This window comes from Magnetovibrio sp., assembly GCF_036568125.1.
In the GTDB taxonomy this organism is placed as follows: domain Bacteria; phylum Pseudomonadota; class Alphaproteobacteria; order Rhodospirillales; family Magnetovibrionaceae; genus Magnetovibrio.
The window spans coordinates 1-57265 of record NZ_DATCTF010000009.1 but is presented as its reverse complement, the minus strand read 5'-3'; the positions used below and the strand labels follow the sequence as shown (position 1 = coordinate 57265).

53 protein-coding genes, 1 tRNA gene and 1 riboswitch are annotated in these 57265 nt (G+C 57.5%); of the genes, 31 read left to right on the top strand and 23 right to left on the bottom strand.

All coding sequences use genetic code 11. The annotated features are described in order from the left end of the window. The first annotated feature begins 57 nt into the window (after positions 1–57). The 3 genes from VIN96_RS04630 to VIN96_RS04620 all read left to right on the top strand — a co-directional run bounded on the left by VIN96_RS04630 (position 58) and on the right by VIN96_RS04620 (position 3510). Positions 58–2229, top strand: a complete 2172-nt coding sequence (locus tag VIN96_RS04630; protein WP_331894270.1) for a cache domain-containing protein — start codon at positions 58–60, stop codon at positions 2227–2229. Positions 2230–2267: 38 nt separating this feature from the next. Beyond that, positions 2268–2344: transfer RNA gene (locus tag VIN96_RS04625), tRNA-His, on the top strand. A 284-nt stretch (positions 2345–2628) separates the two neighbouring features. After that, complete coding sequence (locus VIN96_RS04620; RefSeq protein ID WP_331894269.1) at positions 2629–3510, top strand: phosphoribulokinase; 882 nt, start codon at positions 2629–2631, stop codon at positions 3508–3510. Positions 3511–3625: 115 nt separating this feature from the next. On the opposite strand, the gene VIN96_RS04615 is transcribed toward VIN96_RS04620, so the two are convergent. Then, positions 3626–3892 carry a DUF1127 domain-containing protein gene (locus tag VIN96_RS04615; RefSeq protein WP_331894268.1) on the bottom strand — a complete coding sequence of 89 codons (267 nt, stop codon included), beginning with the start codon at positions 3890–3892 and terminating at the stop codon, positions 3626–3628. Positions 3893–3996: 104 nt separating this feature from the next. Between VIN96_RS04615 and VIN96_RS04610 the strand changes: the two genes are divergently transcribed. Further along, positions 3997–4905, top strand: a complete 909-nt coding sequence (locus VIN96_RS04610) for a LysR family transcriptional regulator (RefSeq protein ID WP_331894267.1) — start codon at positions 3997–3999, stop codon at positions 4903–4905. A gap of 21 nt (positions 4906–4926) precedes the next feature. Here VIN96_RS04610 and VIN96_RS04605 read toward each other — a convergent pair whose 3' ends face one another. Then, positions 4927–5187, bottom strand: coding sequence for a DUF6460 domain-containing protein (locus tag VIN96_RS04605; protein WP_331894266.1), 261 nt, complete (start codon positions 5185–5187; stop codon positions 4927–4929). A 53-nt stretch (positions 5188–5240) separates the two neighbouring features. Next, positions 5241–5429, bottom strand: coding sequence for a YqaE/Pmp3 family membrane protein (locus tag VIN96_RS04600; protein WP_331894265.1), 189 nt, complete (start codon positions 5427–5429; stop codon positions 5241–5243). A 398-nt stretch (positions 5430–5827) separates the two neighbouring features. Here VIN96_RS04600 and VIN96_RS04595 point away from each other — a divergent pair, with 398 nt between their 5' ends. From VIN96_RS04595 to fba, 9 genes are all read left to right on the top strand, one after another. Continuing rightward, positions 5828–6457 carry a c-type cytochrome gene (locus VIN96_RS04595; RefSeq protein ID WP_331894264.1) on the top strand — a complete coding sequence of 210 codons (630 nt, stop codon included), beginning with the start codon at positions 5828–5830 and terminating at the stop codon, positions 6455–6457. A gap of 15 nt (positions 6458–6472) precedes the next feature. Beyond that, positions 6473–7774, top strand: a complete 1302-nt coding sequence (locus VIN96_RS04590; RefSeq protein WP_331894263.1) for an FCSD flavin-binding domain-containing protein — start codon at positions 6473–6475, stop codon at positions 7772–7774. Between the two features lie 134 nt (positions 7775–7908). Further along, on the top strand, positions 7909–8460 hold the full coding sequence (locus tag VIN96_RS04585) for a NapC/NirT family cytochrome c (protein WP_331894262.1): 552 nt from the start codon (positions 7909–7911) through the stop codon (positions 8458–8460). 51 nt (positions 8461–8511) lie between these two features. Then, complete coding sequence (locus tag VIN96_RS04580; protein ID WP_331894261.1) at positions 8512–9888, top strand: c-type cytochrome; 1377 nt, start codon at positions 8512–8514, stop codon at positions 9886–9888. Between the two features lie 378 nt (positions 9889–10266). Next, the gene (locus tag VIN96_RS04575; protein WP_331894260.1) at positions 10267–10905 is read left to right on the top strand and encodes a response regulator transcription factor; all 639 of its coding nucleotides are present in this window, start codon (positions 10267–10269) and stop codon (positions 10903–10905) included. 457 nt (positions 10906–11362) lie between these two features. Continuing rightward, positions 11363–12373: a fructose-bisphosphatase class II family protein gene (locus VIN96_RS04570; RefSeq protein ID WP_331894259.1), complete on the top strand. Its 1011-nt coding sequence runs from the start codon at positions 11363–11365 to the stop codon at positions 12371–12373. A gap of 27 nt (positions 12374–12400) precedes the next feature. Further along, positions 12401–13339: a phosphoribulokinase gene (locus VIN96_RS04565; protein WP_331894258.1), complete on the top strand. Its 939-nt coding sequence runs from the start codon at positions 12401–12403 to the stop codon at positions 13337–13339. Positions 13340–13375: 36 nt separating this feature from the next. Beyond that, positions 13376–15355 (top strand): transketolase, encoded by a 1980-nt coding sequence (gene tkt, locus VIN96_RS04560; RefSeq protein ID WP_331894257.1) that lies wholly within the window; start codon positions 13376–13378, stop codon positions 15353–15355. 38 nt (positions 15356–15393) lie between these two features. After that, positions 15394–16458, top strand: a complete 1065-nt coding sequence (fba, locus tag VIN96_RS04555; protein ID WP_331894256.1) for a class II fructose-bisphosphate aldolase — start codon at positions 15394–15396, stop codon at positions 16456–16458. Positions 16459–16512: 54 nt separating this feature from the next. Here fba and VIN96_RS04550 read toward each other — a convergent pair whose 3' ends face one another. Both VIN96_RS04550 and VIN96_RS04545 read right to left on the bottom strand, forming a co-directional pair. Next, positions 16513–17556 carry a trifunctional transcriptional activator/DNA repair protein Ada/methylated-DNA--[protein]-cysteine S-methyltransferase gene (locus tag VIN96_RS04550; RefSeq protein WP_331894255.1) on the bottom strand — a complete coding sequence of 348 codons (1044 nt, stop codon included), beginning with the start codon at positions 17554–17556 and terminating at the stop codon, positions 16513–16515. A gap of 23 nt (positions 17557–17579) precedes the next feature. Further along, positions 17580–18308 (bottom strand): SDR family oxidoreductase, encoded by a 729-nt coding sequence (locus tag VIN96_RS04545; protein ID WP_331894254.1) that lies wholly within the window; start codon positions 18306–18308, stop codon positions 17580–17582. A 200-nt stretch (positions 18309–18508) separates the two neighbouring features. On the opposite strand from VIN96_RS04545, the gene VIN96_RS04540 reads away from it, so the two are divergent. After that, positions 18509–18922, top strand: coding sequence for a hypothetical protein (locus tag VIN96_RS04540; protein WP_331894253.1), 414 nt, complete (start codon positions 18509–18511; stop codon positions 18920–18922). On the opposite strand, the gene VIN96_RS04535 is transcribed toward VIN96_RS04540, so the two are convergent. Both VIN96_RS04535 and VIN96_RS04530 read right to left on the bottom strand, forming a co-directional pair. Further along, a complete protein-coding gene (locus VIN96_RS04535; protein ID WP_331894252.1) occupies positions 18919–20457 on the bottom strand; it encodes a sulfotransferase in 1539 nt (512 codons plus the stop codon). The genes VIN96_RS04540 and VIN96_RS04535 overlap by 4 nt on opposite strands. A gap of 31 nt (positions 20458–20488) precedes the next feature. Further along, positions 20489–22495 carry a putative bifunctional diguanylate cyclase/phosphodiesterase gene (locus VIN96_RS04530; protein ID WP_331894251.1) on the bottom strand — a complete coding sequence of 669 codons (2007 nt, stop codon included), beginning with the start codon at positions 22493–22495 and terminating at the stop codon, positions 20489–20491. 280 nt (positions 22496–22775) lie between these two features. Here VIN96_RS04530 and VIN96_RS04525 point away from each other — a divergent pair, with 280 nt between their 5' ends. Then, on the top strand, positions 22776–23753 hold the full coding sequence (locus VIN96_RS04525; RefSeq protein WP_331894250.1) for a DMT family transporter: 978 nt from the start codon (positions 22776–22778) through the stop codon (positions 23751–23753). 35 nt (positions 23754–23788) lie between these two features. On the opposite strand, the gene VIN96_RS04520 is transcribed toward VIN96_RS04525, so the two are convergent. Together VIN96_RS04520 and VIN96_RS04515 are read right to left on the bottom strand one after the other, a co-directional pair. Next, on the bottom strand, positions 23789–24418 hold the full coding sequence (locus tag VIN96_RS04520) for an alpha/beta hydrolase (protein ID WP_331894249.1): 630 nt from the start codon (positions 24416–24418) through the stop codon (positions 23789–23791). A 217-nt stretch (positions 24419–24635) separates the two neighbouring features. Next, on the bottom strand, positions 24636–25706 hold the full coding sequence (locus tag VIN96_RS04515; RefSeq protein WP_331894248.1) for a LysR family transcriptional regulator: 1071 nt from the start codon (positions 25704–25706) through the stop codon (positions 24636–24638). Between the two features lie 269 nt (positions 25707–25975). On the opposite strand from VIN96_RS04515, the gene VIN96_RS04510 reads away from it, so the two are divergent. From VIN96_RS04510 to VIN96_RS04475, 8 genes are all read left to right on the top strand, one after another. After that, a complete protein-coding gene (locus VIN96_RS04510; RefSeq protein ID WP_331894247.1) occupies positions 25976–27355 on the top strand; it encodes a ribulose-bisphosphate carboxylase in 1380 nt (459 codons plus the stop codon). 99 nt (positions 27356–27454) lie between these two features. Continuing rightward, positions 27455–28258, top strand: coding sequence for a CbbQ/NirQ/NorQ/GpvN family protein (locus tag VIN96_RS04505; protein WP_331894246.1), 804 nt, complete (start codon positions 27455–27457; stop codon positions 28256–28258). 34 nt (positions 28259–28292) lie between these two features. Further along, positions 28293–30575 (top strand): nitric oxide reductase activation protein NorD, encoded by a 2283-nt coding sequence (locus VIN96_RS04500; protein WP_331894245.1) that lies wholly within the window; start codon positions 28293–28295, stop codon positions 30573–30575. Positions 30576–30958: 383 nt separating this feature from the next. Further along, complete coding sequence (gene rpe, locus VIN96_RS04495) at positions 30959–31618, top strand: ribulose-phosphate 3-epimerase (protein ID WP_331894244.1); 660 nt, start codon at positions 30959–30961, stop codon at positions 31616–31618. Between the two features lie 212 nt (positions 31619–31830). Continuing rightward, the gene (locus tag VIN96_RS04490; RefSeq protein WP_331894243.1) at positions 31831–33366 is read left to right on the top strand and encodes a DASS family sodium-coupled anion symporter; all 1536 of its coding nucleotides are present in this window, start codon (positions 31831–31833) and stop codon (positions 33364–33366) included. 39 nt (positions 33367–33405) lie between these two features. After that, on the top strand, positions 33406–34386 hold the full coding sequence (locus VIN96_RS04485; RefSeq protein ID WP_331894242.1) for a universal stress protein: 981 nt from the start codon (positions 33406–33408) through the stop codon (positions 34384–34386). A gap of 36 nt (positions 34387–34422) precedes the next feature. Continuing rightward, positions 34423–34637: riboswitch (cobalamin riboswitch) on the top strand. Positions 34638–34683: 46 nt separating this feature from the next. Further along, complete coding sequence (locus VIN96_RS04480) at positions 34684–35355, top strand: energy-coupling factor ABC transporter permease (protein ID WP_331894241.1); 672 nt, start codon at positions 34684–34686, stop codon at positions 35353–35355. A 189-nt stretch (positions 35356–35544) separates the two neighbouring features. Next, on the top strand, positions 35545–37950 hold the full coding sequence (locus tag VIN96_RS04475) for a hypothetical protein (RefSeq protein ID WP_331894240.1): 2406 nt from the start codon (positions 35545–35547) through the stop codon (positions 37948–37950). A gap of 77 nt (positions 37951–38027) precedes the next feature. On the opposite strand, the gene VIN96_RS04470 is transcribed toward VIN96_RS04475, so the two are convergent. The 5 genes from VIN96_RS04470 to VIN96_RS04450 form a co-directional block, all read right to left on the bottom strand. Beyond that, on the bottom strand, positions 38028–38537 hold the full coding sequence (locus VIN96_RS04470; RefSeq protein WP_331894239.1) for a universal stress protein: 510 nt from the start codon (positions 38535–38537) through the stop codon (positions 38028–38030). A gap of 5 nt (positions 38538–38542) precedes the next feature. Next, positions 38543–39304, bottom strand: a complete 762-nt coding sequence (locus VIN96_RS04465; RefSeq protein ID WP_331894238.1) for a TIGR02186 family protein — start codon at positions 39302–39304, stop codon at positions 38543–38545. Positions 39305–39306: 2 nt separating this feature from the next. Beyond that, positions 39307–40221, bottom strand: coding sequence for a sulfite exporter TauE/SafE family protein (locus VIN96_RS04460; protein WP_331894237.1), 915 nt, complete (start codon positions 40219–40221; stop codon positions 39307–39309). A gap of 338 nt (positions 40222–40559) precedes the next feature. After that, entirely contained in the window at positions 40560–41468 is a 909-nt protein-coding gene (locus VIN96_RS04455) for a sulfite exporter TauE/SafE family protein (RefSeq protein WP_331894236.1), read from the bottom strand. Between the two features lie 277 nt (positions 41469–41745). Beyond that, a complete protein-coding gene (locus VIN96_RS04450) occupies positions 41746–42057 on the bottom strand; it encodes a metalloregulator ArsR/SmtB family transcription factor (RefSeq protein ID WP_331894235.1) in 312 nt (103 codons plus the stop codon). Positions 42058–42278: 221 nt separating this feature from the next. Here VIN96_RS04450 and VIN96_RS04445 point away from each other — a divergent pair, with 221 nt between their 5' ends. The 3 genes from VIN96_RS04445 (at position 42279) to VIN96_RS04435 (ending at position 44349) form a co-directional block, all read left to right on the top strand. After that, positions 42279–42725, top strand: coding sequence for a hypothetical protein (locus tag VIN96_RS04445; RefSeq protein WP_331894234.1), 447 nt, complete (start codon positions 42279–42281; stop codon positions 42723–42725). 68 nt (positions 42726–42793) lie between these two features. Continuing rightward, positions 42794–43474, top strand: a complete 681-nt coding sequence (locus tag VIN96_RS04440; protein WP_331894233.1) for a thioredoxin family protein — start codon at positions 42794–42796, stop codon at positions 43472–43474. A gap of 47 nt (positions 43475–43521) precedes the next feature. After that, positions 43522–44349: a dienelactone hydrolase family protein gene (locus VIN96_RS04435; protein WP_331894232.1), complete on the top strand. Its 828-nt coding sequence runs from the start codon at positions 43522–43524 to the stop codon at positions 44347–44349. 378 nt (positions 44350–44727) lie between these two features. Here the strand turns inward: VIN96_RS04435 and VIN96_RS04430 are convergent, their stop codons facing one another. From VIN96_RS04430 to VIN96_RS04400, 7 genes are all read right to left on the bottom strand, one after another. After that, positions 44728–45471: a cytochrome c biogenesis CcdA family protein gene (locus VIN96_RS04430; protein ID WP_331894231.1), complete on the bottom strand. Its 744-nt coding sequence runs from the start codon at positions 45469–45471 to the stop codon at positions 44728–44730. A 30-nt stretch (positions 45472–45501) separates the two neighbouring features. Continuing rightward, positions 45502–47190: a thiosulfohydrolase SoxB gene (soxB, locus tag VIN96_RS04425; protein WP_331894230.1), complete on the bottom strand. Its 1689-nt coding sequence runs from the start codon at positions 47188–47190 to the stop codon at positions 45502–45504. 120 nt (positions 47191–47310) lie between these two features. Beyond that, positions 47311–48165 carry a sulfur oxidation c-type cytochrome SoxA gene (gene soxA / locus VIN96_RS04420; RefSeq protein WP_331894229.1) on the bottom strand — a complete coding sequence of 285 codons (855 nt, stop codon included), beginning with the start codon at positions 48163–48165 and terminating at the stop codon, positions 47311–47313. Between the two features lie 26 nt (positions 48166–48191). Then, positions 48192–48515 (bottom strand): thiosulfate oxidation carrier complex protein SoxZ, encoded by a 324-nt coding sequence (gene soxZ / locus VIN96_RS04415; RefSeq protein WP_331894228.1) that lies wholly within the window; start codon positions 48513–48515, stop codon positions 48192–48194. 49 nt (positions 48516–48564) lie between these two features. After that, entirely contained in the window at positions 48565–49035 is a 471-nt protein-coding gene (gene soxY, locus VIN96_RS04410; protein WP_331894227.1) for a thiosulfate oxidation carrier protein SoxY, read from the bottom strand. A 46-nt stretch (positions 49036–49081) separates the two neighbouring features. Then, entirely contained in the window at positions 49082–49534 is a 453-nt protein-coding gene (soxX, locus tag VIN96_RS04405) for a sulfur oxidation c-type cytochrome SoxX (protein WP_331894226.1), read from the bottom strand. 387 nt (positions 49535–49921) lie between these two features. After that, positions 49922–51040 (bottom strand): YeeE/YedE family protein, encoded by a 1119-nt coding sequence (locus VIN96_RS04400; protein ID WP_331894225.1) that lies wholly within the window; start codon positions 51038–51040, stop codon positions 49922–49924. A 475-nt stretch (positions 51041–51515) separates the two neighbouring features. Here VIN96_RS04400 and dsrE2 point away from each other — a divergent pair, with 475 nt between their 5' ends. Continuing rightward, positions 51516–52013, top strand: coding sequence for a sulfur carrier protein DsrE2 (gene dsrE2, locus VIN96_RS04395; protein WP_331894224.1), 498 nt, complete (start codon positions 51516–51518; stop codon positions 52011–52013). A 160-nt stretch (positions 52014–52173) separates the two neighbouring features. Beyond that, a complete protein-coding gene (locus VIN96_RS04390) occupies positions 52174–52731 on the top strand; it encodes a DUF3365 domain-containing protein (protein WP_331894223.1) in 558 nt (185 codons plus the stop codon). Here the strand turns inward: VIN96_RS04390 and VIN96_RS16735 are convergent. Next, a complete protein-coding gene (locus VIN96_RS16735) occupies positions 52709–53110 on the bottom strand; it encodes a hypothetical protein (RefSeq protein ID WP_331894222.1) in 402 nt (133 codons plus the stop codon). The two genes, VIN96_RS04390 and VIN96_RS16735, sit on opposite strands and share 23 nt — an antisense overlap. Positions 53111–53159: 49 nt before the next feature. On the opposite strand from VIN96_RS16735, the gene VIN96_RS04380 reads away from it, so the two are divergent. The 3 genes from VIN96_RS04380 (at position 53160) to VIN96_RS04370 (ending at position 57092) form a co-directional block, all read left to right on the top strand. Then, entirely contained in the window at positions 53160–53384 is a 225-nt protein-coding gene (locus VIN96_RS04380) for a sulfurtransferase TusA family protein (RefSeq protein WP_331894221.1), read from the top strand. A 128-nt stretch (positions 53385–53512) separates the two neighbouring features. Continuing rightward, complete coding sequence (locus tag VIN96_RS04375) at positions 53513–53929, top strand: hypothetical protein (protein WP_331894220.1); 417 nt, start codon at positions 53513–53515, stop codon at positions 53927–53929. 247 nt (positions 53930–54176) lie between these two features. Next, on the top strand, positions 54177–57092 hold the full coding sequence (locus VIN96_RS04370; protein WP_331894219.1) for an EAL domain-containing protein: 2916 nt from the start codon (positions 54177–54179) through the stop codon (positions 57090–57092). A 34-nt stretch (positions 57093–57126) separates the two neighbouring features. On the opposite strand, the gene VIN96_RS04365 is transcribed toward VIN96_RS04370, so the two are convergent. Next, positions 57127–57255, bottom strand: a complete 129-nt coding sequence (locus tag VIN96_RS04365) for a FliG C-terminal domain-containing protein (protein WP_331894287.1) — start codon at positions 57253–57255, stop codon at positions 57127–57129. Positions 57256–57265: the final 10 nt, after the last annotated feature.

Genomic DNA, 57265 nt, shown 5'->3' with positions numbered 1-57265 from the left:
GGTTCGGAGCCACCTTGCCGGGAGGAAATGGTGAGGCCGCGCGAGCTTGGGGACGCAATGACGAGCAAAGCGAAAATCGCGACAGCGGTGCCGACACGGATGGCTTTGTGGGCTTTGCTTGCGATTTTGACCATTGGGGCGATCTGGGCCTATCAGGATTATCGCAGCCTGACCCGTGAGCTCGATTTGTTCCAAAAAACTCATATCGAAGAACAAAAGGCGTTTTTGAAGTTGGTCGTGTCCGACATGACCAAGTACGTGCGCGCGGAACGCGATGCGTATGAGGAGGCTGCCGCACGTGAGCTGGAAGAGCGGGTCAGCGAAGCGGTGTCCATCGTTGGCAATGTATATCGCCGTCCCGACCTGACGACTGAGCGCGATGTGTTGGAAACTGCAGTGCGCGAGACTCTGCGCGCCATTCGCTATGATGGCGGTCGAGGGTATTATTTCATCCTAGACCTTAATGGTGTCTCTCAGTTGGCCACAGACCGCCCGCAGAACGAAGGGCGTAATATGCTGCGCGATGGACCGCAGGAGGTGCGTGACCTGGTGACCCGGGTGTTGCAACTGGCCAAAAGCAAGAAAGGCGGAGGCTTTATCAGTCACGATTGGAGCAAGCCCGGCAGCCGCGGGACGTTACATCGCAAGCTGACCTACGTGAAGCTGTTCGAGCCGCTCGGCTGGGTGATCGGCAGCGGTATTTACCTTGACGAAGCGTTGACAAAAACCAAGACAAAGGTGTTGGAGCGGGTGCAGACGTCCACCGCCGGGGTCGGTAATTATCTGTTCGCCGGCCAATGGGACGGCCTGTCTCTGGTCGGTCCGGCCAAAGGCCAGAACATGTATGACGTTACCGATGTGAACGGCGTCAAAATCGTTCAACAACTCATCCAAGCCGCCCAAAACGGGGGCGGATATGTGACCTACCACATTCCCGGTTTTACAGGCGGTGGACCGCGTCCAAAGCTCAGTTATGTCGAAGGCGTTGAAGGCTTCGACTGGTATATCGGCGCGGGCGTAATGTTGGACGACACCAAGGCGCAAATCCGTCACCGCATGAACACCTTCAATCAGCGGCTGATGGAAAACGTATTGCGCTCCGTTTTGGTGCTGGTGGTGATGATCGCCATCTACTTCGTGTTGGCGAGGCGGATATCGGCATCGCTGGAATCCAATTTTGCGGCCTTCCTGTCCTTTTTCGAGCACGCCGCCAAAACCAACGTCACCATCGACCCCGAGCAGATGGGGTATGCGGAATTGGAAGACATCGCCCGTTCGGCAAACACCATGGTTCGCGCCCAAAAAGAGATCGAAAACTTAGCGTTGGATCGCAGTGCTGAGTTGGAGATCAAGAACCAGCAGCTTGAACATGAAATCCAAGAGCGCCGAAAAGCCGAGGCGACTTTGTCGGACCAGCGCTTGCGTTTGGAGGAATTGGTGAAGGAACGCACCAAGGATTATCTGCGCGCCAAAGAACAGGCCGACGGCGCAAACCAAGCGAAATCAGACTTTCTTGCCAACATGAGCCACGAATTGCGCACGCCGTTGAACGCCATCATCGGATTTTCCGACAGCATTAAACACGAGATTCTCGGTCCCCTGGGTAACGAAAAATACGCTGAATACATCGCCAACATCCATATGTCGGGCGCGCACCTGTTAGAATTGATCAACGATATTCTCGATTTGTCGGCAATCGAAGCGGGCAAGATGGTCTTGAACGAAGAGCAGGTTGATCTGGCCGAGGTCGCCGATGCGGCGGTGTTGCAGCTTACCCCGCGCGCCGAAAAAGGCGAGGTGCAGATAGTTCTCGACGCGCCCGCCGGTTTGGCGCCCCTCTATGGCGATAAACGTCGAATCATGCAGGTGTTTTTGAATTTGCTTTCCAACGCGGTCAAATTCACCCCCAAAGGCGGCAAGGTGACCCTACGTTTGGAACAGATCGGGCAAACTCTACATGTGCACATTACCGATACCGGCAGCGGCATGGACGAAGAGGGAATCGTCTCGGCCATGGAACCGTTCGGGCGCACCAACAGCCACATTGCGGGTACGGTGGAAGGCACCGGATTGGGCTTGCCGTTGACCGATGAACTGGTCAAAGCCCACGACGGCGAGATGAAGATCACCAGTCAATTGGGGGTTGGAACCACAGTAAGCCTTCGCTTTGGTCCAGATCGTGTCGGCGAACAAAAAGGGGTGCTTGACGGAGGCATTCGATCCGTCTAGATAAGGGCGGCTTTCGGGGCACCGCCCCGGACATTATGGTGGCTGTAGCTCAGTTGGTTAGAGCGCCGCGTTGTGGTCGCGGAGGTCGTGGGTTCGAATCCCATCAGCCACCCCATTTTGCGTAGTGAGCGGAGCGCCGTCCAGGCCCGCTATCTTTGACCTACCGGCTTCGCTGCACCTCTTTGTGGCGTGTATAGAGACCTCCCCCCGGCCGGATTGAGCGACTTCGATTGTGACCTTGTTGGGCCACAATGCGTTCGATCCGTCTGCGAATTTGATTTTGTAACGTGATTTCTGGCTATCGGGCCGCGCCCGGTTGCGCCATACTGCGAAATATTAGAGATCGCTCATTTAGGGCGGCGTTAAAAAATTGAAATCCAACAGGGAAGGATTGCAAGCGTGTCGAAAAAACATCCGATCATCGCCGTGACCGGGTCTTCCGGGGCCGGCACCAGCACAGTCAAAGATGCTTTCGAGCATATGTTTCGCCGTGAAGGCCTGAATCCCGCCGTGATCGAGGGTGACAGCTTTCACCGTTACGACCGTGCCGCGATGAAGGCCAAGGTCGCCGAGTCCGAAGCGGCCGGCGATATGAATTTCAGCCATTTCGGCCCCGAAGCCAACGAATTCGAAAAGTTGGCGGAACTGTTCAAGACCTACGGCGAAACGGGCACCGGCAAGCGCCGCCTGTATTTGCACTCCGAAGAAGAAGCCGCTGCTTACGAAGGTTTGCAGCCCGGTCAGTTCACCCCGTGGGAAGATATCCCCGCAGGCACCGACCTGATGTTCTACGAAGGTCTGCACGGCAGCGTGAAGAACGGTACCGTCGATATGCCCAGCCATGTCGATTTGAAAATCGGCGTGGTGCCGGTGATCAACTTGGAATGGATTCAAAAGATCCACCGTGACACGTCGCAGCGCGGCTATTCGTCCGAGGCGGTGATGGACACCATCATGCGCCGCATGCACGACTACGTGCACTACATCGTGCCGCAGTTCCAATATTCCGACATCAACTTCCAGCGCGTGCCGGTGGTCGATACCTCCGACCCGATCATTGCGCGCGACATCCCGACGCCTGACGAAAGCGTCGTGGTGATTCGCTTCCGCAAACCGGAAAACATCCCTTCGGGTGTGGATTTTCCGTACTTGCTGCAGATGATTCCGCACTCGTTCATGTCGCGTCGCAACACCATCGTGGTGCCGGGCGGTAAAATGGGCTTCGCCATGGAGCTGATTTTGACCCCGATCTTGCGGGCCATGATGTCTGAGCGCGGCTAACGTCCGACGCAACCAACATTAAAAAGCCGCCGGGGGTGCGATCCCGGCGGCTTTTTTTGCGCTCTTTCGGAGGAAACAAACCATGGAGAGCGCAGGGGAACCCGGAAACCTAAGCTTAAGGCTGGTCCCAAAACGGGCGCGCCGCTTCGCGCAAGGCTTCGGTGCGTTTCAGTCCGATGTCGCGCAATTGTCGATCGTTAAGACTTCTTAAGCTGCGGCGTTGCATATGCAGCGCATAGGCGCGCTTGCACCATTCAGCAAACAAAATGAGAGTGCGGACCACGCGGTCTTGAAACGGCACAGAGTGGGTAAGTCCGTCGACATGTGCAGGTGCATGGGCATGCACATCGTTGCAGCAGGCGTGAAGAGCATTGTGTGTCATGGTCGCATCTCCCAGTTCATCGGGTTGTCACTTTGAGTTCCTATGAGACGATGTTGCCGGAGGACTTGCTATTAGTAAAACGAATGTTCATAATCATCCCTATTATGAATGCTAATGAAGTTCGCGGCCTTACCCGAAATATCGACGTTGCCTTGTTGCGCGCGTTTGTCGCCGTTGCGGAAAGCGGCTCGATGACGGCGGCTGCAAAACGTCTCAACGTGACGCAGGGCGCGGTCAGTCAGCAAATCAAGCGGCTGGAAGACTTGCTACAAAAGAAACTGTTTGAACGTTCCGGCCAAGGTTTGGTCGCGACCCGGGATGGTGAGCGGTTGTTTTTGCACGCCGGGCGCCTGATCGCCTTGAACGACGAAGTGTTTTCCTTGATCACCGCACCGGAATTCAGCGGTGTGGTGCGTCTCGGTATCCCTTACGACATCGTGTCGCCGTTCGCCGCGCCGATTTTGAAAAGTTTCAGCCAGGCCTATCCCAAAGTCAGCGTGGAGTTGGATTTGGCGGCTTCGCGTGATTTGAAAGTTGCGCTGGGCAAAGGCGAACTCGATCTCATCCTCACCACAGAAACCCACACCCCGAAGGGGGCGGAGGCTTTGTTGCGCAACGATTTGGTGTGGATCGGTGCACCCAACGGCAACGCGTATACGCAAAGTCCGATGCCGGTGGTGTTGTGCAATGAAAACTGTATGTTCCGCCCCGCGATGCTCAGCGCGCTGGAGGCCATAAACCGCGATTGGCGCCTCACCAGTGCGATGCGTTCCATGGATGCGACCTTTGCAATGGTGCAGGCGGATTTGGCGGTTACGGCGATCTTGGAATCGACCGTTCCGGGATTCGTCGCGGTTTTGGGGGAAGCGGACGGGTTGCCGACCCTGCCGGTGTTTTATATCAACCTGTATACGTCCGTGAGTGGTTTGAACGAAGTCGCCGCCGAACTGGCCCAGCACATCCGCGAGCACTTCAGGAACTGGCGTCGACCGCAAAACCTGATGTCTGCATGATTTAGCAAAGTCAACAGACTGTCAGTTTTTCTTAAACCAATTCCACAGATAGAAGACGGCCCATATGGGCAACACAAGCATGGCACCCATGAGTATGTAGGGGCCGATGTTTTGACCGAATTCCCACAGCCAATTGAAAATCGCCTTACCGGTTTCGCCTGCCCACGCGTAAACGCTTTCCGGCGAGACATTGAACATCGCCAGCAGCAAACCGATGACCAAGCACCAGATCAGCAATTTTACGACGGGAATGCGTGGGGCGTTGCGGGGCGTGACGGCCATGGTTCTGTCCGGTGGCGGTGGTCAATTGTGACTGAAAACGGCGGGACGAAACATCAACCGCCCAGGGCCTTTTCGATCTTCTTGTCAGTTTTGTACTGGCTCAACGCATAGACGGACCAGATTGCGGCGGGGATCCAGCCGATCAGGGTCAATTGCAGAATCAAGCAAATGATGCCGGCAAATGGACGGCCAATGGTGAAAAACTGAAGCCAGGGTAAGAGAATGGCAAGCAGGAGACGCATGATGACTAGTCCTCGTAATGACACCCGTAAAAAAATATAGCTGAAAATAATGTGCAGGTGTCTCTGGTCGATTTTACACAAGATTCCGTGAATTGCACCTCGTTTGCAAGACTTTTGAGCAACAATACATCTGGTTATCAACTGATAACAACTTATGGGTGAGCGGTCGGCAATGTCACTAAGTTGTTACATTTAAAGGTTTGGTGCGATGCAAAATAAGAAAAACGTAATGAAGGTGTAGTATCAAAAATACTCCATTAAGATTAGAGATTCAAAATGTAAAATGCGCCTCGTAATTATGTAGAAGCCATTGATATACTGTGCTTTTTTTGCTTTCGCACACCTGTTTTCGTGTGTTATTGATTTGGGACGAAACATAACGAGTGGGAGGACGCATTGTGCGCAAATCAATGACCTATGTTCTCGCTGCGGGTGCGCTGTTTGGCCTCATGGGGCTGTCCGGTGCGCAGGCTAGCGAAGCGGATGCCAGCATGCTGGCCAATACCTGTAACGGTTGTCACGGCCCCGATGGCGTCAGCCAGGGCCCCGCGGCGCCGACCATTGCAGGCATGAACAAGTTTTACCTTTCCGAATCCATGAAGGCCTATCGTGACGGCACCAACCGTCCGTCGACCATCATGGCTCGTATCGCGAAAGGTTACACCGACGCCGAAATCGATAAAATCGCCGGACACTTTTCATCCATGCCGTTTGGCCGCGTCGCCGACCAAAAGACGGATGGCGCGATGGCCGACAAAGGCAAGGCTTTGATCAAGGATCTGTGTGAAAGCTGTCATGAAAAGGACGGCTATGCCGCCGAAGATTATCCCATTCTTGCCGGGCAAATGCTGCCGTACTTGCGCAACAATCTGATGGATTTCGAATCCGGCATGCGCAGCATCGACAACAATCCGAACATGTCGGACAAGGAAAAGCGTAAGAAAAAACGCACCCTCGCCGAACTTAAAGAAAAGCATGGTGCTGACGGCGTTGAAGCCGTGCTTCAGTTCTATGCCAGCCGCAAGTAAGGGAGGGAATGGAAAATGAGCAATATGAATCGTCGTAATTTTCTGAAAACGACTGGCGGCGTCGCGCTTGCGACGGGTGTCACCCTTGCGGCGCCAAGCCTCGCCAACGCGGCAGCGGCCGGTAAAGTCGTCGTTGTCGGCGGCGGTGTCGCCGGCGCCACCACGGCGCGCTATCTGAAGCTCGGCAACCCCGACATCGACGTCACCGTCATCGAGCCGAAAGCCAGCTATCACACCTGCTTCATGTCCAACGAAGTGTTGGGCGGCGAGCGCACCTTGAGCCAGATCGAACAGTCCTTCGACGGTCTGGTCGCCATGGGCATCAAGGTGGTCAAGGATTCCGTCAGCGGCATCGACGCTGCCAAGAAAACCGTGACCACGGCAGGCGGCTCCACGTTCGGTTACGACCACTGCGTGGTTGCGCCGGGCATCGACTTCAAAGTTGATGGTTTCGCCAGCGTCGGCGATTTCGACAAAATCACCCACGCGTGGAAAGCCGGTCCTCAGACCGCGCTGTTGCGCAAGCAACTGGAAGCCATGCCGGACGGTGGTAAGGTCTGTATCGTCGCCCCGCCCAACCCGTTCCGCTGCCCGCCTGGGCCGTATGAGCGCGCCAGCTTGATCGCGGGTTACCTGAAACATCACAAACCGAAGTCCAAAGTCGTGATCATCGACCGTAAGGACAAGTTCTCCAAGCAAGGCCTGTTTACGCAGGCTTGGAAAGACCTGTACGGTTTCGGCACCGACAACTCCCTGATCGAGTGGCGTTCCGCCGCATCGACGGGCGGTTTGGATGCGATCAGCGCTGCGGACATGACCGTTGAGACGCTGTCGGGCGGTAAAGAAAAGTTCGATGTGATCAACTACATCCCGCCGCAAAAAGCGGGCATGATCGCCTCGGCCGCTGGTCTGACCAACGACAAGGGCTGGTGCGACGTCGACAAGACGACGTTCGAATCCAAAGTGCACAAGGGTATCCACGTGCTCGGCGACGCCTCCGTGGCGACTTCCATGCCGAAATCGGGCTACTCGGCCAACTCGCAAGGTAAAGTCTGCGCCGCGGCCATCATCAGCATGTTGGCGGGCAAAGCGGTTGGTACGCCGTCCTACGTCAACACCTGCTACTCCATCGCCGGTACGGATTACGGCTTCTCGGTCGCGGCGGTTTACCGCTACGACGCCGAAAAGGACGTCATCGCCGGTGTGAAGGGTGCGGGCGGTCTGACCCCGGCCGACGCCAGCGCGGAAATGCGCCGTCGCGAGGTCGAATTCGCCTACAGCTGGTACAACAACATCTGTAAAGACACCTGGGGCTAATCCTCGGCGTCTTGACGACCACACGAAAAGGTCCCCGTTCCCGCTTGGGGCGGGGACCTTTGAGTGTTCAATAGGCAATAATCTGTATCAAATAAGCCGCATAAAAATGCGGGCGGTGCGGGGAGCGCGATAACGTGAAGGCAATCTTGAACTGGCTGAAAAAGCCCATCATGCTGTGGGCCGGGGTGCTTGGCGGTGTCGTGGCGACGGCGATATTCCTGGTCGTTTTCACCAAAGGCGTGGCGATGACCAACACCATGGAATTCTGCGTATCGTGCCATTCCATGACGCACCCGTACGAAGAATACAAAAAGAGCTTTCACTTCCAAAACACCGTGGGCATCCAGGCTGGTTGCCCCGATTGTCACGTGCCCCAAGAATATCCCGACAAGTTGATTGCCAAGGTTTTGGCCTACAAAGACGTGTTGCATGAAATCTTGGGCACCATCGACAGCAAGGAGCAGTTCGAAGAGCAGCGCCTAGCCATGGCCAAGCGGGTATGGGCCAAGATGGAGGCGCGTGGTTCTCAGGAATGCCGCAACTGTCATGATTTCGATAACATGCTGATGGACGAGCAGGGGCGTCGCGCGCGGCGCAAGCACCAAGAAGCGCAAAAGGACGGCGGTCATTGCATCCAATGCCACAAGGGCGTGGTGCACGAATTGCCCAAGGGCGCGGATTTCTGATCCCGCCCCATCCACTCGCACTCCTAGACCGTTACGATAAGAGGCAAGATCATGCGCAAGGCCCCGTTGAAGTCCAATATAATCTCCCGTTCGCTGGTTTTTGGCGCCGCGTTGTTGTCGCTGACGGCATGGCAGGCCCAAAATACCCAAGCCGCCGAGACCCCTGAAGTGTCGCAAGCGGATCAGGAGTTGGTCGCGTCGGTGGCGGCAGGCGGTCGAATGTATGACGACTGGATGCGCGAACTGGCGCTGAAAAAGCCCAAAGAGGCACACCCGCTCTATCCCGCCGAGGGCGCACTTGCGAAGACCCCGTGGCAGACCTGGCGCTGTGTCAGTTGTCACGGTTGGGACTATCTCGGCGACAAGGGGGCTTTCGCGAGCGGCGACAACTACACCGGCTTTAAGGGCGTGTCGGGAATGATCGGCAAAACCCCCGACGACGTCATGGCGGTGTTGCGCGACGACAAGCATGGCTATGGGGATATTTTCGACGACCAGGCCATGCGTGACATTGCCAATTTCATCATCAAGGGCTTGGTGCCGATGGACCGGGTGATCGACCGGGCCACGGGTCGGGCGATGACCGACCCGGTCAATGCGTCGGCGCATTTTTCGACCATTTGCGTCAACTGCCACGGTTTCGACGGGCGGTTGATGGACACCATTCCGCCGTTGGGCGACGCAGCGCGTCTGGACCCTTGGCAAGCGCTGCACAAGATGCTCAACGGCCACCCGGGCGACGACATGCCCGCACTGCGCGCCTTCGATGTGCGCACCACGCTGTCGACTTTAGCGTTCGTGCAAGGTCTGCCGCCGCGCGATCCGCTGTTTTCCATCGCCCGGGGTGGCAAGCTCTATGACGACTGGGCAGCGGAAATCGACACCAAGTATCCCGGCGACGCCCATCCGGCGTTTCCCAAGGGCGAAAAGGTGGAGACTGGCTCAAGCACGTGGCGCTGCGTCGAATGCCATGGATGGGATTACAAAGGCGCGCACGGCGTGCGTGGTATCCGCAACATGGTCGGGGCGCATCCCGGCGCGATCATCAAGGTCCTGCAAGACGAAACTCACGCCTTGGACCACAAACTGCACTACGCCGACCTCTACGACCTCGCCAGCTTCGTCAGCCAGGGACAGGTCGACATGAACGAATACATCGACGCCCGATCTCTAGAGGCGCGCGGCGAGGCGGGCAACAGCACCCAGTACTATCTGACCCTCTGTGCGACGTGTCACGGTGACGAAGGCAAGGCCATCCGCACCATGCCGCCGTTGGGCCGGGTGGCGACGGAACGGCCATGGCAGGCATTGCACAAGGTTCTGCACGGTCACCCCGGCGACCAGATGCCGGCCTGGCAGGCGGCCATGTCGCCGTCGATCATCAAGGACGTGTTGGCCAAGCTGCAAACGCTGCCAAAGCGCAAGTAGGGCCGACAAAGCCGGAAATTTGGGATTTTCAAGGGTCCGAGGGCGATGTTTTCGCCCTCGGACCTACCCGCTTTTTCACCCATATCGCGTCTAAAGATGATTTTGAGCGGGTGGGTAAACGGATTCAGGTCGAAAAGTACTCAAAATGGTCCGGATATAACTCAAAAGTGTGGCAGTTCATCACGTTTTTGTAATATATAAATTCATACTTATCAGCGTGTTAGTTGAATTGCTGCACTGCGGGTAGGTATAGTTCTTTACATTCAGTCCCTAAAGCTGGTAGATCTGTTTGAAACCTACCCGTATGGGCGTGCTCCGGGGGGAGCTGGGGAACGAGGCGGTGGAGCGGCATGCTTCTTTGGGACTGAGGAGCGATCCGTGAAAGACTTGAAGAAAGAAGAACGCGAGCCGATCGAGGTCGTCGTCGCAGACAAATCGCCGCTGATCCTGGCTGGATTGGTACAGTTGTTCGACCAGGACGACCGATTCAATCTGGTCGCCACGGCGGCCGATGGCGAACGTTTCATGGAAGCCGTCGATCGACTGAGTTTCGATGTCGGCATCATCGGCTGGAACATGCCTTACCTCAATGGTCAAGGCGTGCTGCAAGCCCTGCAAAAAATCGAAAACGCACCGCGTATCATCGTTTTTACCGGCAATTCGGCACCCGACATTCCGCGTCAAGTGATGCGCTTCGGCGGTGCCGGATTCTGTTCCAAGTGTGACGCGTCGACGGTGCTTGCGGAAACCGTTCTGGCGGTGTCCGAAGGGCGCATGGTGTTTCCGTTTATGGATTTGTCGCGTTCCGGATCTGATCCGTTCTCAGGCCTGACGGCGCGCGAGCAAGAGCTGCTGGCGTCCTTGGCGCGCGGACGAACCAATCAACAGATCGCGGGCGATCTCACCATTTCGCTCAACACGGTCAAGTTTCACCTGAAAAATCTCTATGGAAAACTCGATGTCAAAAACCGCGCCCAGGCGGTGGCTTGCTATCTGAATGCCAGCGGAAATGTCTGATATTTCAATTAAATCAGTGTGCTAGAAAGTTGGTGGCGTGACTTGCCATCCGCCCCATGCTTTGGGGTGGGTGATAGGCCACCCGAAAGAAACGGTGCGGCCCCCCACCCGGGTGTTGGATAAACGCTCACCAAGGGGTTTGATAGCCACCGTCCAGGCTCCCTCATAGGGTGGGCGTCTGGAGTTACCGGTCCATTTTGGATGAGCGCGTGGGGAGGCGCAGCTCTCCGAAATGCCAAGGGTTCTCGAAACAGGGTGTCGTTTGGGCGACCTGGGGCGAGAGACGGCGACGAAGGTTTTACCTTCATGGGGGGACGCCCCATTTGTCGCCGCCCTTGGGGGACCGGAGAACGGTATGCGGACACTCTCGGGAACGGCCTGAGAGTTTGGCCCAAAGAAGGGCGGTGTCCGGTTTGTCTGTTTGTGCGCGGGAATTTTACTCAGATCAGGAACGTTCATGTCTCTAGCTGTTTCCGGCTGCGATGATCAGTTGTTCGTCTACGCGCTGTGCCGTGTGACGGAAGCGGCCGCGCGCGCGGCTGCCGGACTGGTGGGGCGGGGCAACCGCGGGCAATCGACTCAGACCGCCATCGAGGCGATGCGCACCGAACTCAACAAGCTGGCGCTTTCGGGGCGCGTGGTGATCGGCGAAGATTGCGACGCCAGCAACGAAACCGGACTGCCCACGGGGCTCGAATTGAAGTGCGGCAAACCCGGCGAGCCGCGTTTCGACGTCGTTGTCGACCCCATCGAAGGCACGTCCTATCTGGCGCGCGGCATGACCAACGCCATGGCGGTGACGGCTTTGGCCCCGGAAGGGTCGTTGTTCGATCCCGGCCCGGCGTTCTATATGGAAAAATTCGCCGCTCCGGCCAAGGCCCGCGGCAAGATCGACCCCGCCGCGCCGACGCAGGTGAAGCTCGGCCAATTGTCGACGATTCTCGACAAGCCGGTATCCGAACTCACCGTGTTCGTCCTGGAAAAGCCGCGTCATCGCGAACTGGTCAACCAAATCCACAACGCCGGCGCGCGCGTGGCGCTGTATCCGGCGGGCGATGTCGCCGGGGCACTGATGGCGGCAATGCCCGGTTTTGGCGCTAAGTCCGGTATCGATGCCTTGATGGGCACCGGCGGAACACGCGAAGGCATGTTGTCGGCGGTGGCGATTCGCGCGCTCGGCGGCGAATTCATGATGCGCATCGATCCGCAGTTGACCACGGAAAAAGCCGCCGTTTCGAAAGCCGGGCTGAACACCACCGCATGGATGGGGGTGAACGACTTGGTGAAATCGGACAATGTGCATTTCACCGCCACCGGCATCACCACCGGATTGTTGTTCGAAGGCGTTCAGCGCGAAGGCGACATGGAACGCACGCAATCGCTGCTGCTTTCGGGGAGTGGCAAAGACGGTGCGTGCCGTCGCCGCCAACTGCTGACCACGTGGCACAACCTCGAGCCGCGTGTTTAACGGACGCCAGAAGGGATTACGCACAGCATGCCATTCAAACGCATCATCACCCGGCCGATCATCTTGGGCATCGTTGGCGACAGCGCGTCGGGCAAGAGCACCATTGCCGACGGCATCGCTGGGATTCTCGGCCCCGATCGCGTGGTCAACCTGTGCACCGACGATTATCACAAATACGACCGCGGCGATCGCGCCAAGCTGGGCATCACCGCGTTGGACCCGGAAGCCAACCACATCGACATCTTGGAACAGCACATTCAGTTGCTGCGCGAAGGACAGCCGATCCTCAAGCCCACGTACGACCACGTGCACGGCACCTTCAGCCAATGCCAGTATGTCGAGCCCAAAGAATACATCATCTTGGAAGGCCTGATGGGCTACGCCACCCGCGCCATGCGCGATTGCTACGACGTCAAAATCTATCTCGAGCCCGACGAAGACCTGCGCATCAAATGGAAGATGCAGCGCGACACCCGGGTGCGCGGTTATTCGGAAGAGCGGGTCTCGGAAATCATCGAAAAGCGCGTCGAGGACAGCCTCAACTACATTCAACCGCAGCGCACCTTCGCCGACATGGTGGTGTCGTTCTATCCGCCCGAAAGCAACCATTCGGAAACCGGTGCGCATTTGAACGTACGCCACACCTTGCGCCCGACCTTGCCGCACCCGGACCTCACGCCGGTTCTGGACGCGGCGAAAAAGGGCTTTCGTTTGGAGCTGGCGCGCGACATCGACGGCAAGCCGGTGGATGTGCTCGATATTCACGGCGACCTATCCGACAAGCGCGCCAAGGCGGTCGAGGATCTGTTGTGGAACCTGATCCCCGAAGCCCAACACCTGCGTGAAAACGTCGGCCAGTTCCGCGACGCCGAAAATCATACCGCGCTCAGCCATCCGCTGGCGCTTTCTGAACTGTTAATCACCTACCACATGGTCAAGGCCGCCCTTGGCCACCACGCCATTTAACGCAATAAAGATCTAACTCGGGAGGAGTGACATCCAATGACCGCAACCCACAACGAAATGGCCAACGCCATCCGTTTCCTGTCCGTCGACGCGGTGCAGGCCGCCAAGTCGGGCCACCCCGGCATGCCCATGGGCATGGCCGACGTGGCGACGGTGCTTTACACCAAATTCATGAAATTCGACCCGCGCCACACCAAGTGGGCCGATCGCGACCGCTTCGTGCTGTCGGCCGGTCACGGTTCCATGCTGATGTACTCGCTGCTGTATCTCTCGGGCGTTGAAGACATCACCATCGACGACATTCGCAATTTCCGTCAGATGGGCTCCAAGACCGCCGGTCACCCGGAATACGGCCACGTGGACGGCATCGAAACCACCACCGGTCCGTTGGGCCAGGGCATCACCACCGCCGTCGGCATGGCGCTGGCGGAAAAGATGCAGGCCGCGCGTTACGGCGACGACATCGTCGATCACTACACCTACACCATCGCGGGCGACGGTTGCTTGATGGAAGGCATCTCCCAGGAAGCCATTTCCATGGCCGGCCACCTGAAGCTGAACAAGCTGATCGTGTTGTGGGACGACAACGAAATTTGCATCGACGGCAACACCAACCTGACCCTGTCGGACAACCAGTGCGCCCGCTTCGAAGCGTCGCAGTGGGACACCCAGCAGATCGACGGCCACGACCCCGCGGCCATCGAAGCGGCCATCGCCAAGGCCCGCAAGTCCGACAAACCGTCCTTGATCGCATGCAAAACCACCATCGGTTACGGCGCGCCGACCAAAGCCGGTACCCACGACACCCACGGCGCACCGCTGGGCGATGAGGAAATCAAAGGCATGCGCGAAGGCCTAGGCTGGCACGCGGGCCCGTTTGAAGTTCCCCAAAACATCCTCGAAGCCTGGCGTTCGGCCATGGCCCGCAACTCCGCCGACCGTGAAGCCTGGGAAGGCCGTCTGAACAAGCTCGACGACGCCACCAAGGCCGAATTCGTGCGCACAGACGCCGGCAAGCTGCCCGCCGGTTGGGAAGACGCGCTGAACGAATTCAAGAAAAAGACCGCCGCGGACCACCCCAAGCTGGCCACCCGCCAAGCTTCGGGCAAAGTCCTGGAAGTCTTGACCGCAGCCGTTCCGGAAATGATCGGCGGTTCCGCCGATTTGACCGGTTCGGTCAACACCAAGACCCCGTCCACGCCGTCTGTGACGAACGTCGACTTCTCCGGCCGTTACATCCACTACGGCGTGCGCGAGCATGCCATGTCGGCGGTGATGAACGGTTTGAGCCTGCACGGCGGTTTCATTCCCTACGCCGGTACGTTTGCGGTGTTCGCCAACTACATGATGGGCGGTATCCGTCTGTCGGCATTGATGGAAAAGCGCGTCGTGTACGTTCTGACCCACGATTCCATCGGCCTGGGCGAAGACGGTCCGACCCACCAGCCCGTAGAAACGCTGGCAATGTTGCGTTCGATGCCCAACTTCTACACCATGCGTCCGTGCGACGTTGTGGAAACGGCAGAATGCTGGGCTGTTGCGTTGGCGGCTGAAAAGACCCCGACGGGCATGATCCTGACCCGTCAAGGTTTGGAACCGCAGCGCACCACCCACACGGACGAAAACCTGTGTGCCAAGGGCGCTTACGTTCTGGCCGAAGCCGAAGGCGGCGCCCGCAAGGTCACGCTGATGGCGACCGGTTCGGAAGTCGAAATCGCCATGGCGGCGCGTGCAACCCTGCAAGGTGAAGGCGTTCCGACTGCGGTCGTGTCGATGCCGTGCTGGGAACTGTTCGACGCACAAGACGACGCCTACAAGGCCAGTGTTCTGGGTGAAGGCACCGTCAAGGTTGGTGTCGAAGCCGCGATGCGCTTCGGCTGGGACAAGTATCTGGGTACCGACGGCGGCTTCGTCGGCATGACCGGTTTCGGCGCTTCGGCACCGGCTGGCGAGCTGTACAAGCACTTCGGTATCACGGCTGAAAATGTGGTTGCAGAAGCCAAAGCGCGCCTGTAATCGAATAGCAACTTAACATCAGAAGGGAGTAGAGATTTATGGCCCTCGTATCCTTGCGCCAGCTTCTCGACCACGCTGCGGAAAACGGCTACGGCCTGCCCGCGTTTAACGTCAACAACATGGAACAGGTGAAAGCCATCATGGAAGCCGCCGACGCTGTCGACAGCCCCGTGATCCTGCAAGGTTCCGCCGGTGCGCGTAAGTACGCCGGCGAGCCGTTCCTGCGTCACCTGATCTTGGGTGCGTTGGAAGCCTATCCGCACATTCCGGTTTGCATGCACCAAGACCACGGCACCAGCCCCGCGGTGTGTCAGCGTTCCATCCAGTCAGGCTTCAGCTCGGTGATGATGGACGGCTCGTTGATGTCCGACGGCAAAACCCCGTCGTCCTACGAGTACAACGTCGACACCACGCGTCGCGTGGTCGACATGGCGCATGCTTGCGGCGTGTCGGTCGAAGGTGAGCTCGGCTGCCTCGGTTCCTTGGAAACCGGCGAAGCGGGTGAAGAAGACGGCATCGGCGCCGAAGGCAAGCTGGAAATGGACCAGATGCTGACCGACCCCGACGAGGCCGCGGACTTCGTCAAGAAGACCAACGTCGACGCCCTGGCGATCGCCATCGGCACGTCTCACGGTGCGTACAAGTTCACCAAAAAGCCGACCGGCGCCATCTTGCGCATCGACCGCGTCAAGGAAATCAACGCCCGCATCCCGACCGTTCACCTGGTCATGCACGGCTCCAGCTCGGTCCCCCAGGACTGGCTGAAGATCATCAACGATTACGGCGGGGACATGGGCCAAACCTATGGCGTTCCGGTCGAGGAAATCGTCGAAGGCATCAAGTCGGGTGTGCGCAAGGTCAACATCGACACCGACCTGCGCATGGCGTCTACGGGCTCGATCCGTAAGCACTTGGAGGAAAACAAGTCCAACTTCGACCCGCGCAAGTTCCTGGCCGAAGCCACCAAGGGCATGACCGACATCTGCAAGAACCGCTACGAAGCGTTCGGCGCGGCCGGTCAAGCCAGCAAAATCAAGCCGATGTCTCTCGAAACCATGTTCGAGAAGTACGAATCCGGCGAGCTGGACGCGAAGGTCAACTAAGACCTCGCCACTCAGCGGCATCGATGAAAAGGGCGGTCCTCACGGGCCGCCCTTTTATGCGTGCCGGGCCTCATGTTCGATCAGCCATTTTTTGCGGGCGATGCCGCCACTGTAGCCGCCCAGTTGTCCGTCCATATTGACCACCCGGTGACAGGGGATGACGATGGCGATTTGGTTACGGCCGTTGGCGGCGGCCACCGCGCGCGCTGCCGTGGGGCGGCCCAACGATTGCGCCAAATCCGTATAAGACCACGTTGTGCCGTAAGGGATGCGCTTAAGTTCAGCCCAAACGGATTTCTGAAACGCACTGCCGATGTCGGCAAGCGGGATGGTGAAGGTCGAAAGTGTGCCGGAAAAATAGTCTTTCAATTCGGCGTCCAGGGTGTCGGTGATGGCGGTGCGACCCGGCACGATGGCGGCGGATTGGCTTTTGCGCAGGCGTTCGATCTCACGCTCCAATCCTCGACGATCGACGAATTCCAACAAATACAGCGCTGCATCATCACACATGGCGATCATCGGCCCGAGCGGGGTGTCGAGCCATTCGGCTTTCAATGCGCGGTGTGTCCCAGCGCTGGGCGCCGCGCCCATGATGCGTGAAAAGGCGTCGCGAAAGCCGCTGTCGGATTCGTATCCGACGTCCAGCTGCGCTTCGATCACCGAACTGCCGTTGCGGATGTTTTGCAACGCCAGTCCCATGCGCCGGGCGCGGGCATACGCAACGAAGGTCATGCCGAAGCGCTTTTTAAACTGTCGCCGCACGGTCGAGGCGTCCACCGACAAGGCGCGGAAATCGGCGTCTTTCCAACGCTTGTCTGGTTCGGCCTCGACCGCGTCGACGAGCCGTTTGATGAGTTCCGAGGCTTCGCCCGGGTGCGACAACGGCTGGCAGCGTTTGCATTGGCGGTATCCGGCCAGCAACGCCTCCTGGGCGGATTTGAAGAACTCGCAATTGTCCAACTTGGCTTTGCGCGCCGGGCAGGTCGGGCGGCAAAAGATCCCGGTGGTTTTGATGCCGGCGTAAAACACCCCCTCGTAGGCGGCATTCTTGTGGCTGAAAGCGCGATAGTATTCGCGCCGTTCCTGGTCCGAGATCATGTGAGCGTTCCCTGCCTGCATGTTCATGCTCCCGCCATCATATCCGCAACCATGCCTTCCAGGGCGCGATAATCTTTGCGCCAGGTTTCGAACATCGTTTGGCCGGTGGGGTCGGGGGAAAAGTCCAACTGACCGGCCTGCAATCCGTCGAGAATGGCACGGGCGGTCACGTCCGGGCTGGTCTTGTCCATGGCGATGTCCTTGGTCATGTCGGTGTCGATGGGGCCGGGATTGACGCTGTGCACGGCGATGCCTTTGGCCGCGAGTTCCAAGCGCGCCCCTTGGGTGAGGGAAAACAGCGCCGCTTTGGAAGCCGAGTAGCCACCCAGAAACGGGAAGTTCACGAACGCCGCGATGGACACCACGTTGACGATGGCGCCGTCGGATTTACTTTCCAGAACCGGGACGAAGGCGCGCATCATGTCGAGGGTACCGAAGCAGTTGATGTCCATGTCCCGCTTGGCATCATCCAGAGAACCGCTCATGGCGCTGGCATAGGTCGCGGCGCCGGCGTTGTTGATCAGAATGTCGGTATCCGCCGCCATCTCGGCGGCGGCGCGGACCTGATCAGGGTGTGTGATGTCCAGCGCGACGGGCACCACGCGCGTGTCACCATAGTCGGCTATGGTGGCGGTGTTGCGCGCTGCGGCGTAGACTTTTTCGGCGCCGCGTTGCAACAGCGCCGCCACCAGGGCTTTGCCGATACCGCGATTGGCGCCGGAGATGAAAACGGTTTTGTGCTCGAAGATCATGGCTGATTTCTCCTTGTCGATCCTGCACAAACGCTAAGGCGTCGTTGTGCGGTTGTCCGTCGAAAATCAGGCACCGTTTTCAAATAATGGCCGGGTGTCACAATTTTATTATTATCCATAGGCGCAAAGCTCGGGTATGAGTGGGCCGCACACATCACCGATACACACGCGTAAACAATCACGGGCAAGGACTTTTCGGCGTGGACGTAAGCACTTTGATCGATGGCATCACGAACTTTTACTTCAGCTTCGACGTCTTGGCGGCCGTGGTGGGAACGGTGCCGGGCGCGCTGGTTGAGCGCAAAACCTGCGCGACCTTGGAACGCTTTCACTTCGTGCTGTTTTATTTCGTCGGTGCGGCGGTGTTGGGCTACTTGTATTTCGAAATTGTCCGTTCGTTGAGTGCAGAAAACGTGTGGAAGGCTCAGTTGGGGATGTCGCTGGTGGCCGGACTCTATCTGGGCAACGTCGCCGCGCGCCGATTGCGCAATGCCGCAAAGCATCCGATCTTGGCGCTGTTGATGTGGGTGCCGGTGGTGAATATCGCGTTTTGGGTAGCGCTGGCTTTGATTCCCACCGCACCGAAGAAAAATCAGCCCGCAGTTACCTCTTAAGCCGACAATCCATCGATGAGTACCTGAATGTGGGGCGCATAGGGGCGCCAACGTTCCAGATATTCGGTGTGGATGCCGTCGCGCACCTGTGCGGCGCTGGCGGTGTAGACGGCGCGCTTTGATGCTGTCAGATCGATGCAGCCGTCCTGCCAATCCAATCCGCAATGGGCCACGATCCTGCGCGCCTGTTGTTCGGGCGCTTGCACCACGTCTTCGTATCGCACATCCAAAATCGCCGCGCCGAACAACGAGCGCCAGTGCTCCATGAGGGTTTGGTAGGCTTTGAAATAACGTGCCAGATCGCGTTGATCGTAGGAAAAGTGCTGGCCGACGGTGAACATCTGGCGGTAATTGCCCAAACAAGTGTCGATCGGATCGCGCATGCAGTGGAGGATGCGCGCATTGGGGAAAATTGCGCGTATCACACCGAGGTAAAGGAAGTTGCTGGGCATCTTGTCGGTGACGTGGGGACAGTCGGCGTTCAGATTATCCAGAGCGCTGAGATAACGTTTACCGATGGCATGCAGTGTCTTTTGCGTCCATTTGCGCACGGCCGTGGGATACTCTCCGTGTGCGGTGATCGCCTCGGCCAAAAACGACAGTTCATCACCGGCGTAAACGTCCGAATGGCCAGCCAAAATCTGTTCGACCAAGGTGGTGCCGGAACGCGGCATGCCGACGATGAAGATCGGGCGGGGGCTATCCAAGCCTTTGGAGGCGAAGCGCTCCATCCATCCGGCGTCGAACGTTGTGGCAATGTTTGACATCAGCCACTCGTCCTTGGCGACATCGTAGTTCAAGGCTTTACGGACCAGACCGTTGCCCGCGTCCAAATGCTTAAAGGCTTGATCGTAAACTTTGTTTTGATCGAACTGGGTGGCGAGGGCGAAATGGAGTTTCGCTTGCTCTTCATCGTGACCACTGAGGCGTTCCAACGCAGCTGTCATGGTTGGGATGTCTGCGGGGGCCAAGGCGCGCAATTCAGCCAGCATCTTCCAAGCCCCGGCGTAGTCGGGGTTCAGTTCCAATGCACGGCGAAAGTTGCGGATGGCCTCGTCCTTGCGGCCGAGTGCGCGCAAGGTGGTGGCATAGAGGTAAAAGGTATCGGCGCGGGTGGGGGCCAGTTCGCATGCGCGGCGCTGATGTTCGGCAGCCTGTTCGGCGCGGTTCAACTTGTTCAGCGCCTCGGCCAAATTGAGGCGCGCATCGGCATGAGCGGGGGCATGGGCGACGAAATCGCCGAAATGCTTTGCGGCCGTGGCTAAGTCGTTTTCACGCATCGCCACGACACCAAGCACGTTGTACGCCGATCCCGCATCGGGGCGCAGCCGCAAAATGCTTTGCGCCAGTTTGCGCGCTTGCTCGAACTTGTGCAGGCTCACGGCGCAGATGGCCATGTGGATCAAAAATTCCGGGCTTTTTTGGTGACGAGGATAGAGCTTGCGATACAGCGCGAACGCACCCGCGCTGTCGCCGCTGTTTTGTAGCTCTGCGGCGCGGCGGAAATCGGTCTCGTCGCTCGCATGTTTGGTCACTTAAGGGGTCTCACAGCGCAAAGGATGTTTCTTAAGAGCTTGTGTAAGGTCTGGTAAGGTCCAGCGATGCATTGCGTTGTTGGGTCAACATCGGGATCATTGCGTCGGCCTCACCTGGACGTCCAAGCAGATAGCCCTGCACGATATCGCATCCGGCGATGTTGAGAAAGGTCAGTTGTTCTTGCGTTTCGACGCCTTCGCCAACCACGCTGAGGTTGAGGCGGTGGGCCATGGCGACCACTGCATCGACGATCGCGGCACTATCGGTATTTTCGGTGACATCACGGATGAACGACTGGTCGATTTTCAAAGTGTCGATGGGGAAGCGTTTGAGGTAGCTCAGCGACGAATATCCGGTGCCGAAATCGTCGATCGCCAAGGTCACGCCCAGGGCCTTGAGCTTTTTCAAAACGGATAGGGTTTCGGGGCGATGATCGACGAACAGGCTTTCCGTGATTTCAAGTTCCAACTGCTCGGGGTCGAGCGCATTGTCTTGCAACATGCGTTCGATGCACGCCACCAGATTAGGATCGCCGAGTTGGCGGATCGACAGGTTGATCGACATGCGCAACCCGGTAAAGCCTGCGTTTTGCCATGCCAGCAATTGAGTGCATGCCGTTTTGATCACCCATTCGCCGATCGGGATGATCAACCCGCTGTCTTCGGCGATGGGGATGAAGGCATCGGGAGACACCATGCCGCGTTGGGGGTGGTTCCAACGGATCAACGCTTCGGCGCCGATCACGCGCTCGATCTTGGGATCGAATAGGGGTTGGTAATAGAGCATCAATTCGTCGTTTGCCAAAGCTTGGCGCAGCCCATGTTCTAACTCGACGCGTTCGGTGACGGCGGCTTGAATTTCCGGGGTGAAGAAGCGGAATACGCCGCGTCCTTGGGCTTTGGCGCGGTAAAGCGCGGTATCTGCGTTTTTCAGCAATTCCTCGACATCGTCGCCATCGCGGGGAAAGGTGCTGATGCCGATGCTGGCGGAGATATGTATTTCGCGGCCATCAAGTGAGAAGGGTTGCGACAGCGTGTTGAGGATCTTGTTCGCCGCGATGCTTGCATAGGCTTCTTTGGTGATGCCGGTCAAAATGAGCGTGAATTCATCCCCGCCCAGGCGCGCGACGGTGTCTTCTTCGCGCACCGCGTTGAGCAACCGATGCGTCGCCTTGATCAACAGCCGATCGCCGGCGGAATGACCAAGGGTGTCGTTGATGACCTTGAAGTTGTCCAAGTCGATGTACAACAGTGCAACCAAGGTTTTTTCCCGCCGTGCGATGCTGATCGCCTGGGTCAGACGGTCGGCGAACAGGGACCGGTTGGGCAGTTCCGTCAAAGCGTCGTAGTTGGACTGAAATGCGATTTTGGCTTCGTTTTGCTTGCGCAAGGTGATGTCGTGAACGACCGTCAAGATCGCCGGGTCGCCATTCAGGTTGACGATCTCGCCGCTGAGCAGGGCATCGAGAACTTGTCCGCTGGCGGTGCGCAGGCGGGCTTCAAAGTCGCGGATGCGTCCGGCCTCCTTGATCATTTCGGTGTAGCGCAGGCGATCGTCCAAGGTATCCCAGATCTGTACGTCCAAAGGCGTTTTGCCGACGACCTGGTCGCGGCTGTAACCGAACATGGTTTCCCACTCGGCGTTGACGTCGAGGCGGATTTCGTCGGATAGGCGGGTGACGATGGTGGCCATGGGGGTGGCGTGAAAAATGCTGGCGAACAACCGCTCGGAATCGCGGACCTTTTTATCGGCGCGCTTGGCGGCGGCAAACAGCGGGCCGATCAAGGCCACGCCGACCAGCATCAGCAAGGAGATGATCAAAGCCACCAATTCGGCATAAAGGTTGCCGGTGAATTGGCTATCCTGCACCACGTTGATGAACGTAATGGAACGGCGAATGCACATCAGCAGCAGCGCGAACGCAATACAAGCCCAAGCGATGCGCCATCCGGTGGTGCGGATCAAAAACAAAGACAGCACCGCCGCGCTCATTTGAAAAAAAATGGAAATCAAAATGATCGTTGCGGTGAGGGTCATGGCGAGACAGCCCTCAACACGCGGGCGCAACAAAAATGCGCCGCGACCGGAAGCCACAGCTTGGAAATCTTGAATAATCTATTGGTATTATTCAATAAAATTCTCCGGTCCGTCTGGGTGGGGCACCACACCCAGTGGGGGAATTCAATTGTGGCGGCGTTCCCCGTGCGCCAGCTTTCCCACGTGTTAGGTATTGTAAAAATGTCTTTCCAAACAGGTGAATAAGGTGATCTAAACAGATGCCTTATTTTGCCCTATCACATACGATTTGGAAATATCTATGGTTGATTCAGGCCCCAACAACAACGTACAGGGCATTATACTGATCTTACTTGGCGCACTATTTCTGTCGGTGATGGATGCGGTGGTTAAGGTCTTGCTCGATACGGGGTTTTCGGTTCTCCAAATCCTTGCTGTGCGCAGTTGGTTCGTCGTTCCGGCGATGGCGGTTTGGGCGTGGCGGGTATTGCCGCCAGGCGCGCTGCGCACCAAACGTCCGGCATTGCATTTCGCACGCGCCGGGTTGGGGTTTTTTGCGCCGTTTTTCTTCTTCTCGTCCCTCTCGACACTGCCGTTGGCCGACGCCACGGTGATATTTTTCGGCGCGACGTTCCTCATGACCGCGCTGTCGGTGCCGCTGCTCAAGGAGCACGTCGGCCCGCACCGCTGGATGGCCGTGGTGGTTGGATTTTTCGGTGTGGTGGTGGCGGCCAATCCAGGCGGGGATTTCTTTCAAAGCGGCGCGGTGTTCGCCTTGTTGTCGAGTCTGTCCTATTCGCTGTTTATGTTGATCACGCGCTGGATGGGGCCGGGAGAGGGCGCCTATAAACAAGTGCTTTATTTTCAAGCCTACGTCGGCGTGGCGTCGAGCGCGTTCATCACCACGGATTTCAAACCCATGGCCTTTGACGATTTGGGACTGGTGGTGGTGATCAGCGTGATCGCCGTGTTGGGGCAACTGAGTTTGACGCGGGCTTTTTCCATTGCACCGGTGGGCGTGGTGGCGCCGTTTGAATACTCGGCTATGGTTTGGGCCAGTTTGATGGGCTATTGGTTGTGGGGGCATATCCCCGGCCAACCGACCATCGTCGGGGCCGCAATCATCGTCGTAAGCGGTTTGTATCTGTTGCATCGCGAAACGCGCCTGAAGCGCCGCGAAAGAGCCCTGAGCGTCGATACAGCCAATACCATCGAAGCCGCTCCGCCGCCGACGGCGGTTCCGATGCCGATGGTGGGTGAGGACGAAGGGCGCCGCTAAGCGTAAATGGAGTGTTGTATCGGCAGAACCGATCATCAGGCTAGGGAGAGGGCGTCTTCGGCTGCAATCAGGTCTTCCAACACATCCCAGCCTTTGTCCCAATCGCCGAGGCGCGAGTCGGCGTTGATATGCCCGCAAGCGCCGATGTTGATGAAGTCGGCGCCCCAGGCCGTGGCAAACACCTGGGCGCGATGCGTATCGACGTAAGTGTCCGTGGTACTGGCGATGACGCTGGTGGGAAACGGCAGGCGGGCCATCGGCATGGGCGCGAAATCGCGCACCTCTGCGGGCGTGTGCTGATCGGAATCGACATCCGCCGGCGCAACCAACAGCGCAGCCTGCACGGGGGTGGTGGGATGCAGGGCCGCCCAGTGCGCCACCAAGGCGCAGCCGAGGCTGTGTGCAACCAAAATCGGCGGCGTTGCGCACGCACGCACTGCACGGTCCAGGCCTGACAGCCAATCCTGGCGGTCGGGGATATTCCAATTGTTTTGACGAACGAACGAACAACCCTGGCGCGTTTGCTCCCAGCGCGATTGCCAATGGTTCGGGCCCGAGCCGCCAAGCCCCGGTACTAGGAGGACAGTGGGTTCAGACGGCATCGGCTTTGACCTCGCGCTGACGATGTTCAGTTGCTTGAAATCGAAAAACTTGTGGCCCATCATAATCGTATTTGCTCCTCAGCCTACAAAATTTTCATACAGGCGTGTGCTCGATTTCAACATGCATGACCACTCAGGGTGGTGTCGATGAGCACCAGTGGTTGTTCGCCTTATTGTGCATCTCTCATTGTCTTGGCACAACCATTATGATCGATTGGGGCGATGGCAACAATCCATGCTTTGTGGGTATGCCTTAGGTATAATTTATAAGACAAAAAGACTATTTGCGCGGTGCGGGGGGGATCGGATTTCCATCGGGGCCGGTGAGCACGTATTTAGGTTTTACCGGCGCATATTTGACGGGCTCGTCGTGACCGGGAGTGGTGATGGAGTTCGGGGCAGGGTGCTGCGCGGGGGGCAGTGAAGGGCCATGTGCGGGCATCTTGGGCTCTTTCTTGAGAATGCTAGCGGCCTCTTCAAGCAGGAACGTCTTGAACGCCTGGGCCACTGGTGACAATCGCTTGCCTTTGCGGTGCATCACGTACCAATGGCGCATGATAGGGAAGTGCAGCACGTCGGGGGTCGAGAGCAGACCGAGTTGCAACTCGTTTTGCACCGCGTCGCGGCTCATGATCCCGAGGCCCAGGCCCGCTTGCACGCTACGCTTGATGGCTTCGTCGGAGCTCACTTCCATCCCGGTCGTCATGGCGATGCCGTGTTGGGCGAAAAACAACTCCATCGCCTTGCGTGTACCGGAGCCTTCTTCGCGAACCAAGAACACCTCATTTTCAAGGCGTTTGAGCTGAATAGACCTCTCCCGCGTGAACGGATGGTCCGAAGGCGCGATAAGCACCAGCGGGTTTTCCATGAATGCGCCGGATTCGATATCGATGTCTTCCGGCGGACGGCCCATGATGACCATATCGACGGTGTTGTTTTCCAGCTGACTGACCAGGCTTTCGCGGTTGGTGACGTCGAGTTTGACGTTCACACCGGGGTAGCGCTCATAAAAGATGCTCAGCAGTTTGGGGGCGAAATAGTGCGCGGTGGTGGCGACCGAGATGCTCAGGGTGCCGCGTTCCAGCCCGGTCAGGCTATCGAGCCCCGCTTTCATGTTGTCGACCAGTTGGAGAATTGAGCGGGCGTACTGTCGCACCTCGTGTCCGGCTTCGGTGAGGTAGATCTTTTTGCCCATATGCTCGAACAACGCTTGGCCCAACTGGCTTTCCAGTTGCTTGATCTGCATCGACACGGCTGGTTGCGTGAGGTTGAGCTCTTCCGCTGCACGGGTGAAGCTGAGATGGCGCGAAACAGTGATGAAGGCTTCCAACTGGCGTAACGTGACGTGCATGGCGTTGTTTCCCGGTGTCGGCGCGTGCGGCCGTGCCTTTAAACAGCGAAATACGTGGTGTTGTTGTGAAAGTATAAGCAAAACTTATCTTAATGATCAATATAAATGAGTTTTTTTATATCATCACGAGTCCTATAGTCACCGCCACTTGGATGGCCACCGTGGTTGGGGACATTCCAAAAAGAATATACACAGGAAGGTGAAGGCGCCCCGACGCAAATATTTGGGCCGCTTCACGTTATTTTGAGACGCTAAAGAGAGGGCCTGTTATGGACCAGTCTAATCGTTACGCCGATTTGAGCCTTAAAGAAGACGACCTGATTTCCGGCGGCAAGCACGTGCTTGTCGCTTACCGCATGAAGCCGAAGACCGGCTATGGCTATTTGGAAGCCGCCGCACACTTCGCCGCTGAATCCTCCACCGGCACCAACGTCGAAGTGTCCACCACCGACGACTTCACCAAGGGTGTCGACGCGTTGGTCTACGAGATCGACGAAGCCAAGGAATTGATGAAGATCGCGTATCCGATGGATTTGTTCGATCGCAACATCACCGACGGCCGCGCGATGATCGTATCGTTCCTGACCCTGGCCATCGGTAACAACCAAGGCATGGGCGACATCGAACACGCCAAAATGGAAGACTTCTACGTACCGCCCGCGTACCTGCGCTTGTTCGACGGTCCGTCCAAGGACATTTCCGACCTGTGGCGCATCTTGGGCCGTCCCATCGTCGATGGCGGTTACATCGCCGGTACGATCATCAAGCCGAAGCTGGGCCTGCGTCCGGAACCGTTTGCCGAAGCAGCCTATCAGTTCTGGCTTGGCGGCGACTTCATCAAAAACGACGAACCCCAGGGCAACCAGGTGTTCTGTCCGATGAACGTCGTGATCCCGAAAGTCTACGACGCCATGAAGCGCGCCATGGACGAAACCGGCGAAGCGAAGCTGTTCTCGGCCAACATCACCGCCGACGACCACTATGAAATGATGGCCCGTGGCGAATTCATCCTGCGCACCTTCGGCCCCGACGCCGACAAGGTTGCCTTCCTGGTCGACGGTTATGTCGGCGGCCCGGGCATGGTCACCACCGCCCGTCGTCACTTTGCCGGTCAGTACCTGCACTATCACCGTGCCGGTCACGGCGCGGTGACGTCGCCGTCCGCCAAGCGCGGTTACACCGCTTTCGTTCTGGCCAAAATGTCCCGTATGCAGGGTGCTTCCGGTATCCACGTCGGCACCATGGGCTACGGCAAGATGGAAGGCGAAGCGTCTGATAAGAACATTGCCTATATGATCGAGCGCGATAGCGCCGACGGCCCGCACTTCCACCAGGAGTGGGAAGGCATGAAGCCGACCACCCCGATCATTTCGGGCGGTATGAACGCGCTGCGTCTGCCGGGCTTCTTCGAGAACCTCGGGCACGCCAACGTGATCAACACCTCCGGCGGTGGTTCTTACGGCCACATCGACAGCCCGGCGGCCGGCGCGATTTCGCTGCGTCAAGCCTACGAGTGCTGGAAATCCGGCGCCGATCCGATCGAATTCGCTAAGGAGCACAAAGAGTTCGCACGTGCGTTCGAAAGCTTCCCCGGCGATGCCGACAAGATCTTCCCGGGCTGGCGCGAAAAGCTGGGCGTGCACAAGTAAGCACACCGGCAATAAGCTGACCAAAGGCGGCCGGGAGTGGTTTAGACTGCTCTCGGCCGTTTTTTTCTCCGAACCGAACGTTTTGAAGGATTCTAAGCTATGTCCGACTCTCAACAGTACATGATCGCTGAAGAGCCGTACTACCAAGCCATCGGCAGCGAAGTGGAGCTTTACGAAGCCGCTTACGCCGAGCGTCTTCCGGTGATGGTCAAGGGCCCGACCGGCTGCGGCAAGTCGCGGTTTATCGAATACATGGCTTGGAAGCTCAAAAAACCCCTGATCACCGTGGCGTGCAACGAAGATATGACCGCCTCGGATCTGGTCGGCCGTTACCTGCTGGACGCCAACGGCACCCGCTGGCTGGACGGTCCGTTGACGGTGGCGGCGCGCATCGGTGCGATCTGCTATCTCGACGAAGTGGTCGAAGCGCGTCAAGACACCACTGTGGTGATCCACCCGTTGACCGACCATCGCCGTACGCTGCCGTTGGACAAGAAGGGCGAGCTGGTCAACGCGCACGAAGATTTTCAGTTGGTGATTTCCTACAACCCCGGTTACCAGAGCTTGATGAAGGACTTGAAGCAGTCCACCAAGCAGCGTTTTTCGGGCCTCAATTTCGATTATGCCGAAGGCAAGGTCGAGGCGGGCATCATCGCCAAGGAAACCGGCACCGACGAAGACACCGCCACCAAGTTGGTGAAAATCGGCCAAACCGCACGCAACCTGAAGGGCCATGGCCTGGATGAAGGCATTTCCACGCGTCTGTTGGTGTACGCCGCGCGCTTGATCAAGCAAGGCATCAAACCGAACGACGCATGCCGCATGGCGTTGGTCGCGCCGATCACCGACGACACCGATATCTCGGCGACCTTGAAGCACTCCATCGACGCCGTGTTCGGCTGAGAATCGCAAGACCCTTCATAAGGAAGACGTCGCCATGACCCTCAGCCAAGACGAACTGGACGAACTGCGCTCGCACCTGTCGTGCGGGTTCGAGCAGCTCGACACCGCGTTCGCGGGGTGTATGGAAGACGCGGTGGCGCGGCTGTCCACCGACGGCGTGCGTGCGCTGTTGGACGGGGCGTCGCTGATCTGCATGATCGGGCGCGGCTTCGAGCCGGTGCAGGTGTATCTCGAAGAGATGCCGAAAATCGGCCAAAACCTGGGTGAAGAGATCATCGAAAAGGTCTCCCAAGCGGTGTGGAAGATGTCGCGCACACCCAACGGCAAGGCGATCTTGCCGTTCCTGCAGACCTTGGGCGAGGCGTCGCGGCGCTTGGGTTCCGAAGAACTGTTTTGCCAGTTCGTCACCAAGGTGTTCGATTTCATGGACAAGACCACCGGGTCGATCCACGGTATCCACACCACCATTCCCAGCCCCGGTTTACCGGAAATGCTGAACCAGATGCCTTATCTGCTCAGCCAGTTGTCGCTGGAAGGGTTGAAGAACTGGATCGACTACGGCCAACGTCACTACATCAATCACCCCGAACGCCAGAAAGATTATTTCTCGCTGCAATCGGCCGATTCCAAGGCGATTTTGCAGCGCGAACGCCACGGTACGTTGTTTGCCGACAACGAACGCAAGCTGAGCCTTTACATGAAAGGCCTGTGGTTGGATCAGCAGGCCCATTTCGTGCCGTATTCATTGGGCTTTGACGAGCTGCGCAAACCGCTGCCGTATTTCGACGAACTGGGCTTGCGCGTGCCCGACGTTTACGACGATTTCGACAACCCTGACACCGGCGCGCACGTCAAAGGCACCGACCGTTATCGCGTGTTGTTGGCGCACATGGCTGCGCACCGGCGTTGGACCAAGGCGATTTTCGCCGACAACTTCAGCCCGTTTCAGCGCGTCGCGGCGGAAATGTTCGAAGACTGCCGGGTCGAGCAATTGGTCATTCGCGAATATCCCGGCATGCGCAAACTGTTTTTGGCGCTGCACCCCAAACCCATCGAAGACGATTGCGATCCTGCGGTGCAATCGTGCATCCGTCATCGTTTGGCGATGTTTTCCTACGCCGTGCTCGATCCCGACCATCCTTACGAAAACAAGGACCTGAACGAGTTTGTCGAACGCTTTCACGGTTTGATGGCGGATGGCGAAAGCTCCACCCAGGAGGTCGCCAACCTGGCCATTTCCTTCATCGCGCGCACGCGCCGCCAGGAAGACCAGTCGGCCAACGTCTATTTTACCGACACCGAAATCAGCTACCGCGACGACAATCGCCATATGTGGAAATACCACGAACTGGGCGATGACGAGGAAATGTTCGAAGAGCAGCTGCGCACCGCGTCGGAACAAAACGCCGAGGAAGAGCAGGGCCTGCCGCCGCGCCACTATCCCGAATGGGACTATCATTCGAAAACCTATCGTCCCGACTGGGTGAGCCTCTATGAAAGCCTGCATCCGCCGGGCGATGCGGGGGTGATCGACGGCTTGCTGAGCAAGCACGCGGTGCTGGCCAAGCGCTTGAAGCAAATCCTCGATCTGCTCAAGCCGCAGCATTATGTGCGGGTGCGCTATCAGGAAGACGGCTCGGAGCTGGATCTCGACGTGGCGATTCGCTCGCTGATCGATCTCAAGTCCGGGGCGCAGCCCGACCCGCGCATCAACATGAGCCACCGTCACGACGGCCGTGATATTTCGGTGATGCTGCTGTTGGATTTGTCGCAATCGGTCAACGAAGTTCCCGACGGCTGTTCGCAGACGATTCTCGAACTCAGTCAGGAAGCGGTTTCGCTCATGGGTTGGGCGGTTGATCGCTTAGGCGACGAGTTGGCCATTGCCGGGTTTTCGTCCAATTCCCGGCATGAAGTTCGCTACCAGCATATCAAGGGTTATTCGGAAAGCTGGAACGACGAGGTCAAAGGCCGTCTGGCGGCGATTGAAGCTGGTTATTCAACCCGCATGGGCGCGGCTTTGCGTCATAGCGCGCAGACTTTGAGCCAGCGCAAATCGGACAAAAAACTGATGCTCGTGCTGACCGATGGCGAACCGTTCGACATCGACGTCGACGACGAACGCCACCTGATCGAAGACACCCGCAAGGCGGTTCAAGAGCTGGACCAGATGGGGATTTATACGTACTGCATCAATCTCGACAAAAAGGCCGACGAATACATCGGCGATATATTCGGTAAGCAATACACGGTGATCGACAATATCGACCGCTTGCCGGAGAAACTACCGCAACTGTTTATGGCCTTGACCAAGTAAGGCGAGCGATTGGTGAGCCCTTTAAATGGGCAGTCGGTGACTACCCTATGGGGTTGGAAGTGGCCTAAAATTACTTAAATTCAGCCATTTTTAGCTTTGTTCGTTTGACTTTATTAGAAAACTGCCATACAAAAAATCATCGTTCGTTGGATGCTTAAAGCCAACCGGGTAGGTACCTCATCCCGATGTTTGGTTTTGTTTCTGAAAGTGTCGAACGAAACACGAGATCGCGGAGGTTCTGGGCGACGAGTAAACCTGGGGAGGTCCGCTCGCACCTATCCCAGAACCACCCGGAAGGCCCCCGTCTTTGGCGGGGGCCTTCTCTATCACAGGGCCTAATTTTCGACCTTTGGCCCCATGTTCACGAAATATGGAGAACCACCATGACCGATACCGTCAAGATTGCACCGAGCATTCTGTCCGCGGACTTCGCGCGTTTGGGCGAAGAAGTCAAAGCCGTCGACGAAGCCGGCGCGGATTGGATTCATATCGACGTCATGGACGGTCACTTCGTGCCCAACCTGACCTTCGGCCCGCCGGTGATTTCGTGCATTCGTTCGTGGACCGAAAAGTTCTTCGACGTCCACTTGATGATCGACCCTGCACAACCCTTCCTTGAAGATTACGCCAAGGCTGGCGCCGACCAGATCGTGGTTCACGCCGAAGCCGATAAGCACCTGGATCGTTCCATCCAGGTCATCAAGGGCTTGGGCAAGAAAGCCGGTGTGTCGCTCAACCCGCACACCCCGGTGAGCGTGTTGGAAAACATCATCGATCAGCTCGACATGGTGTTGATCATGAGCGTCAATCCCGGTTTCGGCGGCCAAAGCTTCATTCCCGCCGCACTCAACAAAATCCGCGCCGTTAAAGACATGATCGGCGATCGTCCCATCGACATTCAGGTCGACGGCGGCGTCAACGCCTCCACCGCGAAATCCGTGGTCGATGCGGGCGCGACCTGCTTGGTTGCCGGTTCGGCGGTGTTCAAGGGCGACGACTACGTTGCCACCATCAAAGCGATCCGCGACGCCTACAGCGCCTAAATCCGCGCACGAACATCATCGCAAAGCCCGCCCGGTTCCCTGGGCGGGCTTTGTTGTGCAATACTTCGATGGGTCATCTTTATGCCATAATGATCGTTTCAGGATTGTTTCGTTGTTGTTTTCACGTCAGATTAATCCAATGACGAAGAATGCAAGGGTGATCCGGCTGCAATGATGAGCCCTTGTACGGTTAAGTAAGGCAGGCGACAGATATGGTTGATGCTGATCCGGATCCCGCAAACCCAGGTGCCGCTCCGGCCCGCACCGCCGCTGGGCGGGCGCTGAAGCTTGTCAAACCCATCGCCGGTCTGCGCAAGCGCGGCAATTATCTCTATTTCTGGGAAAAGCGTTGGTTTTTCATCGCGATGGCGGTGGGGGCGGGGCTGTTGTACATGCCCACGCCGGAGGGCCTGACACAGTCGGGCATGATCATTTTGACCATGAGCGTGGTCGCCACCATTTTGTTCGTCACCGAACCGGTGCCGCTGCCGACGGTGGCGCTGTTGATCATCATCGGCCAGGTGATGTTGATGGGCATCGAAAGCAAAGCCGTCGCCCGCTCTTTGATGAGCGACAGCGTATTGTTCATCATGGGCTCGTTGATGCTGGCGGTGGCGGTGGTGAAGCAAAAACTCGACACCCGCATCGCTTGGATTCTGGTGCGCATGACCGGCACCAAGACGTCGCGCATTGCCTTCGGCATTGCGCTGGTGTCGGGCGTACTCGCATCGTTCGTCGGTGAGCATACGGTTGCGGCGATGATGCTGCCGGTGGGCATCACGCTGATTCAATTGACCAGCAACGATCCTAAAAAGGTCCGCAATCTGGCTGCAGTGTTGCTGTTTTCCATTTCGTATGGCTGTTCGGTGGCGGGTATCGGCACGCCGTCCGGCGGTGCGCGCAACGCCATCATGATCGGCTATTGGAAAGAGTTTTTCTACGATCCGCTCAATCCCGAAACGTTTATGTATCTGATCGATTACGTGCACTGGATGATGTACGCGTACCCGATCTTTTTGATCCAGGTGCCGTTCGTCACCATCATCTTGCTGCTGACATTCCGTCCTGAATACAAGGACTTGTCGCGCGCGGTGGTGAAGCTGCGTGCGCAGGTCGAAAGCCAAGGCGCGATGAAGGCCGGCGATTGGGTCGCCATCGGGATCTTTTTCCTGGTGCTGTTGGGATGGATTTTCGGCTCGGCCGAATACGGCATGGGCACCATCGCCATATTGGGCGCGGCGGCGTTCTTGATCGCGGGGCTGGTGGCGTGGCCGGATGTCAACTCGGGCGTCAACTGGGGTGTGGTGTTGCTGTATGCGGCGGCGATTTCGCTCGGTGTACAGATGAAGGACACCGGCGCGGCGGCGTGGGTGGCGCAAAACTTCCTCGACATCCTGGCGCCCCTGGGCATGGACGAAGGCGTCGGCTTGTGGGCGGCGGTGTCGTTGTTGACCACGGGCGTGACCAACACGATGTCCAACGGCGCGGCGGTGGCGGTTTTGGGCCCGATTGTGCTGAAATTGGCCGTGGCGGCGCAAGAAAGCCCGATCGTGATCGGCTACATCACCGCGGTGTCGTCGGCGTTTGCATATTTGACGGTGGTCGGCACCCCGGCATGCACCATCGTGTATGCGTCGGGTTATCTGAAAACCACCGACTTTTTGACCGTGGGCTGGAAAATGGTGGTGATGTCGACGATCATCATGTTGGCGGCGGCAGGTTTGTATTGGCCGTTTTTGGGCACCTGATACACGCTATGTGGGCAACTTGAGGCAGGGATAGAGCGCATGAACGACGATGTTGAAGACCAAAACATCAACAATCCCGAAGAACCGCATCACGCGCGGTTTCGCATTCTGGTGTGCATCGACGGTTCGGACGAGTCGTATCGGGGGCTGCGCTATGCGGCGAAAATCGCCAAAGGCGAAGATGTCGACATCGTGCTGTGCTATGTGCGCCCATCCGACCAGGGCTTGAGCACCGGCGGCCTGCAAATGGACGTGGCGCGCGGCAACATGCTGGAGTGGGGGCTGGAGTTGCCCGGCATCACGTATCTCAAAAAGGGCCGCGATTTGCTGATGGAGCTCGGCAATCTGCGCGAGGACTGGGAAGAACGAGCCTTTCACACCGACATTACCGGCACCAGCCTGGGCGACAACAAGATCGACTACACCTCGAAATCGGGCAAGAAGATCGTGCTCAAGCTGAAAGTGGCGCGCGACGTGGTGACCGGTATCCTCGATCAATGGGAACTGGGTCACTATGACCTGATCATCATCGGCGCCTCGGCGCGTTGGAGCGGCAAGGGCTTGAAGGGGTTCTTCGATCCCGCCGTGGCGGAAAAGATCGCCATCCATGCGCCGTGCTCGGTGCTGGTGGCGCGCGATCTGGAAATCGGCCACGGTCATCTGCTGTGTACCGACGGTTCCGAAGCATCGAACGCGATGATCCGGAAAGACGCGTATATCGCTAGCTTGTGTGAATGTCCCATCAGTCTGTTGTCGGTGGCCCCGGATGTGGAAAGCGAAATCAATGCCGAAAAAGCCGTGAACGCGGCGCGCAAGATCCTCGACGACCTGAATGTGAATGTTGTGGAAACCCTCACCCGAGTCGGCAATCCGGTCGATGAAATCGTCGAAACCGGGCCCGACTATTCGCTGATCGTGCTCGCCGACGGCGGCAAAAACGGCCTGGAACGTTTCTTCGTCGGTTCGGTGGCGATGAAGGTCATGCAAACCGCACACAATTCGGTGATGGTGGTGCGTTAACCCATTCAAAGGGTTGTCAGCGCTATGATTAACTGTCAAAAATGAAGCCGCACAGGTTCCAAGCGAGCGAAGCTTGCTGGATGAAAAGGGAACACGGTAGGGATGACCTCGACGGGTCCTGATCCGTGGCTGCCCACGCAACTGTTAACGGTAGCCGACTTGCGTTAAGCCACTGAAGCCTTGAGCTTTGGGAAGGTGCAAGAAGGCCGCGATCCGTGAGCCAGGAGACCTGCCTGTGTGATGATGGCCTCTGTGGGGCAGGGGCTGAGTACGTTGGGTACGAAAGGATAATCACCCATGCATATCGAACCTGGATTCGTCCAACCCGCTAAAATTCTCATGGCCAATGCCGGCGCGCTGACCGTCGCCGCATGGGCCGCCAAGGAACATCTTATCGCCGACATCGCGCGCGCGCCTTGGACGATTGCCAAGACCGCCGTCGCCGCCGTGGTTTTCAGCGTCTTCATGGAAAGCTTCTCCATGCCGGTCGGTCCGTCGGAGCTGCACTTCGTCGGCGCCATGGCCATGTACCTGACCCTGGGCTTCCTGCCCACGTTGTTGGGCTTTGGCTTGGGCTTGATCGTTCAAGGCACGCTGTTTTCGCCGTGGGACCTGGTGCACCTGGGCGTGAACTCGCTGTCGTTGATGCTGCCGCTGATCGCGCTGCACTACAGCGTCGGCCGCAAACTGTTCGACAAAGGCATCGGCACGCGCCTTAGCATGGCGCAGATTGTCAAGCTCGACGCCATCTACTACACCGGCGTGACCTCGATGGTCGGCTTCTGGCTGTGGATCGGCAACACCCAAACCGCACTTGCCGATTGGGCGGCGTTCGCCAGCGCCTATCTGCTGGTCGTGGCGCTTGAGCCGGTGCTCACCTGGGGCGTCGTCAATGGCCTGAAAAAGGTCCAAGACAACAAGCTGGTGCAGAACCTGTTCGTGGTGCATGAATTGAACACCACCCGTTAAGTTCATCATTCTCATGAGAAAACGGCCGACGCGCGATCGTCGGCCGTTTTTTTTGTTTGTCGGCATGACCACACCATCAGCCCCGGGTGGACGGTCGGGCCACCATGGTCTAACACTCAACATCAAGCGGTTTGTTGAGATGCAGACCGCATGGCCATGCCCGACAATTGTGATTAAGGGGGGAAAGTTATGATGAGAGGCGTGATTGGGACGCATCTCAAAGCCTATCTCTGGTCCGCCGCGTTGGTCGTCGCATTCTGTTGTTCAGCGTCCGCGGCTGACCAAGGACGGATCGCATCGCAGATCGAGGCAGCGGTCCAAGAACAGTCTTTTCCGCGCGAGGTTCTGGGCGTTGTCGATAACTTAATCGAACACGACGCGTTCCTTGCGCCGCGCAATCGGATGGCCGGTTTCGACGCCCTGTTCAAAGCCCCAAGCGCATTGCCGGACACATTCCCCGCCCTGGTAGGGCAGACCTTGGCGGACACGGGGCTGGATCGCGCGCAATGGATGCAAGCCCTTCAAACCACGGCGGAGATGCCCCAAGCGGAGGCGAATTGCCCGGTTGGCCTGGACGCACTTGCGGATTGGTATGTCGATGCGCTCACGCCCGTGGCGGCGGGCCTTGGGGATGTGTGGCAGCGTTGTCAGGGCGTCCCCGGCGGGTGTCTGCTTGACGATGGCAAGGCGGTCGATCCGACGGATGAAACGCGGTTGCGGTTGCTGTTCGACCGCCTCGGCCAGGCGAGTGTCGATCGCGCCATCAGGCCGCTCAGTATGTCGTTTTTATCCATACATCAACGCTTGACCATCTGTCTGCGGCAGATACCGGCATCGCACGTGGCAAGCGGGAAAGCGAACCGCAGGGCGACGCCCTTGGGGGATGTCGTGATCGGCACCTTGGGGCCCGACGTTTATGCCATGGACGATATATTTCTGGTCATAGACCCGGGCGGAAACGATCGATACGGGTTGACCCCACCTCAGCCTAGCGCCATGCAAACCATCATCGATCTGGGCGGCGACGACACCTATCAAGGCAGCAACCTCGCGGTGCTCAGCGCGGCGGCGATCTTGGATATGGCGGGCCAGGACCGGTATGAAAGCCCAGGTTCCGGCCAAGCCGCCGCGCTCGGCGGTATGGCCTTGCTGGTCGATGCATCCGGCGACGACCTCTACACGGCGGGGGTGTTTGCCCAGGGTGCGGCGGCATTCGGCGTTGCCGCGTTGATCGACGCCCAGGGCCGCGATGGCTTTGAGCTTATCGCGATGGGGCAAGGCTATGGTGCAACCCAAGGCGTTGGCGTGCTTTGGGACTTAGGCGGAAATGATACGTATAAGGCCGAGGGCTTGCCGGGCGCAGAGGCGTCCGTTGGCGGGCAAAGCTGGGCGCAAGGCGTGGGCCGGGGCTTGCGCACGGGGCATGGCGGTGGAACGGGGCTGTTACTGGACGATGCTGGCGACGATCTGTATTCGGCCAAGCTCTTCGCTCAAGGCAGCGGCTATTACTATGGCGTCGGTATGCTCCACGACGTCCGAGGTGACGACCGCTATGACGCGCGCCGCTATGCGCAGGGCGCGGGCACACACATGGCGTTGGGCCTACTGCGCGACGAGGCCGGAAACGATGCGTACAGCGCTTCCATCGGGGTTTCTCAAGGCATGGGCTTGGATACGGCCATCGGCGTTTTGCACGACGTTGCCGGGGATGACACGTATGTCGCGGGCGCGCTGGCGCAAGGCGCAAGCACGGCCAACGGAATTGGCATGGCCTTGGATCTCGGCGGTGCGGACCGCTTTGAGCTCGGCGAAAAAGGCTGGGGGCAGGGGCATACGCTGCGCCGCTTGCCGGGGACCGCGTTTCTCATCGGCGCGGAGGCTTCGGACCGGTTTGTCCTTGGGGGCGTCGAAACGGCCTTTTCGCCGCTTCCACGATCCGGCCCCCACGGCCTAATGGCGCCGTATTCAGACACGTCGAGCAGACACGACTGTCCGAGCGATAGGCCCGCTGCGGGTGTGATCGATGCTTTGGCACACGTTTCCACGACCGAGTTGCTGAGCTACAGCGCCCCCCGTTATGGGGCTGGCGACAAAGCCGTAGCGGCCTATTTCGCATTGGCCGCAGGGTTGCCGCAAAAGCTTGGCGCATATATTTCCGCCGTTCCTAACCGGGACTTCGCCATGAATTTCAGCCTCCGCGAAGTCGTCAGATGCTGGCTTCCCGACGCCGATGACGCAGGCCGCGAGCAGGTTCGCCAAGTGCTGAGCGACAGCTTGAACCAAAGCGCGCCATCGTCGCGACCGTGGCTTGCAGGGACGCTGCTGCCTTTCATACCCGGAACGTTGGAACAGCATCGGGCGGCGATCGAATCGCTATCGAACCACCCGGCCTGTAGCGCACGGGCCATGGGGTTGGACTTTGCGGGCAGTATTAAGCCAACTCCCCCAAGCATGCCGGTGTGGTTGAAACAGATTCTCGAAGGCGCGCAATCCAACCCGTGCTGGCGGCTTCAGGCCGCCATTTCAGCGCTGCAGCGCAAGTATGGACATGAGGCGGTTGTTCCGCATGGTATGCCGGACTTTTCGCGCCCCTGAACGGACGGGCTTGATCCAATACAAAACGGCCGACGATTGCGCGTCGGCCGTTTGATTGCGTCGTTGTCGAGCAAGCATCAGGTGATGTTATCGATATCCTCGTCGGTCATGTTGCCGGGCACCACGGTGATGGGCACGCGCAACTTACCGGCGGCCTTTTCGACAAAGTAGCTGACCAGCGGGCCGGGGCCATCGCTGCCGGTGGCGCCGCCGAGCACCAAAAGCGAGATGCTTTTGTCTTCGTCGATCAACGAGATCAACTCTTCAGCGGTGTTGCCTTCGCGCAAATGGATGATCGGCATCTTGCCGGTGGCGCGCACGACCTTGTCGGAATATTCCGACAGCAGGGCTTCGGCCTCTTCACGTGCTTCTTCCTGCATCAGATCGCCGATCGCCATCCAGTGCTGGAATTCCGCGGGCTGAATGACGTAGACCAAAGCCACGCGGCCGCCGACGCGCTTGGCGCGCTGACAGGAAAAACGGAGCGCTGGACCCAGTTCTGGGCTTTCATCGACCACGCACAGGAACGTAAATTCCTTTTCCTTGGGCATCTCTTCATTGGTGGATGTGGTTTGGGTGTCACTCATGAACCTTAGCCCCTCTTTTTGAACACGGCATTTGCGGTCCATCCTGACACTACGGCGATAAGGATGGCAAGCAGGCCGTAAATCAATGCGTGGTCGTGAGCGAAGCTGTAGATTTCAGCTTCCAACCCCACCTTGTGTACGGTCAATTGGGTCGAGTTGTGGGTCGCAATTTTTCCCTCCGAAACCAAGTAGGTGTCGATCACATACTCGCCGACATGAACGTTCGCCGGGAACCACAAATCGGTGCGGAACAATTGCTTGCCGAGCAGATCGATCTTGCCGGGTTCACCAGTGTAGAGGTTCTTGGCGACCATGTTGCGCACCAGACCGTCCTTGAAGTTTTTCAAGGTTGCGTCGGTTGCGCCATCGGGGGCGGATTTCACCGTCAAGCCCAAGTTGTCGGTGCCGATTTTCTGTTTTGCCAACACGTCAGACGGCAGCAAATCGTCGATCGGCTTGGAAGACGCCAGGGCGTAGAAGCCCGGCGTACCCGCGAAAACCACTTCATCAGTGCTGACCCAAATGCCGGCGATGCGTTCTTTGAGACGGATCGAGGTGTCTTTGTCCGGCCCACGCACCACGACGATGATGTCGCCTTCGTGGTCGGTGGCGCCGAACAACAGCAGATCTGCGCCTTTGAACGACACGTCGAGACGCACGTCCGGTTTGGACAGGTCGACCTCAAGCCCCTTGGCGAATGCCGGGGACGTGGCCACCAAAACGATTGCAGCCGCCAGCAGGGAGAAGAAACGAAGAATGTTCGACATGATCAATGTCCTCCCGTGGTGCCGAGGGCGTAAATATCGTTGGGCGTCAGGGTCAGGTCGAGGCCGATCTTGACGCACACGCCGAGGACCATCAGCGCCAGCAGCACGCGCAACTGCTCACCTTTGAGCTTCGCGCCGGCGCGGGCGCCGAATTGGGCCCCGATCACGCCGCCGATCAACAGCAACAGCGCCAACACGACGTCGACCGCATAGTTGTTGACGGCTTGCAGCACCGTGACGTTGGCGGTCACGAAGATGATCTGGAACAGCGAGGTGCCGACAACCACCGCGGTGGGCATGCCAAGCAGGTAAATCATCGCCGGAACCATGACGAAGCCGCCGCCGACACCCATGATGGCAGACAGGATACCGACTACGATGCCGACGCCGATGGGCAGAATGGCGGAGATATAGAGCTTGGAGCGGCGGAAGCGCACCTTGAACGGCAGCGCATGCAGGAAATTGTGTTGGCGACGCTTGGGCGGCGCGGCCTTTTTCGATGCGCGCATCGAGTTGAGGCTTTCGATGAACATCAACGAGCCGATGATGCCAAGGAAGATCACGTACGATAACTTAATGACCAGGTCGATTTGACCCAAAGTCTTCAAGAACGTAAACAGCCACACGCCGAAGGTCGAGCCGAGCACACCGCCGATCAACAACATCACGCCCATTTTTATATCGACGTTGCCGCGCTTGAAGTGCGCCAGAACACCGGAAATGGAGGATGCGACGATCTGGTTGGCTTCGGTGCCAACCGCCACGGCGGGGGGGATGCCGATAAAGATCAGCAAAGGAGTCATCAAAAATCCACCGCCGACACCAAATAACCCCGAGAGGAAGCCGACACCGCCCCCCATGCCGAGGATGAGGAAGATGTTGACCGAGACTTCAGCGATAGGGAGATAAATTTGCATCTCAGCGCCTCGACGTGTTTGGTTTCTCGTACAACAAGCCGAGATACGAATGTCGTTGAGAGGCCCAGATCTTACAAAAAAAAGATGTTCTTACAATGGAATGTAAGAAGCATACGGGCCCACCGGATAATGGTAACGGCAGGTTTCGCGACTTGGACCCGCCTAATGGCCGGTCAATGAGTTGTTTTGATCGGGGAGGCTTGAAAAAGCCTGCAGCGAATATTAGTGGCTTCTAATGATTGTGGCCAAATATGTCAAGCATTAGTTGAGATTGTGGCAGAAAATTTCCAATTCAGAGGGTTGCTCGGTATTTTAGAATGTTTAATGCACAAAACGGCTTATTTCATGGTTCCCAGGACGTAGATGTCCGCAGGCGGTAAAGTCAGTTCGAGGGCGATCTTGAAACACACTCCCAAAACCATCAGCGCGAGCAGAACGCGCAGTTGTTCGCCGTTCATCTTGGTGCTAGCGCGCGAACCGAATTGCGCACCGATCACACCGCCCACTAACAGCAGCAGCGCCAAGGGAATGTCGACCGCGAAATTGTTGATCGCCTGCAAGACTGTGACGTTGGTGGTGACGAAGATAATCTGAAACAGCGAGGTGCCGACGACCACGGCTGTGGGCATGCCGAGCAGATAAATCATCGCCGGGACCATGATGAAGCCACCGCCGACCCCCATGATAGCGGTCAAAATTCCGACCACGAAGCCGACGCCCAGGGGCAGCAGGGCGGAAATGTACAGCAGCGAACGGCGAAAACGCATCTTGAACGGCAGGCCCGTCAAGGCGTTGTGGGTGCGCCGTTTGGGCGTGGCGCGCCGCTTGGTGCGCACCAACGCACCGACGCTTTCGATAAACATCAGCAGGCCAATGGCGCCGAGGAAGAACACGTAGGTCAGCTTGATCACCAGATCGACCTGGCCTTGCGCACGCAACAGGGTGAACAGCCAAACCCCGACACCGGAACCGAGTATGCCGCCGATCAGCAGCATGACGCCCATTTTGACATCGACGGTGCCGCGTTTGAAATGCGCCAAGACTCCGGAAATCGATGAGGCGACGATTTGGTTTGCACCGGTGCCCACAGCAACGGCCGGTGGGATGCCGATGAAGATCAGCAGCGGCGTGAGCAGAAACCCGCCGCCCACGCCGAACAGACCGGACAAAAAGCCGATCCCGCCACCGATGCCGAGCAGCACGAAAATGTTGACCGAGATTTCCCCGATGGGCAGGTAAACTTGCATGATTGTGGTCTCAACGCGTCCAAACTGGGTTTCGCATCAAGCCGAACAAAAAGTGTCGTAGTCGCATAAGTGGACCTTGATTCAGGTTGGGGCTGACAAGATCAGTCCACGCATAGGTGGAATATGCGGATAACCTGAGAGAACCAAAGACCCACCGGTAGTGGCAACGGCAGGTTTCGCGACTTGGCTCCACGACTGTGCGGAGCAGGGGGGGTAATGAATTGGGGGGCTTGGAAAAGCCAATCGATAACCTAATAAATTATCAGGTGATCAATTGTCAAGCGCAGCTGGCGTCGCCGCTGTGGAACAACCGATAGAGAACTTCGATGATGGCTTTGGGTTTGTCGCCGTCGAGCGAGTAGAAGATATTTTGCGATTCACGGCGCGTTTGCACCAAGCCGTGTTCGCGCAGGACCGCAAGGTGTTGGGACAAAGCCGACTGGGACAGGCTGGTCGCCGAGTCAAGTTCACCGGCCGTCTTTTCGCCATGTAGCAACTGACAGAGAATCATCAGGCGCGTTTGATTGCTCATCGCCTTGAGCAGTTCGCTCGCAGCTTGAGCGTTGCCTTCCATCTCTTCTAGCTTCATGTCTAAATTCACGGCGACCTCACTTTGGTTTCTGCCTTGATTAGATACATCTTATATTAGGAAAATGTCAAGTAGTCTGTCCTCAAGGCGAGTGTACATTGGTTGCCATGGCGATTGCGTAAGAGCGCCTTGCGAATAGGGCCTTTTAACATTCGAAATCTGTTCAGGTATGGCGCATTCCGCAGTAGACTGTGGCAAATCCATCGTCGTAGGAAGCCCTGATGAAAAAACTCATCCTTGTGTCCATGATCGCCGTTTTCGCCTTGTTCGGCTTGTCCGCGCCCGCGCGTGCCACCATGGCCGAGCCCGCCCCCGATTTCGACAATCCACGCAAAGTCGTCGTATCGCTCAGCGAAAAAGACGAAAAACGCGTCAACGCGGTGCTCAACAACGTCATGAACATTCAAAAGGCCTATGGCGCCGACAACGTGAAACTGGCTGTGGTCGCGTATGGTCCTGGAATTTGGTCGATTTTGAAGGATTCGCCGGTGCGCTCGCGCGTTGAAAGCATGCTGCTCTACGAAATCGAGTTCATCGCTTGCGGCAACACCTTGGATGCCATTCACAAGACCGAAGCCGATATGATCGACGGGGTGAGTTGGACCCGCGCCGGGTTGGTGGAAATCGTCGAACGACGGCTGTCGGGTTGGGTCGATCTCAAGCCTTGAGGGCTTGATGTTTCGGGCCTTCGTGCCGATATAAATTCTCAATGCATTGACCTGGGGAGGTTCTGACGATGTTTGTATCGAGCAAGGCGTTGCGCGTGATTTTTGGGGTGTTGATGGCCGTGAGCTTGGGGTTTGCGACGGCAACTCCCGCCCGTGCCAATGATCACCTGTTGCCGCCCAGTGAAATCAGCGAAGACGGCCTGCACATGCAGCCGTGGTTCCATCAAAGTTTTCTCGATTTAAAAGAAGATATCGGCGACGCCGAAGCTCAGGGCAAACGCCTGATGATTGTTTGGGAACAACGCGGTTGTCCGTACTGCAAAAAGATGCACGAGGTGAACTTGCGCATTCCCCGCGTGGTCGAGGCGATGAAAAAGGACTTCATGGTCATCCAGCTGAATTTGTGGGGGGATCGCGAGGTCACCGACTTCGACGGCGAAGTGCTCAAGGAAAAGGACCTCGCCAACAAATGGCGGGTGATGTTCACGCCGACCTTGCAGTTTTTCCCCACGTCGGGTCAGGCTATGGCCGGTAAGTCCGGTGTGGATGGCGAGGTTGTGCGCATCCCCGGCTACTTCAAGCCGTTTCATTTCTACTTCTTGCTGCGCTACGCCAAAACCGGCGGATACGAGACTGAGCCGAGCTTTCAGCGCTGGTTGAGTGGCATCGGCAACAAGCTGGACGAGATGGGCGTGCATTACGATTTGTACGCCGATGATTTGCCCAAAGACCTTCCAGCAGACCTTTGAAATAAAACACTTTCTTATTGTCTTGAACTGAACTGGAGAGAACGTTCATGTGCGATGAAATCAGTTGTGGTTATACCCCGTCCGACAAGCCGTTGCCCGAGGTCACCGACGGACAACGACGAAACTTCATCAAAGGCTTAGCCGCCTTGCCGTTGGCCACCGTTCTGGCCTATCCCGATCTGGCGCGCGCCGCCGGGCACAATGCCACCACCGCGGTGTCGATCAAGACCCCCAGCGGCGGCACCGCCATGGGCGTTCTGGCGATGCCGGAAAAAACGCCCGCGCCGGCGGTGTTGCTGATCCACGAATGGTGGGGGCTGAACGATCAAATCAAGTCGGTCGCCGCGGAATTCGCCAAGCAAGGCTACATCGCATTGGCGGTGGACATGTACGGTGGGGAATACGCCACGGACCGTGACGGTGCGAAAAAGCTGATGAGCAGCCTCGACGAACAGGCCGGGACCGAGCAACTTGTAACGCTGATCGACTGGTTGAAAAACCACGAAAAGGGCACCGGCAAGGTCGGCACCGTCGGTTGGTGCTTTGGCGGCGGCTGGTCGCTCAACGCTTCGATCGCCACGCCGGTGGACGCCACGGTGATCTATTACGGTCGCTGCAACAAAACGCCGGAACAACTGGCGAGTTTGAACAGCCCGGTTCTTGGCCATTTCGGTACCTTGGACAAGAACATCAACGCCGAAATGGTCGGCGGTTTCGAAAAATCCATGGCGGCGGCGGGTAAAACCGATCTGACCGTGCATTGGTACGAAGCCGATCATGCCTTCGCCAACCCCACCGGGGCGCGTTACGACGAAGCCGACGCGGCTTTGTCGTGGGAGCGGACCTTGGCATTTTATAAGAAGCACTTGATGTAAAGAAATCACGCTCACGAGGCACAAAAAAAGCGGAGTTCCAATTGGGTAAGGGAACTCCGCTTTATTTTGGGGTGAACGGCCCTCAACTGAGGGGGGAGGAGGAGAGAAACCGTTCCGGTTTTTACGTACACCTTGAGCTTAGTCTACGTCCGCTGCCCCTCCTGTATCTGGGGGGATGGGGAGGGGGCGGGAAGTGGGGCGGTATCGTTAGGGGGGCGATATCGCCGACCACACATAAATCATAACCCATTCAGACGCCCGCCTCATCTGATCAAAGGTATTGGGCTGTGTTCAAAAGATTAATGAAAAACCCCGCAATCCATACCTTTGTATAGACTGCGGGGTTTTTCTAAAAAAAACATCAAGTTTATCAGATGGTTAGCCGACCTCTCCAAAGCTCGGGAAGGTTTCCAGCAACCAGTTTGAGACTTCTGACAGCGATCCGGTGAAGATCGCCACGCCGGTGACCACCAACAACGTGCCGATGGCGATTTCCACGGTGCGCATATGGCGGCGGAACTTGCCGAGGAAGATCATGAACGGCTTCACCGCAAACGCCGCCAGCAAGAACGGCAAACCGATGCCCGCCGCATAGACAGCCAGCAAAGAGGTCCCGTACATGACGTCGTCGCCGCTTGCTGCGACCATCAAGATGGTCGCCAAGATCGGCCCCACGCACGGCGTCCAACCGAACGCGAAGGCCAGCCCCAGGATGTAAGACCCGGCCAGGCCGGCGGGCTTGTTTTCCAGGTGGAAGCGTTTTTCGAAGTTCAGGAAACCGATCTTGAACAGCCCCATGTAGTGCAGGCCAAAGACGACGATGATCACACCGGCGATCTTGGCGAGGATGTCGATGTTGTCCGCGATCAAGGCGCTGACCGTGGTGGCCGTCGCGCCGAGGATCACGAACACGGTGGCGAAGCCAAGCACGAACGCCAGCGCCGAGACGAACACTTGGCGTTGGACCTGCTTGTCGACACCGCCCTCGGCGGTCAGCTCCTCAAGCGATGCGCCGCCGAGAAAGCACAAGTAGGCAGGGATCAGAGGCAGAACGCACGGCGAGGCGAAGCTGAGCACGCCGGCGCCGAATGAGCCCCAATAGGTGATGTCAAACGGATCCATTGAGTATGTCCCACAGAGGTAACGGGGCGGTTAGGCCCCGACAACCTTGATGCTGGTGTTCGGCTGCACATTGACGACTTTTTTCTTGCGAATGTAGTCGGATACGAGGTCGTAGACCGGCGGGCCTTCGGTGCCTTCGTTGACGGACGCCCAACCGCCGACCACATACTTTTTGCTCGGGTCGATGGTTTCGCCCGTCGACAGCAAGGTCATTTCGGAAATGCGTGAGCCGATCGTCTTGTGGATATCGATGCGATAGCCCATGCCGCCGACGCGCACCATGTCGCCGCCCTGTTGGTAATAGGGATCGGGATTGAACAGGTTGTCGGCAACGTCTTCCAAGATCAGCTTGAGGGTCTCGCCGGTCATTTCGCTGCGATAGGTGTTGGGGTAGGTGATCGAGGTCTGGGTGTAGACATCGTCAACGGTGATGTCTTGGCCCGGAATGAGCGTCGCGCCCCAGCGGAAGCCCGGTGACAGCGCGATTTGCGTTTCGCGTTCTTCCATAATCGCGTTGCAGATCAGGTCGTCGAAGGTGCCGTTGAAGTTGCCGCGGCGATACAGCAGGCTCTCGGTCTTGCCGAGTTTTTCGCCGATGATCTTTTGATGCGGGGCGCGGATGCCGTCCACAACTGCCTGAATTTCCGGGTCCGGCGCGATCACGTCGGAGAAAATGGGCATCAGTTTGTAGTTGTAGTTCTTGACCTTGCCGTTCTGCACGTCGAGGTCCAAGCGGCCCAGGAACTTGCCGTGCGAACCGGTGGCGACCAACAGCGTGTTGTTCACTTCGATCACGCCGGGAATGGCGTCATGGGTGTGGCCGGTCAAGATCACGTCGATGCCGTTGACGCGCGATGCCAGCTTGCGGTCCACGTCGAAGCCGTTGTGCGACGCCAGAACCACCAGTTCCGCACCCTCGGCGCGGGCCTTGTTGACGCTTTCCTGGACCATTTCGTCGCGGATGCCGAACGACCAGTCGGGGATCATGTAGCGCGGGTTGGCCACCGGGGTGTAGGGGAAGGCTTGGCCGATCACGGCGATTTTGACGCCGCCGCGCTCGAAATGCGCGGTCGAATCGAAGACCTTTTCCTGCCATTCGTTGTCCAACACGTTGCCGGCCAGGAACGGGAAGTTCAGCTTGCCGATCAATTCCTGCACGCGGTCGGCGCCGTAGGTGAATTCCCAGTGCGGCACCATCACGTCCACGCCCAGCGCGTTCATGGCGTCGACCATGTCTTCGCCTTGGTTCGCCAGCGAGGTGTAGGAACCTTGCCAAGTGTCGCCGCAATCGATCAACAGGGTGTTGGGTTCGCGTTGGGCGCGGATCGCTTTGATCAATGTCGCCATGTGCGCCAAGCCGCCGATGCGGCCGTATTCGTTGGCCAGTTGGCTGTAATCGACGCTCGAGAACGCGTAAGCGTCCGGCGTACCCGCCATCAGGCCGAAATTCTTGAGGAACGCTTCACCGGTCAGGTGCGGCGGCAGGCCGTGCACTTCGCCGACGCCCAGGTTGACCGACGGCTCGCGGAAATACAGCGGCACCAATTGGGCGTGAATGTCTGTGAAATTGAGCAACGTGACTTGGCCGACGCTGTCAAACTTGAGAAGGTCATCCTGGGTGATAGCCTGACTGGATGCCGCGCGCGCAATGCTGACGCCGGAACCAAGCAGCGCCGCGGTGGCGGCGGTCACCTGAAGGAAATCGCGACGGGTAATCATGGTGTGAAGTCTCCGTTACACAAGGTCTGTATTTTTTGTTGGTTTTGAACTTAACGAATGAAAATTTGGACAGAAAAGGGGCGGCAATCCACGCGGATGCCGCCCCCAATCGTCTACGCGTTATTTACGTACAGCCGGTGCTTCCATGGGAAGACCACGGCCACGCCACGCCAGATAGGTTTCCAGCGCAAGGTATTCATCCGAACCGTAACCATAAGGTTCCGCGCGAATGTTGGAGTTGCAACCGCGGAAGCGGCGGTGCAAGGAACCCGGCTTTTGCCATTTCAGGCGATACAGCGGGAAGCCGTTGGACTGACCTTGGGACAGAACTTCGGCGCGCACCATGTTACCGGCGTTGTCTTCATGACAGTGGCTGCAAGCCATGTCGAGCTGACCGCGACGCTGGTAATAGAAGGCTTCGCCCGTTTTCCAGAACGGGTTCAGCGCATCGGTTTTGGAATCCGCCGTGGTCATGCGCGGCATGCCACGCGACTGTTTGGCGATCAAACCGGTCATACCGAGCATGGCGTCCGATTCATATTTGAACGGATCGGCCTTTTGGTACTTGGTGCGGCACTTGTTGATGCGCAGCTCCACGTTGATCGGCTTGTGATCTTCCGCATCGTACACCGGGTAGTTGGCGGCGACGCCTTTCATCGGGATGCCGAAGCGGCCACCCGTTGCATCGTCGACGGCGCCGTGGCAATCGGCGCACGAAACGCCGGCTTCGCCTGCGGCGGCGTTGTAGATGCCTTCTGCGGCATCATAAACCGGCATGCCAGGATTTTCGAAATCGTCATCCTGCATGGCGCGGGTTTCCGCGGTTGCCGTTTTGTAACCGGACCAAACATTATCCCCATAAGGGTTTGGCACCTGATCGAGTTGCTTTGCGGTGGTGTTGGCGCCGTTACATGCGCCCAGCGCGAGACCCGCACCCAACACAGCAATAGCGGCGGTGATTGTCTTGAAACTCATGACGTTAGCCCTCCCTTCGTCGTGATTTAAGACACGGCCATGTCTTGAGACACAGTGGTGACTTCACCGTTATCGTCGGTCCATTTGAACTCGTACGTGCCGCTTTCCTTCGCCGTGATGAAGAAAGAAATGTACGGGTTGGCGGAAACGGACGGATGCATGTCTGCGCTGAACACGTCTGCGCCGTTAAAGGTGCAGGTGAACTTATTCAGGATAAGGCGCGGAATTTTATTGCCTTTTTTGTCTTTCCGGTTGCCGGTTTCCATGTCGTGGGCGGCCAGGGTTTTGACCTGGATCATATCGCCCGCTTTTGCCTTGTTCGGCAGCTTTACGCGAGGTTTTTTTGCCATTTGTATAGCACTCCTAATATTGTCTGCGTGACCAAAGGGGAGGGGCTGATCAGCCGCCGCAACCGCCGATGGTGACTTTCACTTCCTTCGTACCGGTCAAGACCGAACCGTCGCTCATGACGGCGGCGACCACGACGTTTTGGGTCTTGCCCAAACGAATACGCGTATTCACATCGGCTTTACCGGTCGGGGTCAGGTGGAAGGAAATGGTCTCAGGGCTCGGATTGCCCTCGGCAAACACGTGGATGTGCTTGACATAGTTGTCCGGGGTCATCGGGCTGTCGACGACAACGCCCACAGGGACGGTGGCGCCGTTTTCGGCGATTTCCGGAAGAGAGATGGAGACTTTGTCAGATGCGGTAGCGGAAGCGCCACCGGTAGCCTTGGAAAGCGCTTCTGCAGCGGCTTCGGGTGTGGCATGGGCAGTCGTAGCGAAACCCAGAGCCAACACACCTGCACCTGCGGCTTTAAGAGCCTCGCGGCGGTCCAAACGGACCATTTGCTGGATGTTTTTGCTCATTTTATCCTCTATGTGTTTGTTTTTTACGTCAGTCTCGCCAGGGGACTTAGTTCAGCGTCATCAGGTAGGCGACGACATCTTCGACTTCCTGAGCGCTCAAAATCGTTTTGCCTTGGAACTTCTTGAGCACACGATGCTGATCGGTTTTGTAGAAGCTCGGCATCATGGTGCCATGATTGATGACTTTGGGGTCAACAATACGCATGCGCAGCGTGGCTTCGTCCAAGCGCTGCGCCACGCCAGCCAAGTCGGGGCCGGTTTTTCCGTGGAACTGCTCTTCGGGGATCGGCATCACATGGCAAGCGAGGCAGTTGCCTTTTTTGCGGTTGATGACGACTTTTTTGCCGTTGGCTGCATCGCCAGCTTTTCCGGTCAAAGAAGCCGGAATGGAATCGTCGACGATGCTGTATTGCGCCATTTCTTCAGCTTGCGCGGACGCGGCGATGGTGCCGGCGAGCGTAAGACCGAAAAAGGCGCTCATCAGTTTAGTGTGTTTCATTATCCCTCCCATAGACTAGCCAGAATCGACCAGTTTCCCAATATCATCCCTCGAACGACAAGGGGAACTGAGACAAGCCTAATAGCTAGGTCTCGGATAGAACAAGCCCAATTATCAAAATAAAGGACTTGAATTGGTTGTAGGCCTCCCAAACGCGTGTTGTTTCTATCTTTTAAGCGTAGAAAATACATTGAACACGCATTCGTACCGAAAAACATGGGTCATATTTTAATTACCCATGAATGTGCTGTGTATTAGCACTCTGTTACATTAGAGAGCTTTCATCCTCGTGGCAAGCCCTCAGACACACAAAATCGCATTTATTAAAAAGAAAAAAGCGGGGATAAACCCCGCTTTTCTGCCCTTATTAGGGTTTTCCCTAATACGTTAACTGCGGCTTATCATGGCCTTGAGGCCGCCCATGACGGAGTCTTCTTCCAGCGCCTTAAGCCCCCAAATTGCACCTACGATGATCGACGCCAGGGCGATCAAGGAACCCAACGCCAGCGTCGACATACCGGTCAAGCCTTGGCCGATGGTGCAGCCCAGGGCGAGCACGCCGCCGATGCCCATCATGATTGCGCCGACCATATGGCTTTTCATGTCGTCCGCGCCGTTGAAGGCTTCGATATGGAACGACTTGGTGGCGACGGCCATCAAGAACGAACCGACGATGACGCCACCCACCGCTGCAATGCCGAAGTTGATCGACGCGCCGGTGAAGGTCATCAGGTATTGAATCGATTCTGCCGACGGGGCGACGAAGGTGAACGAGAACATCTGCGTCGGTTCGAATTCGTCTGCCCCCAGCACGCCGGTGATGTACCAACCGACCGGGATCAACAAGCCGATGATCAGCGCGCCGATGATATCTTGGAAGGAGCCGCGGAATTCTTCGTTTTTGAAGCAATACGCGGCAATCGCCACAGCAAACGCGAGGGTCACGCCGAGCCGCAGGCTTTCGGTTTCCGTGCCGATGAAGGCGGCGAGTATTTCAACCATCGACTGGCTTTCCAGGCCGAAGGCCGTGAGGTCGGTGTTGAAGGCTTCCAACTCGATGCGCGCCAAGCCGATCAGGCCGCGCAAGGTCATATAGGCGGTGACGCCCATGATCATGAACACGACGATGGATTTGAGGTTGCCGCCACCGATGCGCACCAGGGTTTTGTTGCCGCAGCCGCCGGCGCGGGTCATGCCGTAACCGAAGAGCAAGCCACCGACGATGGCGCCGGGCCACCCCAGGCTGGAGGTCAGATAGATTGCGCCGCCATCGGCCGGGGCGCGGGTCAGATCGATCAGTTCAAGCATATGCAAGGCTTGGGTGCCGAGAATCGCCACCGCGATGGCCAGCATCCAGGCCCGAAAACGGGTGGTGTCGCCCATGAGAATCATGTCGGATACGCCGCCCATGGTGCAGAAATTTGTTTTGTTGGCCGTCGCGCCAAAGAGGATCCCTGCGGCAAAGCCGGCAGTTGCGACCAGAGTGGCCACACTCATGTCTTCCATCGTGTGTCTCCCGATGTTTTCGCCCGTGTTGTGGTGTGTGTTGTGTTTTTATTGCGGTTTTCCCGCTTTTGTGGACGCGGATTATGCCCGAGTCCATTCGATTAGGGCAAACGATATAGAGTATTTTAGAGCGTTTGTATATTAGGTTTGTCTAAATGGATTCTGTGTGTATATTAGATCGACCTTAAGTGAGAATCTCCCCAGCAGAGGGTAGTCCATGTAAGGTTGTGACAAAAACAGGGTTACGGTCAGCCGCAATTGCGGGATTTCAATATTCGCGTTTTTACGCTGAAATTAAGCGCGTAGGCACGGAATACTACCCAGCAGATCAGGTTGACGTTTAGATTACGCGTATATAAGCAAAATCTAAAATCACTGCGCAGCATGTCTGCGCATGCGAAATGTGTCAGGGACGGCCGCCAAAGCGCAGCACTCGCGGCCACGGTCGAGACGGCAAACAATTGGGAGACGAACAGTGAGTGAAGGTAGCAACAATAAGAAGATGAGCATCATCGTGACGAAGGGGACCCTGGACTGGGCCTATCCTCCGTTCATTCTCGCCTCCACGGCCGCGAGCCTGGACGTCGACGTGACGCTCTTTTTCACCTTTTACGGTCTTCAGCTTTTGAAGAAAGACCTCAGCCATTTGCAGATTTCCACGCTTGGTAACCCGGGTATGGAAATGCCGATGATGGGCATGCACATGACCATGCCCAACATCATTTCCGCGATTCCCGGCGTCGACGCCATGGCATCGTCCATGATGCGCAGCCTGATCAAGAAAAAGGGTGTGGCTTCTATTCCCGAGCTGCGCGACATCTGCATCGAAAGCGATGTCAAGATCGTCGGCTGCCAGATGACGCTGGATCTGTTCGAGTGGACGCCGGAGATGATGATCCCGGAAATGGAACTCGGCGGCGCCGCGACCTACATGGGCGAAGCGCTGGAATCCGACATCAACCTGTATATCTAATCTCGCCGTGCGCCTGGACACGCTGTGTCCGGGCGTCACGCCATCGCGACTTTTGCTCTTGAGCCTGTCTCAAGAGCGGAACGGATGACATTATGCGCCGTTTGGCGGCATAATAGCGTCCTTCTTTATACATTTTGAGGGTCTTGAGATGAAATCAGTGATGACTGCAGTGGCCCTGGCTGCCACATTGACGAGTGCAAGTGTTGTGCACGCTATGGACGCCGCTGCGCTTAAGGGTGAAGCCGTTTCCGTTGTGAAATCTTTCGGCGGGCCGTTGAAGATGGCCCTGCAGGAAGGCATGAAAAATGGTGGGCCGGTGAACGCCATCGCCGCTTGTAATGAAAAGGCGCCTGAAATTGCCGCCGCTGCATCCGCTAAATCCGGCTGGAGCGTCGGTCGCACCAGCTTGAAGCTGCGCAATCCGCACAATGAACCGGATGCATGGGAGCAGAAAGTGCTTCAGCAGTTCGAGGATCGCAAAGCGGCCGGCGAAAGCCCTGACGCCATCGCGTTCGGCGAAGTGGTCGAAATGGACGGCAAGAAGCAGTTCCGTTTCATGAAAGCCATCGGCACCGCCGATCTGTGCTTGAACTGCCATGGTTCCGACATCAAAGCGGAAGTCGCGGCGAAGTTGGACGGCTTGTATCCGGGCGACCAGGCGCGTGGCTTTTCCAAGGGCGACATTCGTGGCGCCTTCACATTGAAAAAAGATCTCTGAGGTCTTTTGAGCGGCGCAAAGTGGAGCGTTTGACGTGGTAATAGACCTTACGAACGGTCAAGATGAGGCAACGCCTCTCAATCAATTGTTCGGCTTGTGCAGCGCCGGCAATCAGGATACCGAGTTTTTGCCTGAGCGCCGGTCGTTGCGCATTCACGGTCATTCCACGACCATTCGCCTGGAACGCGCGTTTTGGAATGTGCTTGAAGAGCTCGCCGCGACGGAAGACATGACCGTCGCCGGGATCGTCACCAAAATTTACGACCATTGCCAGTTTGCCAATCAAAAAAACTTGGCTTCGTGCTTGCGGGTTGTCTGTCTCAAGTTTATCAATATTGGCTTGTAGAATTGTCCGACCGATCCGCATTTTCAAATCCATTCAGGATTTATCGTTTTAACCATCACCCCAAAGACAAGAGAGATACAAAATGGCTACCCAAACTCTTGACACCAAAGGCATGAACTGCCCGCTCCCGATCCTCAAGACCAAAAAGGCGATGAAGGATCTTGCTGCTGGCGAAACCCTTGAGGTGCTGTCCACCGATCCCGGTTCCGTGAAAGACATGGAAGCTTTTTGCAAGTCCACCGGCAACACGCTGTTGAGCAGCAAAGAAGACGGCGGCGTTTACGTCTACGAAATCCAAAAGGGTTAATCGCTCTCTCGGATTGGAAAACGTTACGTTTTTCTGATTTCGTGACGTGACGGTTTTTTCCGGTCCCGGAGCAGCTTGTCTGTTCCGGGACCGGTTTGTTTATAGCCTGACGTATAGAGATTGAGATCATGAACCGACTGAGACCCGCCTTGATGGCGATTGCACTCTTGCTGCCATCCGTTTCCGCGGGTGCCGCTGAACTGGTGTATTTTGGTTCTGCGGCTTGCTCCGTTTGCGAAACCTGGGACCGGGAAGTCGGTGAAATCTATCCCAAGACGTCCGAATCGAAAACGTTGCCGCTTCGCCATCACGATGTTCACGACGACAAGCCAGACGACATCGCCTTTATCAAAGGGGTGATTTTCACCCCGACGTTCGTCGCCATCGAAGATGGCCGCGAGATTGGGCGCATCGTCGGTTACATGGGCGACTTCTTTTTCTGGGAGCAGGTGGATGGTTTGATCAAGAAACTAAACCCGGTCTCGGTACAAAAATCGGCAGCATGTTCCGACATGGGCGATCTGCCATCGAAATCGCCCTGCTAACCACGGATAAGGGTGCAATCTTAAAGTCATAGCTCTGTGCTTAAGTCGCATGCAGGTCTGTTCTTTACTTGCATTTAATCGTGTGCAGGGAAAGAATGGTCCTGGAATCATTGATGATTTGCCTGTCGTCCGGGGGGGCGACACTTTTGTCATCCAGTGCCACACAAAACGATTCTTGCTTCAGGTACCCCGTCTACGGCGGGCGTGCTTTAGCAGGGCGACAATAAGCGGAAGGGCTCAGCAGGGAATGACTTCATCTACCGATGGAGGGGGGGCGAGCGGCTCGGGTGTGCCAACACGTTGGACACGGGATCTGTTCGATACTCTGCACAACGACTTGGTCGTCTACCTGCGCGGCGGGCGCATTCTCGACATCAACACCAACGGCCTCGTGATGCTCGGCTTGGATAGCCGCGAGCAGGCGCTGGGGACGTTTTTCGCCGACTACGTCGACCGGGATCAGTTGACCGGTGCTCTGGCGGTGTTGTCGGGTAAGGCCGAACCCGGGTCGGAAACCACAGTAAGGCTTCAACCGAAGAATGGTGACGGTGATATCGAGGTTGCGATCAGCTCGCTCAAAATGGGCGAAAACGATGAAGGTTTGGCGTTGCGGGCGCGCCGCACCCGCACCGTTGCAGAACGCAAGCAGGGCGACCTGATCGGCAGCAACCTCTACCGCTATCTTTTCGAAACCTCACAAGCAATGATCTGCGTTTTGGATGTCGACGGCTACATCTTGTTGTCCAACGAATCCGCATGGCGCATCCTCGGTTATGAAGGTGCGGCGGGACTGGCGGGGCGGCCGTTTTTACACATCGTGCATCCCGATTATCATGGTGTGATGGAAGCGGGGTTGGATATTTTCGCGGCGGAAACTGAACCGCTGCCACTGAAGTTCTTGCGCGCGGATGCCAATATTATCGATGCGGAGGTCAAGTTTTCGCCCATTGGTGACGGGCAATTCATGCTCGAAGCGCGCGACATCACCGACCGCACCCGCGCGGCCGAAGTGCTGCAAGAGCGCGAACAACGCCTGCGCGGCATTCTCGACACCGTCGCCGACGCCATCATCACCATCGACCCCAAAGGCAAGGTGGTGGCCTTCAACAAGGCCGCCGAGCATATTTTCGGTTACGAGGCACGCGAAGTTCTGGGCCACAACATTTCGATGCTGGTGGCCGAACCCCACGCCAGCAATCACGATCAATACCTCGCCAACTATGTCGCGACCGGCGTGAAAAAGATCATCGGCGTGACCGGCCGCGAAGAGGTCGGGGTGCGCAAGAACGGCGAAAACTTCCCCCTGGAACTGGCGGTCACCGAGTTGCGCCATGGCACCAGGCGCTTTTTCACCGGGGTGGTGCGGGACATCACCCAACGCAAACAGGCTGAGGAGCAACTGCGCCGCGCCCACGATGAACTGGAAATGCGGGTTGAGGAACGCACCCGCGAACTGACCCAGGAAATCGTCGAGCGTCATCGCGCCGAGGACAAGTTGCGCTTGGCCGGCGAGGTTATCGAGGCGCTGACCGAGGGCGTGGTCATCATCGATCCCGATTTCCGCATCAGTTCGGTCAATCCGGCCTACACGGTCATTTCCGGCTACAGCGTCGAAGAAGTCATCGGCAATTTCCCCATCAACCACACCGCGCTCAGCCAAGGCGGGGCAATGTTCGACGAGATGTGGTCGGGGCTCGAAGCGCGTGGACGTTGGGAAGGGGAATTCTGGAACCTGCGCAAAAATGGCGACGAGTACGCCGAACGCCTGTCGGTCACTGCGATCACCAGCCCCAGCGGGGAAGTGATGCAATTCGCCGCGATCATTTCCGACATCACCAAGCGCAAGCAAGATGAAGAGCGCATTCTTTATCAAGCCAATTACGACAGTTTGACGGGGTTGCCCAACCGCTCGCTGTTTCTCGACCGCTTAACCCAGGCGATCAACAACATGGAACGCTCGCAAAAGAGCCTCGGGCTGCTGTTCATCGATCTGGACGGCTTCAAATTGGTCAACGATACCCTCGGCCACGACGTCGGCGACATGTTGCTCAAGGAAGCGGCCAAGCGCTTGGGTTCGTGCGTGCGCACCGGCGACACCGTGGCGCGTTTGGGCGGCGATGAATTCACCATCATCATGCCCAACTTGGAAAATTCGCAAAATGCACCGTTGTTGGCGCAGCGCGTCTTGGACAGTTTGGGGCGGACATTCTTGCTCGGCGGGCACGAGGCGTTCATCTCGGGCTCGATCGGCATCACCATTTATCCCGATGACGCCAAGGACGCCCAAGAACTTCTTAAAAACGCCGATTCCGCCATGTACCGCGCCAAGGAAGAGGGCAAGGCCAACTTCCAGTTCTACACCTCCGACATGAACGATCAGATCAAGGAGCGCCTGGTCGTCAAGAACGGTCTGTCCAAGGCGCTGGAAAACGACGAGTTTTTGTTGCTATATCAGCCCAAGCTGGATCTCAAGACCAACCGCGTCACCGGTGCGGAAGCCCTGATGCGTTGGGACAGCCCCGACATGGGGCTGGTCAGTCCGGTCAAATTCATCCCCGTGCTTGAAGAAACCGGTATGGTGGTCGAAGTCGGCGAGTGGGCCATCCACACTGCCTGCCGTCAGCATGCTCAGTGGCTCAAGCAAGGCTTGCCGCCGATCAAAATCGCGGTGAACCTGTCGGCGCGCCAGCTGCGCGAACCGTCGTTCGTCAAGATCGTCAAGGCGGCGCTGAAAAAGGCCGATCTGCCGCCCAGTGCGTTGGAGATCGAAATCACCGAAAGCATGCTGATGAGCGACGCGCCGATCATCGTCGCGGCGCTGGAAGACCTGCACGATTTCGGCGTGCACATTTCCATGGACGACTTCGGCACCGGCTATTCGTCGCTGAGTTACTTGAAGCGCTTTCCCATCGATACCATCAAAATCGACCGGTCGTTCGTCAACGACATCCATGTCGATGCCGACGATGCCGAGATCATTCATACCATCATCAACATGGGCCACACCCTGAACCGCAAGATCATCGCCGAAGGTGTCGAGACCGAGGAACAGTTGGACATCCTCAAAGCCTATCGCTGCGATGAAATTCAGGGATATTTCTTCTCACGCCCGTTGGCTGCCGACGATTTTCTGACGTTCGTCAAAGGCTTGCCCGGTTCGTAACGTTTTCGGATCGTAACGCCAGGGGCCGAACGTATCAGTATATCAGCTGTTCTTCTTCGCCCTGACCGGCGATGACGATTTCGCCGCTGTCGGCCAGTTGCTTGGCGATGGTGACGATGGCGGCCTGGGCTTCGTCGACGTCCTTCAAGCGCACCGCGCCCATGGCGTCCATA

Excerpts from the sequence above, each read along its gene's own strand:
- VIN96_RS04520 (WP_331894249.1), bottom strand. The coding sequence starts at position 24,418 with ATGATGGGCCACAAGTTTTTCGATTTCAAGCAACTGAACATCGTCAGC.
- VIN96_RS04390 (WP_331894223.1), top strand. The coding sequence starts at position 52,174 with ATGACTGCAGTGGCCCTGGCTGCCACATTGACGAGTGCAAGTGTTGTG.
- soxB (WP_331894230.1), bottom strand. The coding sequence starts at position 47,190 with ATGATTACCCGTCGCGATTTCCTTCAGGTGACCGCCGCCACCGCGGCG.
- fba (WP_331894256.1), top strand. The coding sequence starts at position 15,394 with ATGGCCCTCGTATCCTTGCGCCAGCTTCTCGACCACGCTGCGGAAAAC.
- VIN96_RS04380 (WP_331894221.1), top strand. The coding sequence starts at position 53,160 with ATGGCTACCCAAACTCTTGACACCAAAGGCATGAACTGCCCGCTCCCG.
- VIN96_RS04370 (WP_331894219.1), top strand. The coding sequence starts at position 54,177 with ATGACTTCATCTACCGATGGAGGGGGGGCGAGCGGCTCGGGTGTGCCA.
- VIN96_RS04570 (WP_331894259.1), top strand. The coding sequence starts at position 11,363 with ATGTCTCTAGCTGTTTCCGGCTGCGATGATCAGTTGTTCGTCTACGCG.
- soxA (WP_331894229.1), bottom strand. The coding sequence starts at position 48,165 with ATGAGTTTCAAGACAATCACCGCCGCTATTGCTGTGTTGGGTGCGGGT.
- VIN96_RS04500 (WP_331894245.1), top strand. The coding sequence starts at position 28,293 with ATGACCCTCAGCCAAGACGAACTGGACGAACTGCGCTCGCACCTGTCG.
- VIN96_RS04590 (WP_331894263.1), top strand. The coding sequence starts at position 6,473 with ATGAGCAATATGAATCGTCGTAATTTTCTGAAAACGACTGGCGGCGTC.
- VIN96_RS04460 (WP_331894237.1), bottom strand. The coding sequence starts at position 40,221 with ATGCAAATTTATCTCCCTATCGCTGAAGTCTCGGTCAACATCTTCCTC.
- VIN96_RS04480 (WP_331894241.1), top strand. The coding sequence starts at position 34,684 with ATGCATATCGAACCTGGATTCGTCCAACCCGCTAAAATTCTCATGGCC.
- VIN96_RS04450 (WP_331894235.1), bottom strand. The coding sequence starts at position 42,057 with ATGAAGCTAGAAGAGATGGAAGGCAACGCTCAAGCTGCGAGCGAACTG.
- VIN96_RS04475 (WP_331894240.1), top strand. The coding sequence starts at position 35,545 with ATGATGAGAGGCGTGATTGGGACGCATCTCAAAGCCTATCTCTGGTCC.
- VIN96_RS04530 (WP_331894251.1), bottom strand. The coding sequence starts at position 22,495 with ATGACCCTCACCGCAACGATCATTTTGATTTCCATTTTTTTTCAAATG.
- VIN96_RS04545 (WP_331894254.1), bottom strand. The coding sequence starts at position 18,308 with ATGATCTTCGAGCACAAAACCGTTTTCATCTCCGGCGCCAATCGCGGT.
- VIN96_RS04375 (WP_331894220.1), top strand. The coding sequence starts at position 53,513 with ATGAACCGACTGAGACCCGCCTTGATGGCGATTGCACTCTTGCTGCCA.
- VIN96_RS04550 (WP_331894255.1), bottom strand. The coding sequence starts at position 17,556 with ATGATCTCGGACCAGGAACGGCGCGAATACTATCGCGCTTTCAGCCAC.
- VIN96_RS04445 (WP_331894234.1), top strand. The coding sequence starts at position 42,279 with ATGAAAAAACTCATCCTTGTGTCCATGATCGCCGTTTTCGCCTTGTTC.
- soxY (WP_331894227.1), bottom strand. The coding sequence starts at position 49,035 with ATGAGCAAAAACATCCAGCAAATGGTCCGTTTGGACCGCCGCGAGGCT.
- rpe (WP_331894244.1), top strand. The coding sequence starts at position 30,959 with ATGACCGATACCGTCAAGATTGCACCGAGCATTCTGTCCGCGGACTTC.
- VIN96_RS04430 (WP_331894231.1), bottom strand. The coding sequence starts at position 45,471 with ATGGATCCGTTTGACATCACCTATTGGGGCTCATTCGGCGCCGGCGTG.
- VIN96_RS04440 (WP_331894233.1), top strand. The coding sequence starts at position 42,794 with ATGTTTGTATCGAGCAAGGCGTTGCGCGTGATTTTTGGGGTGTTGATG.
- VIN96_RS04455 (WP_331894236.1), bottom strand. The coding sequence starts at position 41,468 with ATGCAAGTTTACCTGCCCATCGGGGAAATCTCGGTCAACATTTTCGTG.
- VIN96_RS04630 (WP_331894270.1), top strand. The coding sequence starts at position 58 with ATGACGAGCAAAGCGAAAATCGCGACAGCGGTGCCGACACGGATGGCT.
- VIN96_RS16735 (WP_331894222.1), bottom strand. The coding sequence starts at position 53,110 with ATGGATTTGAAAATGCGGATCGGTCGGACAATTCTACAAGCCAATATT.
- VIN96_RS04400 (WP_331894225.1), bottom strand. The coding sequence starts at position 51,040 with ATGGAAGACATGAGTGTGGCCACTCTGGTCGCAACTGCCGGCTTTGCC.
- VIN96_RS04435 (WP_331894232.1), top strand. The coding sequence starts at position 43,522 with ATGTGCGATGAAATCAGTTGTGGTTATACCCCGTCCGACAAGCCGTTG.
- VIN96_RS04365 (WP_331894287.1), bottom strand. The coding sequence starts at position 57,255 with ATGGGCGCGGTGCGCTTGAAGGACGTCGACGAAGCCCAGGCCGCCATC.
- tkt (WP_331894257.1), top strand. The coding sequence starts at position 13,376 with ATGACCGCAACCCACAACGAAATGGCCAACGCCATCCGTTTCCTGTCC.
- VIN96_RS04600 (WP_331894265.1), bottom strand. The coding sequence starts at position 5,429 with ATGCGTCTCCTGCTTGCCATTCTCTTACCCTGGCTTCAGTTTTTCACC.
- VIN96_RS04515 (WP_331894248.1), bottom strand. The coding sequence starts at position 25,706 with ATGCACGTCACGTTACGCCAGTTGGAAGCCTTCATCACTGTTTCGCGC.
- soxX (WP_331894226.1), bottom strand. The coding sequence starts at position 49,534 with ATGAAACACACTAAACTGATGAGCGCCTTTTTCGGTCTTACGCTCGCC.
- VIN96_RS04470 (WP_331894239.1), bottom strand. The coding sequence starts at position 38,537 with ATGAGTGACACCCAAACCACATCCACCAATGAAGAGATGCCCAAGGAA.
- VIN96_RS04610 (WP_331894267.1), top strand. The coding sequence starts at position 3,997 with ATGAATGCTAATGAAGTTCGCGGCCTTACCCGAAATATCGACGTTGCC.
- VIN96_RS04605 (WP_331894266.1), bottom strand. The coding sequence starts at position 5,187 with ATGGCCGTCACGCCCCGCAACGCCCCACGCATTCCCGTCGTAAAATTG.
- VIN96_RS04465 (WP_331894238.1), bottom strand. The coding sequence starts at position 39,304 with ATGTCGAACATTCTTCGTTTCTTCTCCCTGCTGGCGGCTGCAATCGTT.
- VIN96_RS04525 (WP_331894250.1), top strand. The coding sequence starts at position 22,776 with ATGGTTGATTCAGGCCCCAACAACAACGTACAGGGCATTATACTGATC.
- VIN96_RS04510 (WP_331894247.1), top strand. The coding sequence starts at position 25,976 with ATGGACCAGTCTAATCGTTACGCCGATTTGAGCCTTAAAGAAGACGAC.
- VIN96_RS04615 (WP_331894268.1), bottom strand. The coding sequence starts at position 3,892 with ATGACACACAATGCTCTTCACGCCTGCTGCAACGATGTGCATGCCCAT.
- VIN96_RS04565 (WP_331894258.1), top strand. The coding sequence starts at position 12,401 with ATGCCATTCAAACGCATCATCACCCGGCCGATCATCTTGGGCATCGTT.
- VIN96_RS04490 (WP_331894243.1), top strand. The coding sequence starts at position 31,831 with ATGGTTGATGCTGATCCGGATCCCGCAAACCCAGGTGCCGCTCCGGCC.
- VIN96_RS04580 (WP_331894261.1), top strand. The coding sequence starts at position 8,512 with ATGCGCAAGGCCCCGTTGAAGTCCAATATAATCTCCCGTTCGCTGGTT.
- VIN96_RS04505 (WP_331894246.1), top strand. The coding sequence starts at position 27,455 with ATGTCCGACTCTCAACAGTACATGATCGCTGAAGAGCCGTACTACCAA.
- soxZ (WP_331894228.1), bottom strand. The coding sequence starts at position 48,515 with ATGGCAAAAAAACCTCGCGTAAAGCTGCCGAACAAGGCAAAAGCGGGC.
- VIN96_RS04485 (WP_331894242.1), top strand. The coding sequence starts at position 33,406 with ATGAACGACGATGTTGAAGACCAAAACATCAACAATCCCGAAGAACCG.